53 protein-coding genes and 1 pseudogene (2 of these 54 only partly in view) are annotated in these 57671 nt (G+C 61.5%); 14 read left to right on the top strand and 40 right to left on the bottom strand.

Translation table 11 applies throughout. The features are described from left to right. The 3 genes from OIU37_RS01850 to OIU37_RS01840 all read right to left on the bottom strand — a co-directional run. A protein-coding gene (locus tag OIU37_RS01850; RefSeq protein ID WP_264255161.1) for a glycoside hydrolase family 15 protein crosses the window boundary here: on the bottom strand, positions 1–1156 show its 5' portion. Its footprint begins 707 nt before the window's first position; the window shows 1156 of its 1863 coding nt (coding positions 1–1156); the start codon lies at positions 1154–1156; the stop codon falls past the left edge of the window. 179 nt (positions 1157–1335) lie between these two features. After that, complete coding sequence (locus OIU37_RS01845) at positions 1336–2364, bottom strand: PHB depolymerase family esterase (RefSeq protein WP_264255160.1); 1029 nt, start codon at positions 2362–2364, stop codon at positions 1336–1338. Then, a complete protein-coding gene (locus OIU37_RS01840; RefSeq protein WP_264255159.1) occupies positions 2361–2816 on the bottom strand; it encodes an NUDIX hydrolase in 456 nt (151 codons plus the stop codon). The genes OIU37_RS01845 and OIU37_RS01840 overlap by 4 nt, the downstream gene beginning before the upstream one ends. Positions 2817–2944: 128 nt before the next feature. On the opposite strand from OIU37_RS01840, the gene OIU37_RS01835 reads away from it, so the two are divergent. The 8 genes from OIU37_RS01835 (at position 2945) to OIU37_RS01800 (ending at position 11217) form a co-directional block, all read left to right on the top strand. Beyond that, complete coding sequence (locus OIU37_RS01835; RefSeq protein ID WP_264255158.1) at positions 2945–4408, top strand: CHAD domain-containing protein; 1464 nt, start codon at positions 2945–2947, stop codon at positions 4406–4408. An 83-nt stretch (positions 4409–4491) separates the two neighbouring features. After that, the gene (locus tag OIU37_RS01830; protein ID WP_240603355.1) at positions 4492–4947 is read left to right on the top strand and encodes an NUDIX hydrolase; all 456 of its coding nucleotides are present in this window, start codon (positions 4492–4494) and stop codon (positions 4945–4947) included. Between the two features lie 313 nt (positions 4948–5260). Continuing rightward, complete coding sequence (locus OIU37_RS01825; RefSeq protein ID WP_240603356.1) at positions 5261–6031, top strand: SDR family NAD(P)-dependent oxidoreductase; 771 nt, start codon at positions 5261–5263, stop codon at positions 6029–6031. A 63-nt stretch (positions 6032–6094) separates the two neighbouring features. Beyond that, the gene (locus OIU37_RS01820; protein ID WP_180695206.1) at positions 6095–6889 is read left to right on the top strand and encodes a potassium channel family protein; all 795 of its coding nucleotides are present in this window, start codon (positions 6095–6097) and stop codon (positions 6887–6889) included. 461 nt (positions 6890–7350) lie between these two features. Then, positions 7351–8142 (top strand): SDR family NAD(P)-dependent oxidoreductase, encoded by a 792-nt coding sequence (locus tag OIU37_RS01815; RefSeq protein WP_240603357.1) that lies wholly within the window; start codon positions 7351–7353, stop codon positions 8140–8142. Positions 8143–8439: 297 nt separating this feature from the next. Further along, on the top strand, positions 8440–8928 hold the full coding sequence (locus OIU37_RS01810; RefSeq protein ID WP_240603358.1) for a cupin: 489 nt from the start codon (positions 8440–8442) through the stop codon (positions 8926–8928). Between the two features lie 212 nt (positions 8929–9140). Continuing rightward, a complete protein-coding gene (locus OIU37_RS01805) occupies positions 9141–10076 on the top strand; it encodes an MBL fold metallo-hydrolase (protein ID WP_182209592.1) in 936 nt (311 codons plus the stop codon). A gap of 178 nt (positions 10077–10254) precedes the next feature. After that, positions 10255–11217 (top strand): AEC family transporter, encoded by a 963-nt coding sequence (locus tag OIU37_RS01800; RefSeq protein WP_264255157.1) that lies wholly within the window; start codon positions 10255–10257, stop codon positions 11215–11217. Here the strand turns inward: OIU37_RS01800 and OIU37_RS01795 are convergent. The 5 genes from OIU37_RS01795 to cysG are packed head-to-tail and all read right to left on the bottom strand — an operon-like array spanning position 11185 to position 16390. After that, a complete protein-coding gene (locus OIU37_RS01795; RefSeq protein ID WP_264255156.1) occupies positions 11185–12396 on the bottom strand; it encodes a UbiH/UbiF family hydroxylase in 1212 nt (403 codons plus the stop codon). The genes OIU37_RS01800 and OIU37_RS01795 overlap by 33 nt on opposite strands. A 38-nt stretch (positions 12397–12434) precedes the next feature. Beyond that, positions 12435–12947, bottom strand: a complete 513-nt coding sequence (locus OIU37_RS01790) for a DUF934 domain-containing protein (protein ID WP_171602365.1) — start codon at positions 12945–12947, stop codon at positions 12435–12437. Positions 12948–12957: 10 nt separating this feature from the next. Next, on the bottom strand, positions 12958–14628 hold the full coding sequence (locus OIU37_RS01785) for a nitrite/sulfite reductase (protein ID WP_264255155.1): 1671 nt from the start codon (positions 14626–14628) through the stop codon (positions 12958–12960). 8 nt (positions 14629–14636) lie between these two features. Further along, positions 14637–14951 carry a DUF2849 domain-containing protein gene (locus OIU37_RS01780; protein ID WP_171602363.1) on the bottom strand — a complete coding sequence of 105 codons (315 nt, stop codon included), beginning with the start codon at positions 14949–14951 and terminating at the stop codon, positions 14637–14639. A 2-nt stretch (positions 14952–14953) separates the two neighbouring features. Then, on the bottom strand, positions 14954–16390 hold the full coding sequence (gene cysG, locus OIU37_RS01775) for a siroheme synthase CysG (RefSeq protein WP_180695208.1): 1437 nt from the start codon (positions 16388–16390) through the stop codon (positions 14954–14956). Positions 16391–16658: 268 nt separating this feature from the next. Here cysG and OIU37_RS01770 point away from each other — a divergent pair, with 268 nt between their 5' ends. Further along, positions 16659–17246: a deaminase gene (locus OIU37_RS01770; protein ID WP_180695209.1), complete on the top strand. Its 588-nt coding sequence runs from the start codon at positions 16659–16661 to the stop codon at positions 17244–17246. Positions 17247–17267: 21 nt separating this feature from the next. Beyond that, complete coding sequence (mazG, locus tag OIU37_RS01765; protein WP_264255154.1) at positions 17268–18113, top strand: nucleoside triphosphate pyrophosphohydrolase; 846 nt, start codon at positions 17268–17270, stop codon at positions 18111–18113. Between the two features lie 172 nt (positions 18114–18285). Here the strand turns inward: mazG and hflX are convergent, their stop codons facing one another. From hflX to dusB, 9 genes are all read right to left on the bottom strand, one after another. Beyond that, positions 18286–19611 (bottom strand): GTPase HflX, encoded by a 1326-nt coding sequence (gene hflX, locus OIU37_RS01760; RefSeq protein ID WP_222268805.1) that lies wholly within the window; start codon positions 19609–19611, stop codon positions 18286–18288. A gap of 77 nt (positions 19612–19688) precedes the next feature. Next, on the bottom strand, positions 19689–19931 hold the full coding sequence (gene hfq, locus OIU37_RS01755; protein ID WP_003539403.1) for an RNA chaperone Hfq: 243 nt from the start codon (positions 19929–19931) through the stop codon (positions 19689–19691). Between the two features lie 112 nt (positions 19932–20043). After that, positions 20044–20907 (bottom strand): D-amino-acid transaminase, encoded by an 864-nt coding sequence (locus OIU37_RS01750; RefSeq protein ID WP_264255153.1) that lies wholly within the window; start codon positions 20905–20907, stop codon positions 20044–20046. Positions 20908–20971: 64 nt separating this feature from the next. Continuing rightward, positions 20972–22336, bottom strand: coding sequence for a sigma-54 dependent transcriptional regulator (locus OIU37_RS01745; RefSeq protein ID WP_129420810.1), 1365 nt, complete (start codon positions 22334–22336; stop codon positions 20972–20974). Further along, positions 22326–24599 carry a PAS domain-containing sensor histidine kinase gene (locus OIU37_RS01740; protein WP_264255152.1) on the bottom strand — a complete coding sequence of 758 codons (2274 nt, stop codon included), beginning with the start codon at positions 24597–24599 and terminating at the stop codon, positions 22326–22328. Before OIU37_RS01740 ends, OIU37_RS01745 begins: the two co-directional genes overlap by 11 nt. Positions 24600–25470: 871 nt before the next feature. Beyond that, positions 25471–26460: an aldo/keto reductase gene (locus tag OIU37_RS01735; protein ID WP_264255151.1), complete on the bottom strand. Its 990-nt coding sequence runs from the start codon at positions 26458–26460 to the stop codon at positions 25471–25473. Between the two features lie 605 nt (positions 26461–27065). Then, a complete protein-coding gene (ntrC, locus tag OIU37_RS01730; protein ID WP_003539347.1) occupies positions 27066–28517 on the bottom strand; it encodes a nitrogen regulation protein NR(I) in 1452 nt (483 codons plus the stop codon). After that, entirely contained in the window at positions 28514–29668 is a 1155-nt protein-coding gene (locus tag OIU37_RS01725; RefSeq protein ID WP_171602348.1) for a nitrogen regulation protein NR(II), read from the bottom strand. Before OIU37_RS01725 ends, ntrC begins: the two co-directional genes overlap by 4 nt. Next, positions 29665–30681 carry a tRNA dihydrouridine synthase DusB gene (gene dusB / locus OIU37_RS01720; RefSeq protein ID WP_264255150.1) on the bottom strand — a complete coding sequence of 339 codons (1017 nt, stop codon included), beginning with the start codon at positions 30679–30681 and terminating at the stop codon, positions 29665–29667. Before dusB ends, OIU37_RS01725 begins: the two co-directional genes overlap by 4 nt. Positions 30682–30826: 145 nt before the next feature. On the opposite strand from dusB, the gene OIU37_RS01715 reads away from it, so the two are divergent. Both OIU37_RS01715 and OIU37_RS01710 read left to right on the top strand, forming a co-directional pair. Then, the gene (locus tag OIU37_RS01715; RefSeq protein ID WP_180695216.1) at positions 30827–32044 is read left to right on the top strand and encodes a bifunctional 2-C-methyl-D-erythritol 4-phosphate cytidylyltransferase/2-C-methyl-D-erythritol 2,4-cyclodiphosphate synthase; all 1218 of its coding nucleotides are present in this window, start codon (positions 30827–30829) and stop codon (positions 32042–32044) included. Then, positions 32041–32544, top strand: coding sequence for a CinA family protein (locus OIU37_RS01710; protein ID WP_264255149.1), 504 nt, complete (start codon positions 32041–32043; stop codon positions 32542–32544). Before OIU37_RS01715 ends, OIU37_RS01710 begins: the two co-directional genes overlap by 4 nt. 14 nt (positions 32545–32558) lie before the next feature. Here OIU37_RS01710 and OIU37_RS01705 read toward each other — a convergent pair whose 3' ends face one another. The 16 genes and pseudogenes from OIU37_RS01705 to OIU37_RS01630 all read right to left on the bottom strand — a co-directional run bounded on the left by OIU37_RS01705 (position 32559) and on the right by OIU37_RS01630 (position 45975). Continuing rightward, positions 32559–33011, bottom strand: coding sequence for a type II toxin-antitoxin system RatA family toxin (locus OIU37_RS01705; RefSeq protein ID WP_129420805.1), 453 nt, complete (start codon positions 33009–33011; stop codon positions 32559–32561). 9 nt (positions 33012–33020) lie between these two features. Then, on the bottom strand, positions 33021–33617 hold the full coding sequence (locus OIU37_RS01700; protein ID WP_264255148.1) for an AAA family ATPase: 597 nt from the start codon (positions 33615–33617) through the stop codon (positions 33021–33023). A 41-nt stretch (positions 33618–33658) separates the two neighbouring features. Continuing rightward, positions 33659–33787, bottom strand: a pseudogene (locus OIU37_RS01695) (DNA topology modulation protein FlaR); the annotation flags it as partial. Positions 33788–34021: 234 nt separating this feature from the next. Next, entirely contained in the window at positions 34022–34993 is a 972-nt protein-coding gene (lipA, locus tag OIU37_RS01690; RefSeq protein ID WP_012757334.1) for a lipoyl synthase, read from the bottom strand. A gap of 46 nt (positions 34994–35039) precedes the next feature. After that, the gene (locus OIU37_RS01685; protein ID WP_264255147.1) at positions 35040–35288 is read right to left on the bottom strand and encodes a GlsB/YeaQ/YmgE family stress response membrane protein; all 249 of its coding nucleotides are present in this window, start codon (positions 35286–35288) and stop codon (positions 35040–35042) included. A 24-nt stretch (positions 35289–35312) separates the two neighbouring features. Continuing rightward, the gene (locus OIU37_RS01680; RefSeq protein WP_003539329.1) at positions 35313–35567 is read right to left on the bottom strand and encodes a GlsB/YeaQ/YmgE family stress response membrane protein; all 255 of its coding nucleotides are present in this window, start codon (positions 35565–35567) and stop codon (positions 35313–35315) included. A 118-nt stretch (positions 35568–35685) separates the two neighbouring features. After that, the gene (lpdA, locus tag OIU37_RS01675) at positions 35686–37134 is read right to left on the bottom strand and encodes a dihydrolipoyl dehydrogenase (RefSeq protein WP_264255146.1); all 1449 of its coding nucleotides are present in this window, start codon (positions 37132–37134) and stop codon (positions 35686–35688) included. Between the two features lie 16 nt (positions 37135–37150). Beyond that, a complete protein-coding gene (locus OIU37_RS01670; protein WP_264255145.1) occupies positions 37151–37732 on the bottom strand; it encodes an N-acetyltransferase in 582 nt (193 codons plus the stop codon). A 2-nt stretch (positions 37733–37734) separates the two neighbouring features. Further along, on the bottom strand, positions 37735–38376 hold the full coding sequence (locus tag OIU37_RS01665; protein WP_264255144.1) for an SGNH/GDSL hydrolase family protein: 642 nt from the start codon (positions 38374–38376) through the stop codon (positions 37735–37737). 18 nt (positions 38377–38394) lie between these two features. Continuing rightward, entirely contained in the window at positions 38395–39759 is a 1365-nt protein-coding gene (locus tag OIU37_RS01660) for a pyruvate dehydrogenase complex dihydrolipoamide acetyltransferase (protein ID WP_264255143.1), read from the bottom strand. 15 nt (positions 39760–39774) lie between these two features. Beyond that, positions 39775–41160, bottom strand: a complete 1386-nt coding sequence (locus tag OIU37_RS01655) for a pyruvate dehydrogenase complex E1 component subunit beta (protein ID WP_264255142.1) — start codon at positions 41158–41160, stop codon at positions 39775–39777. Positions 41161–41175: 15 nt separating this feature from the next. After that, on the bottom strand, positions 41176–42222 hold the full coding sequence (gene pdhA / locus OIU37_RS01650; protein ID WP_264255141.1) for a pyruvate dehydrogenase (acetyl-transferring) E1 component subunit alpha: 1047 nt from the start codon (positions 42220–42222) through the stop codon (positions 41176–41178). 145 nt (positions 42223–42367) lie between these two features. Beyond that, on the bottom strand, positions 42368–42688 hold the full coding sequence (locus OIU37_RS01645; RefSeq protein WP_017960293.1) for a septum formation initiator family protein: 321 nt from the start codon (positions 42686–42688) through the stop codon (positions 42368–42370). A gap of 136 nt (positions 42689–42824) precedes the next feature. Beyond that, complete coding sequence (eno, locus tag OIU37_RS01640; protein ID WP_182209607.1) at positions 42825–44099, bottom strand: phosphopyruvate hydratase; 1275 nt, start codon at positions 44097–44099, stop codon at positions 42825–42827. 137 nt (positions 44100–44236) lie between these two features. After that, the gene (kdsA, locus tag OIU37_RS01635) at positions 44237–45082 is read right to left on the bottom strand and encodes a 3-deoxy-8-phosphooctulonate synthase (RefSeq protein ID WP_064654217.1); all 846 of its coding nucleotides are present in this window, start codon (positions 45080–45082) and stop codon (positions 44237–44239) included. Then, positions 45079–45975, bottom strand: a complete 897-nt coding sequence (locus OIU37_RS01630) for a VOC family protein (RefSeq protein ID WP_264255140.1) — start codon at positions 45973–45975, stop codon at positions 45079–45081. The genes kdsA and OIU37_RS01630 overlap by 4 nt, the downstream gene beginning before the upstream one ends. Positions 45976–46170: 195 nt before the next feature. On the opposite strand from OIU37_RS01630, the gene lexA reads away from it, so the two are divergent. Further along, positions 46171–46890 carry a transcriptional repressor LexA gene (gene lexA / locus OIU37_RS01625; protein ID WP_029873161.1) on the top strand — a complete coding sequence of 240 codons (720 nt, stop codon included), beginning with the start codon at positions 46171–46173 and terminating at the stop codon, positions 46888–46890. Here the strand turns inward: lexA and OIU37_RS01620 are convergent. Beyond that, positions 46871–49303 (bottom strand): ComEC/Rec2 family competence protein, encoded by a 2433-nt coding sequence (locus tag OIU37_RS01620; protein ID WP_264255139.1) that lies wholly within the window; start codon positions 49301–49303, stop codon positions 46871–46873. The two genes, lexA and OIU37_RS01620, sit on opposite strands and share 20 nt — an antisense overlap. Before the next feature lie 290 nt (positions 49304–49593). Between OIU37_RS01620 and gltA the strand changes: the two genes are divergently transcribed. After that, entirely contained in the window at positions 49594–50883 is a 1290-nt protein-coding gene (gltA, locus tag OIU37_RS01615) for a citrate synthase (RefSeq protein ID WP_003539304.1), read from the top strand. Between the two features lie 31 nt (positions 50884–50914). Here gltA and lpxB read toward each other — a convergent pair whose 3' ends face one another. The 6 genes in view from lpxB to bamA are tightly spaced (at most 50 nt apart) and all read right to left on the bottom strand, a layout consistent with a single transcriptional unit that may run on beyond the window. After that, positions 50915–52084: a lipid-A-disaccharide synthase gene (lpxB, locus tag OIU37_RS01610; RefSeq protein ID WP_171602334.1), complete on the bottom strand. Its 1170-nt coding sequence runs from the start codon at positions 52082–52084 to the stop codon at positions 50915–50917. Further along, positions 52081–52962, bottom strand: a complete 882-nt coding sequence (locus OIU37_RS01605) for an LpxI family protein (protein WP_240603374.1) — start codon at positions 52960–52962, stop codon at positions 52081–52083. Before OIU37_RS01605 ends, lpxB begins: the two co-directional genes overlap by 4 nt. A gap of 3 nt (positions 52963–52965) precedes the next feature. Beyond that, positions 52966–53784 (bottom strand): acyl-ACP--UDP-N-acetylglucosamine O-acyltransferase, encoded by an 819-nt coding sequence (lpxA, locus tag OIU37_RS01600; RefSeq protein WP_171602332.1) that lies wholly within the window; start codon positions 53782–53784, stop codon positions 52966–52968. Beyond that, positions 53781–54248: a 3-hydroxyacyl-ACP dehydratase FabZ gene (gene fabZ / locus OIU37_RS01595; protein WP_264255138.1), complete on the bottom strand. Its 468-nt coding sequence runs from the start codon at positions 54246–54248 to the stop codon at positions 53781–53783. The genes lpxA and fabZ overlap by 4 nt, the downstream gene beginning before the upstream one ends. Beyond that, on the bottom strand, positions 54241–55305 hold the full coding sequence (gene lpxD, locus OIU37_RS01590; RefSeq protein ID WP_171602330.1) for a UDP-3-O-(3-hydroxymyristoyl)glucosamine N-acyltransferase: 1065 nt from the start codon (positions 55303–55305) through the stop codon (positions 54241–54243). Before lpxD ends, fabZ begins: the two co-directional genes overlap by 8 nt. A gap of 50 nt (positions 55306–55355) precedes the next feature. Beyond that, positions 55356–57671, bottom strand: the 3' portion of a protein-coding gene (gene bamA / locus OIU37_RS01585; protein WP_129420786.1) for an outer membrane protein assembly factor BamA. It continues 18 nt past the right edge of the window; 2316 of the gene's 2334 nt are visible here — the last part of the coding sequence; the start codon falls outside the window, past its right edge; the stop codon is at positions 55356–55358.

Raw genomic sequence — 57671 nt, 5'->3', positions numbered from 1 at the left:
GGCCGTATTTGTTGCTCAGATAGATCGAGTCGAGAAGCTCACCGTAGATGTCGAGCTGGAACTGTTCTGAAGCGTTGTTTCCCACCCGGACGGGCGTCGCACCGCCATAGCCGTGCAGGTGATCGAGGCTGGCCTCATTAGGCACCTCGCCGCCGTCGATCGCATACATGATCCTCAGTCGGCCGCCGGCGTCACATGCCGACGCCCGCTGGCCGATCCAGTCGTTGAATGCCATCGCCTCGTCGCGATAGCCAAGCCTCATCAATGCATACACTGTGAAGGAGGCGTCGCGTATCCAGGTGGCGCGATAGTCCCAGTTGCGGCTGCCACCGGGGGTTTCCGGCAAGCCAAAGGTTGCGGCGGCGACGATCGACCCGTGCTTGCGCGAGGTCATGAGCTTCAACGCCAGTGCAGAGCGATTGACCATTTCGCGCCACCGTCCGCGATAGGTCGACTGTCTCGCCCAGTTCTGCCAGAAGGCGACCGTCTGATCTTCCATCTCCTCCGTGGTCGCTTCTTCCGCATTGTCGTCACCGTCGTCGAGAATGAAATCAACGCCTTCTCCAGCTTGAAGGGTGATCTCGGCGATAACGCCGCCATCGATCTCGACGAGTGGCACACCAGCCAAGAGTCGTAGAACTTCGCCGTTCGCCTGCCGCCAGATTACAGCGCCCTCTTCCATCTTCGCCGGGAGCTGTCTTCTCGCATATTCGAACCGAGGAGTGCACGACATACGCAACTTCAAACTCCCGCGCGTCACACGAAAGCGCCGTACAACCATGCTCGAGCCGCCGCTACGGCTGTTTTTCACGTACATGAAATCAGTAAGTTCGCCACTTGCCTTGTCGCCCATCCAACGTGTGAGGAGGACGTTCGTATCCGGAAGATACTGCTGCGTCACGCGGGCGCCGGCAAGCTCCGGAGCGATCTGAAACATGCCACCACTTTCCGGGTCGAGCAGCGCGGCAAAAATTGTCGGACTGTCGAAATCGGGCCAACATAGAAAATCGATCGTGCCGTCGGTAGCGACAAGCGCGATCGTCGCCAAATCGCCGATGACGCCGTGGTTCTCTATCGCGCGCGGAACGACGGCTGCGTCCTCCTGGCTACGTTTTGCGGCAACCTTATCCCCGATGAGCCCGCTGTTTGCATCCATGCTGCGTTCCTCTTGGCTGAGCTTCGGATGAAAAGTCCGCAGGGAGCTCGCCACTTCACCGATTTGGCGCTTTGGTTCGAAACGGCAATAGCGAATGAGGTCGCCGGGAGAGGGCCGCAGGCCAATGACCTTGCGTTAACGGGAATAGACAAAATTTGGCTTAGGCACAGCGTTTTCGACTATAGCATAGGTCTCTTCAAGCCCCATAGTCGCAGCAATTCTGCTGGAGCCGAAATCTCTGCCGCAATGACGTAAGGGTCTCCAGATCGTCTCGACTTCGTAGCATCCCGCATTTTGATTGGAAGCCCGTGCCCCATGTTCCTGACCGAATAAAAGGCCAGCTTCAGACCGTCTGCGGCCCGCCACGACTGCAATCTGCCCCACGGTTTTTCCGCCGCACGTCCGCTGCCTTCGTCGATGCCCTGGACTTCGAGCCACTGTGCTATGCATGCGCTCGCGTTGACCGGGTTCACAGTCCTATCGTCCATGCCCTGCCAGATCGTTACCGCGGGCCACGCCTTGACCTCGGAAGAGATCTTCGTAACAGCTCGGCCCCAGCCGCAGGGCGGCGGCGTCGCGCCCGACTTCATCGCTCGTAGTGCGGACGTCGCATCTCGGGCCGATCCGACGGGCATGCCTGCGATGATCGCGGCGCCTGCGAACATTGGGGGATAGTTGGCAACGAGCGCGGCCGTCATCGCTCCGCCAGCAGACAATCCTGCGATAAAGATCCTCGAGCGGTCGATGCGATGTCTTTCGCAAGCATGTTCGATCATCTGCTTGATGGAGAGCATTTCTCCGCGGTCTCTGGCGACGGCGCTTGGGCGGAACCAGTTGAAGCATCGTTGCGAATTATTGGCGCTTCTCTGCTCAGGATAAAGGAGAACGAAGCCGCGTTCTTTTGCGAGTTTGGAGAAGCCAGCGGCACTATCCAGGCTTTCGGGTGTTTGTCGGCAACCATGAAGCACGACCACAAGTGCTGGGTTTTTCGGCAGCCGCGCTGTCGGCACGAAGGTTTTCATGATCAGGCGGCCGGGATTGCTTCCAAATGCGGTCGTCTCGACCAGAGTCGGTTTCGCGGCACGGGGTGTCGGCGTCGCGCGTTTCGCCTTGTTTCGCGGCGCCTTGAGGCCCTTTTCGATCAGCCTGCTAAATTTCTTCTGGGATTTGAGGACCCGGGCTAGCGATTTGCCGAAACCGAACTTCATACGCCCACGGTCTCAAGCCGCGACAATAGCGTCCGCAGGCCCGGCTGCGCTGCTTCCCGCAGCGCGGTTTCCAAAGGGAACCACCGTGTCTTTCGGACATCCTTCTCCGGAAACTTGTCCGCGATCCTCGAGACCTTAAGAAGATGGACGGCCACGTGGTATTGGTTGGGACTCGTGTCCTTCCGATAAGAAAACGTACCGAACACGGTCTTGTCGACGACGCCTGTGACCCCGGCCTCCTCGAACGCCTCTCTCAGCGCCGCGGCGCTGGTGGCCTCACCACGTTCGACGTGCCCCTTCGGAATGCCCCATCGACCGTTCCGTCGGCTGCCTACAAAAAGGATTTCCACTCCACCGTTTTCGTTCCAACGGTAGCACAGAGCACCAGACTGCGCGACATCGCGACCAGACATGGTTTTCGTAAGTTCCGTCTGGGCGTTTTCGTTGAGCATCGTCCGCCTCCGGTTTCGAAGCCCGCGCAAGCTAGCTGGGCAACGTTGAAGAGTCCAGTTTGCTTCATCACGTCGTGACGCGACCGAACTATGACAGGGCCTCACGCGTTGAGGAGCGTCCAATCAGAATGGAGCCTGCCTTGCCATCAGAAATCGAAATCAAGCTCGATCTCTCTAACGAAGCCCTTGAGAGCCTTTTAGGTTCCGATCTTCTCGGGGAGCCTGACGAGGCACTGCAGCAGTCTTCGACCTACTTCGAGACGGACGATCGTCGGCTGTCGGAAAAAGGGTTCTCTCTGCGTGTCCGCTCTACCGGCGCTTCCCACGTCCAGACTGTGAAGGCATTCGGACCGGCGAAATCACTGTTTGTCCGTTCGGAATGGGAGACCCCCCTTGAAGGGATGGAACCCGTCCTCGACCATACGAGCCCTCTCATAAGCGAGTTCGGACCGGAACTTGCGGTGGAAGCCGCTTTCACCGTGTTCATCGAGCGCCGCGTCTGGAACATCGAGCTGAACGGCTCTCGACTGGAGGTGGTCGTCGACCGGGGAGATGTAGTGTCTGGCAACAGACGCTCGCCAGTTCAGGAAATCGAGGTTGAACTGAAGGACGGCGATCCGAAGGACCTGTTCGTATTTATTCGCAAGATCGACGCGATCGCACCTTTCCGGTTCGGCATTCAGTCCAAGTCCGAACGGGGTCTGGCACTTCTGGACAGGCAGCAATTCATGTTCAAGGCAGAGCGCCTCGATCTCGACCGAAACATCAAGGCATCTGCCGCCTTTCGAGAGATCGCCACGTCCTGCTTTCGGCAGTTCCGTCTCAACGAAGAGATCCTTCTCCAGCGACGAAATTCCGAAGCCCTTCATCAGGCGAGGGTATCCCTGCGGCGCCTCCGCTCTGCGTTATCCCTGTTCAGGCCGCTGCTGATGGGCGACGAGCCGAAAAGGATCCAAGAGGAGCTTCGCTGGCTCGCTGGCGTCCTAGGTGAAGCGCGTAATCTCGACGTCCTGCTGATGAAGGCGAAGGACTCCGACCTTCGGGCCAAGCTCAAGGATGCCCGCAACACGGCATACGGCGACGCTGTCGAGGCTCTGGAATCGGCGAGAGCACGCGCGCTGATGCTCGATTTCAACGAGTGGCTTCAATGTGACACCGATCGCGCAGGCGGCGGTGGCGCAACTTCCGAGGACGCGTCGGCTTCGGAGTTTGCCGCGAAGGCCCTCGACAAGATGCGCAAGAAGCTGAAAAAGCATGGCATTGCGCTGGCTGAGACCGACGACGAGCATCGTCACCAGGTTCGCAAGGACGCCAAGAAGCTTCGCTACGCGGCCGAGTTCTTCGGATCGCTGTTCGACGACAAGCGCGGCGCGCGTCGGCACCGGAAATTTATCGCAGCGATGGAGGAGTTGCAGGACCATCTTGGAGCATTGAACGATCTTGCTACGGGACCAGACGTGCTTGAGCAGCATGGACTGGCCGACCACCCTGCTCGAGATTCTGTCGTTTCCCACGATGACAAGAATGCGTTGATCCGCATGGCGCAGTCCTCAGTAGATGAGGTCATCGACACGAAGCGCTTCTGGCGCTGACATGAGGACGCCACGAACCTTAAGCGAAGGAACCTCGGTCTATCCGGCACGGTCGAAAACGTCGATGAACATCGAGCAGGCAGATGAATGAGATTGACGTCTATCCGAAGCCGATCCAGCAGTATGGTGCATTGTGTTTCCGAAACACAGCCAAGGGGCCACAGGTGCTTCTCATCACGACGCGGGAGACGAGACGTTGGATGATCCCGAAGGGATGGCCGATAGCAGGTCTGAAGCCGCGCAAGGTGGCAGAACGTGAGGCCTGGGAGGAAGCTGGCGTGATCGGCAGGGCGAAGAAGAAGCCCTTCGGCGAGTTCCTCTATGACAAGCTGATGCAGGACGGAAGTGGAGCGCGACCGGTCGTTGCCGTCTTCCTACTGGAGGTCCGCCGTAGCCGAAAGCGCTTTCCAGAAATGGCGCAGCGAGATTCCGTGTGGCTGACGCCGATTGAGGCCGCCCGCCGCGTAGAGGAGCCGGACCTTGAGCGCCTGCTGCTGAAGTTTGGACGGATGTTCGAGCGCGGGGGACGGCTTCCCTAGCTTGACGGTCGCGGATTATCGATCTCGGGAATTTCGGTTCCGCCTTTCGTCAGCCAAGAGTTCCTGGAATGTGATCTCGTCTCTTGCCTGCCGCAAGGTCACAGGCCTGTCGCAATATGGGGACGCCCGTGTGGCTGCCGAAAACGCGGCCCGTACGACCGGCATGCCCACGGACGTTGCGAAAATCGCAACCAACGGTCTCACGTTGCGGGATCGCTCATTGGTCAAGCGGCGCTCCTCAGCATGTTGAGAATATCTGGCATCCGCACGCCGACGCTGCCATAAATGGAGCTTCATCGAGGGAGGCACCATCATGCAGAAGAATGCGCCGGACTTCAGCCTTGAGGGCAAGGTGACTTTGGTGACGGGAGCGAGCCGTGGCATCGGTCGAGCTTGCGCACTTGCCTGTGCCGCAGCAGGCTCCGATATTGTTTTAGGGGTCCGCGATGTCGCAGCGTCGGCGAGCCTGGTTGCTGAACTGGAGGGCGCAGGACGAAAGGTTCTGCCCGTTGAACTGGACATTCCCAACAAGGTCCATATCGCGCAAGCCGTCGACGCGGCGCTTGCGACGTTCGGCCGGATCGACATCCTCGTCAACAATGTCGGTGTGGCTCCGGGCAATCTCGCGGAACTCGTCGAGGAGAAGGATCTTGACGAGATACTCGACGTCAATATCAAGGGTACCTTTCTGATGACGCAGGCTGTGGGCCGTCAGATGATCAAGCGCAACGGCGGCCGGATCATCAACATCAGCTCACAGGCCGGTACCGTGGCACTGCGCGGCGAGGCAATCTATTGCATGAGCAAGGCGGCCATCAATCACCTTACGCGCTGCCTTGCAGCCGAATGGGCACGCTATAATGTCACCGTAAATACCGTATCGCCGACGTTCATCCACACCGATGGCACCGCACCTTTTCTATCCGATGCCGACAATCGCGAAGCGACGCTTGGTCATATCCCGCTCGGCCGGATCGGCGAAACCGATGATGTGGTGGGCGCCGTCGTCTTCCTCGCATCACCGGCTGCGAGCCTGATCACCGGCGCTAACCTGCTGGTGGACGGTGGATGGTCTGTCGCCTGAAATCACCGAGGAGGCGATTTCTTGGCGACTTGCAGACGCCAATGAGGGATCTAGATTCTCTGGATGAAAACCTTCGAATCCGACAACGGCTCTCGGCAGAATTCGCTTCGTCAGGTGCTGCGCAAGCTCGATAGGGCCGACGGCAGGCAGGCGGTCGCCTTTCGGCTGGTATTTGCTGCCATTGACGTCGCCATTCTCGCCTTCTTCCTGCTCGGCCCGTACCTGCGATCCGGTCCATCCTATCTGATCATCGACTATGCGATAGCAGTGTGGATCGCCGCCGAGATGGTCGGCCGGGCGGTCGCCGCATTCTCTTTGCGCGAGTGGATTCGGCGGCCGATGACCTGGATCGACTTCGTGGTGCTGGCCACGCTGTTGCTGCCGGACCTGCTCTACAATTTCGCTTTCCTGCGGATCATGCGGTTCTGGGCGATCGGTACGAGTCCGCTGCTCAAGGACTTGCTGCGCAAGGCCGGCTATTTATACCTTCTCGACGTCGTCCGGGCGGTGATCAACCTCCTTGTGTTCCTCTTCATGGCAACCGGGTTCGTCTATACGTCCTTCTTCTACAACAGGGAGGGAAGCGAAGGATTCGTCGATGCGCTATACTTCACGGTCGCGACGGTGACGACGACGGGATTCGGAGACATCACGCTTCCGGGAACGCTGGGTAAGCTCACTTCCGTTGTGACGATGATCGTCGGCATCTCCCTGTTCGTCAGGCTTGCTCAGGCAGTCGTCCGCCCTCACAAAGTGACCTATTCTTGTCACCGATGCGGCCTTCAGCGCCATGACGCGGACGCCGTTCATTGCAAGGCGTGCGGAGAGGTCTTGAACATACCGGACGAGGGATCGTGACCGTCGACCCTGGCTAGACGATACGCCAGGAAATCGCACGCAGTCGTTGTCTAGAGCGGTTCAGCTTTTCACGGAAACGCAGAATCGCTCTAACTTTTTGTTTTTGCGCGATTCCCGGCAAAAGCGCTTCGCGCTTTGCCCTGGGAAAACCGCTTCGCACTTTTCCTGGAGAGGGCGCCCAAGATCGTATTGGGACAACCAATGAACGTGGCATCTTGCAAGCGAGCCACGTCTTCAGGTTGGAGCGCAGCCCCGCAGATGTTGTTGTGCCAGCTCATTGGTTTGCGCCGCCCCGGCGCACCATTTCAAATCGGGTCCGTCGGATTGCAGCCCGCCCATACCCAGGGAGCACGCCGCCGCCGACATCATCCCCTACGCGAAAGGATTATCCGCATCGTGGGCTGTTGCGAGACCGGTCGCCAGTTCATACGTTCTGTCATCCAACCTCACAGGAGCAGAAGATGCAGATCGACCTCACAGGCAAGACCGCTCTGGTTACCGGATCCACCGAAGGCATTGGATACGCAATCGTCCGCCAGCTCGCGAGGGCAGGCGCGGACGTGGTGGTCAACGGCCGGTCCGAAGATAAGACCGCGAAGGCCGCCGACCGCCTGAAAGGCGAAGGCGCCAAGGGAAGCGTGACCGCCGTGGCGGCAGATCTCGCAACCGCTGGCGGATGTGACGCTCTTGTCGCCCAAGTTCCACATGTGGACATCCTTATCAACAACGCGGGCATCTTCCAGCCGCTAGACTTCTTCGATGCGGACGACGAGGTATGGGACCGCCACTGGCAGGTGAACGTCATGTCCGCCGTCAGGCTTTCGCGCGCATATCTCCCGGGCATGCAGAAGCTCGATTGGGGCCGCGTCATCTTCATCGCGTCGGAATCCGGCTTTAACATCCCGGTCGAGATGATCCACTACGGTGTCAGCAAGACCGCAGACATCGCAGTTGCCCGCGGCCTTGCCAAGCGCATGGCTGGCACGGGCGTCACCGTGAACTCCGTCCTTCCCGGCCCCACGCTCTCCGAAGGCGTCGAGGCGATGCTTGCCGAGGAACGTGCGAAGACGGGGAAACCAATCCAGGAGGTGGCGGCGGACTTCGTCAAGAAGCACCGCGCCGGTTCGATCATCCAACGCGCTGCGAGCGTCGAGGAAATTGCCAATCTCGTCACCTATCTGGCCTCGCCTTTGGCGTCCGCAACGACTGGAGCTTCGATGCGCGTGGACGGAGGCCTGATCGACACGCTCTGACGGCCTCCACCGTCCGGCCACTGCACCGTCTTCGTCGGAAGTTGTCTCCGCAATGCGCTGCCCCACATTCGTGGGCCGCCGCCGGCGATCCCAACATCATCGATGAGCTTAAATCTAATGCGTCGTCTCCTAAACTACGGCACGTCAAGGAACCGCTGGCGACCGCCAAAGTTTAGCTTTGAGAACACCAGCGCAGATGAGTTCAATGGAAAAAGCGGCGAAAGAGTTGGGCGAACAACGTCGACGGCTCGATGGCCGTCGCGTCGCGGCAATCGACGACTACGTTGGGAATTCAGTATGAACACCGAGACGATAATTTTCGGGCCGAGCGACTGGGTCCCGAACAACCCGCATCTTCCTGTATTGCTTTACGGAGGGCTGTTTGCCGACGGCGGACCGACGGATTTCGAACGTCGCTTCGCGGCAAACGGTTGGACAGGCATCTGGGCAAACGGTGTCTTCGATTATCAGCACTACCATTCCGGTGCCCATGAAGTGCTGGGAATTGCACTTGGTAGCGCCACGCTGCTGATTGGTGGTCCCGGCGGTCAAGCAATAGCGGTGGCGGCCGGAGACTGTCTGGTGCTTCCAGCCGGGACAGGGCATCAGAATCTCGGCTGCACGTCGAACTTCCAGGTCATCGGCGCTTATCCTAAGGGACAGCATGCCGACATTCAGACGTCGGCTGCTTCAAGCGAAACGCTGACGAAAATCTCGTCAGTACCCCTACCCCACACCGATCCCGTTCAAGGACCATCGGGATTTCTCATCGAGAAATGGCGGTAGTCATTCGCGCACCGCGATCGCCGATCTGATCGACTCCGCCCCCATCAGCACCACGTCGGCAGCAAAAAGCCAGGCCCGCACCTATGCCGTGGTATGGCTTGTCCTGTCCCTCGGCCCCACTCGTCCTTATCCCTCGACCAATCGATCGCAAAGACGCCTCCATGTAGCGTCGTCGATGCCGTGTTTAAGGCGGCGGTCAGAAGGAGACGAACATGAACCTTGAGACAAAGATGAGCCTGGAAAACACCGCACACACCGGCAGACCTCGGCTCGACGAATTGGTTCCGTCGCGCTACGCGGTGCAGGTCGGCGAGATTGAGGTGCTGGTGGTCAGCGACGGAGTGCTACCGCTCCCAACCGCGATGCTGGGACACAACATCGATCCCGCCGTCCGAGCGGCCTGGCTGAAAGACATGTTCCTGCCAGCGGACGCTTTCGACTGGGCGCTGAACGTGGTCGTGGTACGCAGCGGCGACCAGACCATACTCCTTGACGCCGGGCTGGGGCTCGACCCGGACTTGCACCTGCCGAAGGCCGGGCAGCTGATCAAGCGACTGGAGGCCGCCGGCATCGATCTTGCGTCGGTGACCGACGTGGTGCTGACCCACATGCATATGGACCACATTGGCGGGCTGCTCGTCGACGGGGTGAAGGAGCAGCTGCGTCCGGACCTGCGGATCCACGTGGCGGCCGCCGAGGTCAAGTTCTGGGAGGCGCCCGATTTCTCCCGGGTCTCCATGCCGCCGGGCTTCCCGGACGCGCTTCGGGCGACCGCCAAGCGGTTCGCCAAAGAGTATCGCAGCCATTTCAGGCTGTTCGATGACGAGTACGAGGTGGCGCCGGGCGTGGTCGTCCATCGCACCGGCGGCCACACCCCCGGGCACAGCGTGATCCGCGTGGCGTCCGGCGGCGACCGGCTGATGTTTGCCGGCGACGCCGTGTTCGCGGTCGGATTTGAACACCCCGACTGGTACAACGGCTTCGAACATGACCCCGAGGAGGCGGCGCGCGTTCGGCTCCGTCTGTTGCGGGAACTGGCCGAGACCGGCGAGCAGCTGGTGGCCACGCACCTGCCGTTCCCCTCCGTCGGCCGGGTGGCAGTCGACGGCGACGCCTTTCGCTGGGTAGCGGCTTTCTGGGACTACTGACGGCCTGTCGGGTTAGGACCTCAACAAAATTAGAGCGTTTCCGTCTTTCTCCGAGTGACGAAAACGCTCTATCTCTTTGTTTTCACGCAATTCCGGCAAAACCGCTATGCGCTGTTGCTGGAATTACGTTAAGTCAGATCCTGACCCGCCCTGTAATCCCCGCGCCCTGGAAGACCTCTTGGCCGATATCGTCAGCCTTCTATTGCCGTTCTTCGGCCTGATCCTGATCGGTTACATCGCCGCCAAGGCGACGAAGCAGCCGGCTGAGGCGTTGGGCTGGCTGAACACCTTCATCATTTATGCCGCCCTGCCCGCTCTGTTCTTCAAGCTCGTCTCGCGCACGCCGATCGAGGAGCTGACCCGCGTCGACTTCATCGTCACCGATATCGCGGCGACCTATGCGGTCTTCATCCTGCTTTTTGTCATCGGCCGCCTGGTGCGCGGCAATTCGCTTGCCGATTGCACCATCCAGTCCTTTGCCGGCGCCTATGGCAATATCGGCTATATGGGGCCGGGCCTGGCACTCTTGGCGCTCGGCGAAGGCGCGGCCGTGCCGGTGGCACTGATCATCTGCTTCGAGAACGCGCTGCATTTCATCGTGGCGCCGGCGCTGATGGCGGCGGCCGGTGACGACAAACGTTCAACAGGCCAGCTTGCCGCCGATATCGTCCGGAAGGTTGCGCTGCATCCCTTCATCCTGTCGACGGCGCTGGGCTTTGCCGTGGCCGCCTTGCACATCGATCAGCCGCCGGCGTTTCAGCGCCTCGTCGATTACCTCGCCCAGGCGGCCGCGCCCTGCGCGCTCTTTGCCATGGGCGTGACGCTGGCGCTGCGGCCGCTGAAGCGGATCCCGGTCGAGATCTCCTATATCGTGCCGGCGAAGCTGATCCTGCATCCGATCGCGGTTTTCGTTGCGCTGACGGCGGTGGGTGGTTTCGAGCCGGTCTGGATTCAGGCCGCCGTGCTGCTCGCCTCACTGCCGACGGCGACCAACGTCTTCGTCATCGGCCAGCAATACGGCGTCTGGCAGGAGCGCGCCTCGGCGACGATCCTGATCACCACGGTGTTTTCGGTGGTGAGCGTTTCGCTCTGGCTGATCGTGATCCGATCAGGCCTTCTTCCGCTTCAGCTTTTCCCTTAGGGCATCCGGAATATCGCGAAAGCCGCGGCCGGGCTCGATTCCCTCGCGCATGACGATGTTGCGCAGCGGCGGCATGGCCGAGAGGATATGCAGGCCGGCAGCCCGCAGCATCTGGACGGGCAGGAAATCCGAAAGCAGCGAGCGGTTGAGAATATCGACACTGGCCGTGCGCGTCATGATATCGGCGCGGCGCCTGCGGTCGAAGCTTTCGCCGGCATCGGCCGGCACCGGCAGCTCCGCCCTGTCGCAGAGGATATCGGCAAGCGCCATGATATCACGCAGGCTGAGGTTCAGCCCCTGCGCCCCGATCGGCGGGAAGACATGGGCGGCCTCGCCGATCAGCGCAATGCGTCCTTTGCCGAAACGATGCGACATCATGCCGGAGAGCGGCCAGACCTGGACGCCCTCCTCGACGCTGACCTTGCCGAGCATGGATTGCATGCGCGCCTCGACAAGAGCGCCGAGCTCGGTAAGCGGCAATTCCATGCGGCTCGCCGCCTCAGCGGGATCCTGCACCCAGACGAGGCTGGAGCGGCTCCCCGGCAGCGGCACCTGGGTGAAGGGGCCGTGTTTGGTGTGAAATTCAGTCGAGATGTTCTGGTGCGGCAGCGAATGGGCGAAGTTCAGCACCATGGCCGATTGCGGATAGGACCAGTTGCGCACGGTAATGCCGGATGTCTCGCGCAGCTTCGAGCCGCGGCCATCGGCGCCGACGGCAAAATCGGCCGACAGCGTCTCGCCGCCGGCCAGCGTGATCGAGACGGCTTCAGCCGATATTTCGAGCGATTCGGCCATATCGGTAAAGCGGGTGATATTGCCCTCGCCGGCTGCGGCCTCTTCGAGGATATCGATCAGCGCCTTGTTGGGGAAATTATAGCCGAAGGCATCGAGGCCGACCTCGGCGGCGCGGAAGGTGGTGGTCGGCGCGCGCAGCAGCCGATCGGTGCCGTCGACGATGCGCATGCTGGTCAGAGGAGCGGCCGCGGGACGGAGTTTTTCCCATAGCGCCAGGCGGTCGAGGAAGCGGATCGATTGATCCATCAGCGCCGTGGTGCGCCGGTCCTCCTTCGGAGCCGAAGGTGCCACCAGCGCCACGTTGCGACCGCCGCGCGCAAGCGCGATTGCGGCGATCATGCCGGCGAGACCGCCACCGATCACCGCCACTTCGAATGTCTTCATGCTACTGTTCCGCCATCGTAAATAGGCGGACCGGCCGCTTATGCGGCCGGCTTCGCCTGACGGCGCCAACTATAGCCCTTGCCGGCGTCGGCGTCACGCACCGCCGGCTGATAATGATGGGGAATGGCGGGAAGACGGTTTTCGGAAAGCCGCTTCAATGCCGTGGCATTGCTGACCGAAAAGCTGTCGATGCCGACGCGCAGCATCAGCGGCACCTGATCGATCAGCACGTCACCGACGGCGCGCAGCTCGTTGGTATAGCCGAGGCGCTGGCGCAGCAGTGAGGCATGGCTGAAGGCGCGGCCGTCGTTGAAAGCCGGAAAGGCGACGGCGACGATTTCGAGGCGATCGAGATAGGGCTCCAGACGGCGCACATCGTCGGCCGGCTTGATCAGCACGCCGAGGCCGACATCGTTGCTTTCGTCGGCCTTGGCGATCAGTTCGTCGAGACCGAGCAGCGGCTTCTGCTCCTCGGTCGCCTTCACCTCGTCGGTTTCGATCACCCAGGGATCGTTTTCGACAAAACCGGTTTCTCTCCAGATCTTCGTCATCATCCCCTCCTTATGCCGCTTCGGCGGCCGAGCCGTAGAGCGCAGTCTTGAACGGCTGCGGTCCGACACGGCGATAAGCGGCGAGGAAGTTCTCGGAATGATTAAGGCGCAGGCCGAGATAGGTGTCGACGATCGTCTCGATCGCGTCCGTCACCCGGTCCGGCTCGAAGCCGCGGCCGATGATTTCGCCAATCGAGGTATGTTCGTCGCCGGAGCCGCCGAGCGTGATCTGGTAGAGTTCGGCGCCCTTCTTCTCGACACCGAGCAGGCCGATATGGCCGACATGGTGATGGCCGCAGGCATTGATGCAGCCGGAGATCTTGATCTTCAGCTCGCCGATCTCGGCCTGGCGTTCGGCATTGCCGAAGCGGCGGGAGATTTCCTGCGCCAGCGGAATGGAGCGCGCATTGGCGAGCGCGCAGTAGTCCAGCCCGGGACAGGCAATGATATCAGTGATCAGGCCGGCATTGGCTTCGGCGAGATTGATGGCGACGAGGCCGCGATAGACGGCTTCGAGATCGGCAAGCGCCACATGCGGCAGGATAAGGTTCTGCTCATGGCTGACACGGATCTCGTCGAAGGCATATTCCTCGGCAAGATCGGCGATCGCATCCATCTGCGCATCCGAGGCATCGCCCGGAATGCCGCCGATCGGCTTCAGCGAGATCGTCACCATGCCGTAATCGGGGTTCTTGTGCGGCTGCACGTTCTGCTGGACCCAGCGGGAGAAACCGGAATCAGCCTTCTTCCAGCGGGCGAGGTTTTCCCAGCCTTCGGCGCGCTGGGGCAGCTCAGGCGGCGCGAAATAGGCAGCGATCGACTGGACGTCCTTTTCCGGCAGCTTGAGCTCGGTATCCTTCAGCGCGGCGAATTCGGCCTCCACCTGGCGCGTCAGCTCCTCGGTGCCGGTTTCGTGCACGAGGATCTTGATGCGGGCCTTGTACTTGTTGTCGCGACGGCCGTGCAGATTGTACACGCGCACGATCGCCGTGGTGTAGGAGAGTAGGTCTTCCTCAGGCAGGAAGTCGCGGATCAGCTTGGCGATCATCGGCGTACGGCCCTGGCCGCCGCCGACGTAGACGGCAAAGCCGATTTCGCCCTTGTCGTTCTTCTTTACGTGCAGGCCGATATCATGGACCTGGATTGCGGCGCGGTCACGCTCGGCGCCGGTGACGGCGATCTTGAACTTGCGCGGCAGGAAGGAGAATTCCGGGTGGACCGACGACCATTGGCGCAGGATTTCGGCGTAGGGTCTGGGATCAGCGACCTCATCGGCGGCGGCACCGGCGAAGTGATCGGCGGTGACGTTTCTGATGCAATTGCCCGAGGTCTGCAGCGCATGCATCTCTACGCTGGCAAGGTCGGCCAGCGCATCGGGAATATCGGACAGTTTCGGCCAGTTGAACTGCAGGTTCTGGCGCGTGGTGAAGTGGCCATAACCGCGGTCATAGGTGCGGGCGATATGGGCGAGCATGCGCAACTGGCGCGAGCTCAGCGTGCCATAGGGAATGGCAATGCGCAGCATATAGGCATGAAGCTGCAGGTAGACGCCGTTCATCAGGCGCAGCGGCTTGAACGCGTCCTCGGCGAGCTCGCCGGAAAGGCGGCGCTGGACCTGATCGCGAAACTGCTCGACGCGCTCGGTAACAAAGGCATGGTCAAATTCGTCGTAACGGTACATCGTCTTCCTCAGACTGCAATGAATTCGGGATCGGCAGGAGCGTAGCCCGGGGCATATTCCATGGTCGGGCCCTGCGCACGGATGCGCTCGCGAAGGCGAAGCGGCCAGAGAATGCCGTTGGTTTCCTGAACGTCGACGACGGCGACGTCAACGACCTCATTGTCGGCATAGGATTTCTTGCCGATCTCTTCCAGCGCCGCAACGGCCTCGGCATGACGGGCAACGAGCGCCTCCTGCAGCGAGGTGGACCACTTGCCGTTCGCATCCAGCCAGACGGCAATGCCGTCCGTCAGCCGGTTGGCGGTCAGAACCTTGTCACCCATATTCAGCTCCTTGCAAGTTCCTCGAGCCGGGCGTTCGCGCGCACCAGTGGCTCGGACAGTTCGAAATTGGCGCCGGCGACCGCATCGCCGATGATGACCATGACAGGTCCGGTCAACTCGTCGCGGCGCTGCAGATCGGGCAGATCGGCAAGCGTGCCATGCAGCAGGCGGCGATCGGCGCGGCTGGCATTTTCGATGACGGCGACGGTGGTTTCCGCAGGAATGCCCGCCTGCATCAGCCGCTCGGCAACGGAGGCAGCGACCGTGCGGCCCATATAGACGGCAATCGTCGCGCCGGAGACGGCAAGGCTTGCCCAATCAGGCAGCACGTCGCCGGTGAGATCATGGCCGGTGGTGAAGACCAGCGAGGAGGCAACGCCGCGCAGCGTCAGCGGCAGCTCGAAATCGGCAGCGGCGGCGAAGGCCGAGGTGATGCCCGGCACGACCTCATAGGTGATACCGGCGGCGCGCAGTGCCGCCATCTCTTCCCCTGCCCGGCCATAAACCAAGGGATCGCCGGATTTCAGGCGGACGACACGCTTGCCCTGGCGACCGAGATCGACCAGCAGGTCGTTGATCTCTTCCTGGGACTTCGAGTGGCAGCCCTTGCGCTTGCCGACGGAAAGCCGCTCGGCATCACGGCGACCCATATCGACGATCGCCTGCGGCACCAGCGCGTCATAGACGATGACATCGGCTTCCATCATTACGCGCTGGGCGCGCAACGTCAGCAGATCCTCGGCACCCGGACCGGCACCGACCAGCCAGACGTGACCGGCGACCTTGTCCATCGCGTGCAGCAGCCGATCGGCGGCATGGCAGGCCTGCGGCAGGTTGCCGTTGGCGACCGCATCGGCAACGGCACCGGAAAAGAAACGGCGCCAGAAGACCCGGCGGGAGACGCCTCTCGGAATCAGTTGCTCGACGGCCTTGCGATAGCTCGTTGCCAGCCCGGCAAGGCGGCCGAGCGAGGGCGCAAGAAGCTGGTCGATCTGCGCGCGGATCATCTGCGCCAGAACCGGCCCTGCCCCTTCGGTGCCGATCGCAACGGCGACGGGCGCGCGGTTGACCAACGCCGGCGTGAAGAAATCGCAGTAATCGGGCTGATCGACGGCATTGGCCGGAATTCTCGCGGCACGCGCAGCGTCGACGATGCTGCGGTCGTCGGCTTCATTGCCGGTTGCGGCGAAGACAAGCGCTGAACCCTTGACCTGTTCGGCGGAGAAGGCAGCGCGCACGGTTTCGATACGGTTGGCGATCAGGAAGGCGTGGTAATCGGCTTCCGGCCGGTCGGCATAGGCGACAATCCGCGCCTTTGTGTTCAGCAGCAGCCGCACCTTGGCGAAAGCTTCGTCGCCATTGCCGAAGACAGCCGTCTTCTGGCCTTCCACGCGAAAGAAGGCGGGAAATACCGAAAGCTGTTCAGTCTTGGGAGGCATCATCAATCCACTTCGAAGTTGCCGGAATATGCCCTTGATCGACAAGGGATTGAAGGAACAGAAATTCGAAAGCCTAAGCAAGCAGGTATTCTTTTGCTCGTGCCGTCGGTGATTTGAGAAAAGTCACCCGTGCTGCCGAAAAGCCGCATATTTCCAGCCCGTTTGCTGCAATGCAGTATAAAGCCTGTGACAAAAGACGTCCACCGGTGCTTCACGCATTTCACTCGCGCCGCCAAGGCGATAGACTGAGGAAAACTGGAGGGCCCTCATGCCTGATAAGACCATTGCCTCCCGCCTGCTTCAGGTCATGGAAGACGATATCCTGCCGCTGACGGAGCGTGGCGTTTCGCTTGGGAATAAGGTGTTCGGTGCGGCGATCTTAAGGAAATTCGATCTTTCGCTTGTCGTCGCCGAAACCAATAACGAGCTGGAGAATCCGCTCTGGCACGGCGAGGTGCATACGCTGAAGCGTTTCTACGAGCTGGGCGACAAGCCGCCGACCAAGGATCTGATCTTCCTGTCGACGCACGAACCCTGCACCATGTGTATGTCGGCGATCACCTGGGCGGGATTCGACAATTTCTACTATTTTTTCAGCCATGAGGATTCCCGCGACGCCTTCGCCATTCCGCACGACCTGAAGATCCTGAAGGAGGTCTTCGGGCTTGAACCCGGCGGCTACAGCAGGCAAAACGCCTTCTGGAACAGCTTTGCCATCGCCGATCTCGTCGAGACCGAAGAGGCTCCGCTGAAGACCGCGCTGAAGACGCAGACCGCCCGCATCAAGGCGCGCTACGACGCGCTGTCGACCAGCTACCAGTCGTCGAAGAGCGCCAACGACATTCCACTGAACTGAAGCCCGCTGACCTGAGGCAATATGCAACCTTCCAAAGACATTTCGCGGCTGATCGAGATCATGGCGGCGCTGCGCCATCCCGAAACCGGCTGCCCCTGGGACATCGAACAGAACTTCGAGACGATCAAGCCCTATACGATCGAGGAGGCCTATGAGGTCTCCGATGCGATCGAGCGCGGCGATATGGACGACCTCTGCGACGAGTTGGGCGACCTGCTGCTGCAGGTGGTCTTTCACGCCCGCATGGCCGAGGAGGCCGGCGAATTTTCCTTCGGCGACGTGGTCAACGCCATCACCGCCAAGATGATCCGCCGCCACCCGCACGTCTTTGCCCGCTCGGCGGCGGATACGCCGGACGCGGTGAAGAGACAATGGGACGAAATCAAGCAGGCGGAGAAACGCGAGCGCGCCGAGCGGCGGTCACGGCGCGGCATCACCGAGGACTTCAACAGCGGCTTCCTCGGCTCGGTGCAGCGCAGCTTCCCGGCTTTGACGGAAGCGTTGAAGCTGCAGGAACGCGCCGCCAAGGTCGGCTTCGATTGGTCAGCGCCCGAGCCGATCCTCGACAAGATCGAGGAGGAGATCGGCGAATTGCGGGCAGCCCTTCGCGAAGGCGATCAGGCAAAGGTCAGCGACGAACTCGGCGACCTGATCTTCGCCGTCGTCAATATCGGTCGGCATGTGAAGGCGGATCCGGAACAGGCAGTGCGGGGAACGAATACGAAATTCCGTCGTCGCTTCAGCCATATAGAACAGGTTCTTGAAGAAGAGGGCGAGACGCTGGAGGCAGCCACTCTCGAGCGCATGGAAGAAATTTGGCAGGCGGCGAAGGCGATTGAAAGAGCTGTGACGTCGGGGGTTGAGTGAAGTGAAGCACAGCGTTGCCACATCTCCCTTCTCCCCAGCGGGGAGAAGATGCCGGCAGGGCAAATGCGCTTAGCGGAAGCGAAGAGCAATGAAAGGCGTGCCGTGTGGCCCCCTCATCCGCCCTACGGGCACCTTCTCCCCGCTGGGGAGAAGAGGGAGCAAGAAGGCACGCTTACCGCTCCCAATCTTCCTTTGAAGATTTCTGTCCGTTGCCGATGCGGCGTTCGAGTTCGGTTGCCTCGGTTTCGGACAGGCGTAGATCGAGGGTGATCGTGCCGTCTTCATTATCCTCACGGCCGTCGACGATCGCGTGGTCGTAAAGCCAGGGCAGCAGCGCCAGCTTGTCGACCGGGAGACGGATCGTCGCCACCGTCATCACACCGGACAGTCTGCGGCTGATCTCTTCCATCAGCGTGTCGACGCCCTCGCCGCTGACGGCGGAAACGGCCACCACGTTGCTGGCGCCGGCCGATTTTTGCACCATGGTGTCGTGCACCTCGGGCTCCAGCCGGTCGATCTTGTTCCAGACCTCGATCAGACGCTTTTCGGCTTCGGCCTCGTCGATGCCGAGATCGTTCAGGATGCGCATCACGTCGGAGCTCTGCGCCTGGTTGTCGGCATCGGACATGTCGCGGACATGCAGGATGAGATCGGCTTCCAGCACCTCTTCCAGCGTCGCCCGGAAGGCGGCGACCAGATGGGTCGGAAGATCGGAGATGAAGCCGACGGTGTCGGACAGGATGACGGTGCGGCCGTGCGGCAGCTTCATGCGCCGAAGCGTCGGGTCGAGCGTGGCAAACAGCATGTCCTCGGCCAGCACGCCGGCGCCGGTGATGCGGTTGAACAGCGTCGACTTGCCGGCATTGGTGTAACCGACCAGCGCCACGATCGGGTGCGGCACCTTGCGGCGCTTGGCACGATGGAGCTGGCGGGTGCGCACGACCTGCTCCAGCTCGCGTTCGAGCTTGATGATGCGATCCTGCAGCATCCGCCGGTCGGCTTCGATCTGGGTTTCGCCGGGGCCACCCATGAAGCCGCCACCGCCGCGCTGGCGTTCAAGGTGGGTCCAGCTTCGGACCAGCCGGCCCTTCTGATAATTGAGATGGGCGAGATCGACCTGCAGCGTGCCTTCCTTGGTGGAAGCGCGGCGGCCGAAGATTTCGAGGATGAGGCCCGTCCGGTCGATGACCTTGGCGTTCCATTCCTTTTCGAGGTTGCGCTGCTGCACCGGCGTCAACGGATGATCGACGATGACGAGACCGGAATCGCGCTCGTCGAGCAGCGCCTTGATCTCCTCGATCTTGCCGGTGCCGAGCAGCGTGGCCGGTCTCGGATCATTGACCGGGACGATCTGGCCATTGACGACATCGAGGTCGATCGCCTGGGCAAGGCCCGTCGCCTCTTCGAGCCGGCTTTCCGGCGTGCGGGTCGAGGCCGATTCGCTCTGGCCGCCGCGACTGCGCGATTTCAGAACCGGCACGACGACAGTCGCGCGCATGTCGTCCCTGTGCTTGGCGGCCTCAGGGATGATCGAATCGTTCTTGGTATCGCGTGTCGAAATGACGGCTGATCCTGTTAGGACGCGGCTTCTTCGCTCTCGAACATCTGCATGGGCTGGCCTGGCATGATCGTCGATATCGCATGCTTATACACGAGCTGCGAGTGGCCGTCACGGCGAAGAAGAACACAGAAATTGTCAAAAGACGTAACAACGCCCGTGAGTTTCACGCCGTTGATCAGAAAGATTGTCAGGGAAATCTTTTGCTTGCGAACAGTATTGAGAAATAAGTCCTGAAGATTCTGAGAACGTTCCGCCATCGCGCCGCTTCTTTCTTTATTGCCGACCTGATCTGGCCGGTAGAATATCAATCAACCTCACCATGCGAAGACCGGTGGCATCCTCATTCCACCTGTCCAGCAAATCTTGGTATCAAATCGCAATCTTTTCCGCAACGTCGAAAAAGGCCTCGCGGACTTTCTGCGAAACGCTGCCTGGATGGCCGTTGGCAATGGGCTGGCCATCGACGGAAACGACCGGAAAACAAATGCTTGTGGCTGCAGTGAGGAAGACCTCGCGGGCTGCGAGCATCTCCGAAACGGAGAAATTCCGCTCCGCGATACTCAACCCCAGCTTGGCTCCGACATCCATCAGAGTGGTGCGGGTAATGCCGCGCAGGATGCCGTGTTCGGCCGGGCGCGTCACCAGCGTTCCGTCCGGATCGACGATCCAGACATTGGTCGCCGCCCCTTCCTTCACCATGCCGTCGCCATCGACATAGATCGCTTCCTGGGCGCCGGCCTCCTTGGCCTGCTGGCGGGCCATGGCATTCGGCAGCAGGCCGACGGACTTGATGTCGACGCGGTCCCAGCGATTGTCGACAAGGGTGATCGCCTTGATGCCGTTGGCGTTCTTGGCGGCGATGATCCTGGCGTCGGTGCTTTTGGCGGTGATCACCAGCGAGGGCGGCGTACCCTCAGCCGGAAAGACATGATCGCGGCGGGCGACGCCGCGCGTCACCTGCATGTAGAAAAGCCCGTTGCGGACATGGTTGCGGCGCAGCGTCTCGCGAATGACCTGCGTCAGTGCCGCCCGGCCCATCGGCCAGGCGATGCGCAACTCACTAAGCGATCGGTCGAGACGGTTCAGATGGCGCGTGAGGTCGACGATATAGCCGTGGCGCACTTCGCAGACCTCGTAGACGCCATCGGCAAACTGGTAGCCGCGATCCTCGATATGCACGCTGGCATCGGAATGCTTGACGTAACGGCCATTCACATAGGCAATTCTCGGCATGGGAAACCTGGTCTTCCGGGAAGCAATATGGGACGCGGCGCGGCATCGGTCGCGCCGGAAACGATCAGACGCCGAGCGACTTCAGCTTGCGGTGTAGCGCCGAACGCTCCATGCCGACGAATTCCGCGGTGCGCGAGATATTGCCGCCGAAGCGGTTGATCTGGGCGATCAGGTAATCCTTCTCGAACATCTCGCGGGCTTCGCGCAGCGGCAGCGTCATGATGTGATAGTCGTTCTTGGCGGACACCTTCGGCAGCATGTCGCCAAGATCGGTTGGCAGCATGTCGGCCGTGATCGGCGCATCGGGGCCGTCGGTGCGGGCAAGGATCATCAGCCGCTCGATATTGTTGCGCAGCTGGCGGATGTTGCCGGGCCAGTCATGCGCCTGCAGCACCGCCATGGCGTCATCGCCGATGCGGCGCGGACGGATGCCGGCCTGCTCCGATATCTGGCGCATCAGCTGATCGACGAGGAAGGGAATGTCCTCGCGCCGTTCGGCTAGTGCGGGCACACGCACCGGCACGACGGCAAGGCGATGATAGAGATCCTCGCGGAACCAGCCTTCGGCGATGCGGCTTTCGAGATTATAGGCGGTCGAGGAGATGATGCGGACATCGACCTTGACGCGCTTGGAACCGCCGACCCGCTCGAACTGCTGATCGACCAGGACGCGGAGGATCTTGTTCTGCGTCTCGCGCGGCATTTCGCCAACTTCGTCGAGATAGAGGATGCCGCGATGGGCTTCCTCGAGCGCGCCGATCTTGCGCGCCTGGCCGGGCGTGCCCTCGGTGCCGAACAGCGCCACCTCCATGCGTTCGGGCGTGATGTTGGCGGCGTTGATCGCAACGAAGGGGCCGTTGGCGCGGGCCGACTTCTTGTGGATCATCCGCGCCACCAGCTCCTTGCCGGAACCGGAGGCGCCGAGGATCATGATGCGGCTGTTGGTCGGCGAGATCTTCTCGATCGTCTGGCGCAGCTGCGAAACGGCGACCGAGGTGCCGATCAGCTCCAGCGCGTCGCCGGTGCGGCGCTTCAGATCCGAGACTTCGCGCTTCAGCTTGGAATTCTCCAGCGCACGTTCGGCGATCAGGATCAGCCGGTCGGCCTTGAAGGGCTTCTCGATGAAATCGAAGGCGCCACGCTTGATCGCCGAGACGGCGGTCTCGATGTTGCCGTGGCCGGAAATCATCACGACGGGCAATTCCGGATGGCGGGTCTTGATCTCGTCGAGCAGCGACAGGCCATCGAGCTTGCTGCCCTGCATCCAGATATCGAGGAAGATCAGCCGCGGCACGCGATCGGAAATCGCCGCCAATGCGCTGTCGCTGTCATGGGCCGTGCGCGTCTCGTGTCCCTCGTCCGAGAGAATGCCGGAAACGATCTCGCGAATATCATGCTCATCGTCGACGACGAGAATATCAGAGGCCATAAACGCTTTCCTTGTCATTAGATGCGGGAGCAGCAGGCGTCGGATCAAGGCGTGGCAGATGCACGCGGATCATGGCCCCTCTTCCCCGGTCAAAATCGGCGGGCGCATCATGCAGCTCGAGCTGCCCGCCATGTTCCTCGATGATCTTCTTGACGATGGCGAGGCCGAGGCCGGTGCCCTTCTCGCGCATCGTCATATAGGGTTCCAGAATGCTGTGACGGTTCTCCACCGGCAGGCCGCGGCCATTGTCGATCACATCGACGGTGAAGCGGTCGCGGCCGGTATCGAGTGCGGCGCGGACGAGAATCTTGCGTTCGTCCCGCTCGTCGCTCGGCACGGCCTCGATCGATTCGACGGCATTCTTGATGAGATTTCCGAAGGCCTGGCCGAGCATGCGGCTATCAAACAGGCCCTCCAGCGGCTGGTCGCCGAAATCCTGCTCGAAGGTGACGTGATGGTTGCCCATCTCGCGCAGGAAGATCGCGTCGCGCAGGATATCGCGCAGGTCGCTCGGCTCCTTGGTCGGCTTCGGCATGCGGGCAAAGGCGGAGAATTCGTCGACCATGCGGCCGATATCGCCGACCTGGCGGATGATCGTATCGGTGCATTGGTCGAAGACGGTCCGGTCGTTCGGGTCGATCTGCTTGCCGTAACGCCGCTGGATGCGCTCGGCGGAAAGCTGGATCGGGGTCAGCGGGTTCTTGATCTCATGGGCGATGCGCCTTGCCACGTCGCCCCAGGCGGTCGAGCGCTGGGCGATGACGAGATCGGTGATGTCGTCGAGCGTGATCACGTAGGATTCGCTCATGTCGCGCACTTCCTCGCGGGTGACCTGCACGCTCAGCGTCCGCACAGTGCCGCCACGCACCAACGCGATCTGCTTGCGGAAATCGCCGCGATGACGCGACGCCGCCTCGGTCAGCACGTGATCGACCTCAGGCGCGATGTCGACCAGCTGCTTGCCGAGCATCTCGTCGGCCGACAGCGACATCAGCGTTTCGGCCGAACTGTTGACGATGGCTATGCGGCGATCCTGTTCGACGCCGATGACGGCGGCGGTGACGCCCGACAGCACCGCTTCGATGAAGCGGCGGCGGTCGTCAACCTCGTCCTTGGCTTCGAGGATCTCGTCGCGCTGGGTGCGGATTTCCGAGATCATCTTGTTGAAGGTGCGCGAGAGATTGGCGACGTCGCCGTCAACGGCATGCACCGGCACGACGATGTCCATATTGCCCGATGCAACGCTGTCGGCCGCCGTGATCAGCAGCCGGATCGGCCGGACGATGCGGTCGGCGACGGCGATCGCGGTCCAGATCGCCGCGAGCAGCACGATCAGCGCGAAGCCGATATAGAGTACGGCGAAGGCGACCTGCAGCGAGAAGCGGTTGGCCTCCATCGAGCGGTATTCGGTGGCGTTCTCCTCCATCATCCGCATGGCGCCCATGACCTTGGGATCGACGGCGCGCACGGTATAGAGGAAGGTGCCCTGGATGGCATCGAGCTTGATGATGGCGCCGACGAGATTGGTGACGCCGGGCGGGATCAGCGTCGGCTGGCCGGCCGCCGCCTTTTCCAGCGCGTCCTGCGGAATGGCCGGCAGCGGCTTTTCGGTGGCGATATCGGCCTGGACGATCACCGAGCCGTCGCGCTCGACGAGGAAGGCGCCGAGCAGGCCGCGGCCCCTCGCCTGGCGGGTCATCAGATCGGAAAAGCCGGTCCTGTCGAGGCTGTAGAGCGCGCGGTTGCGCTCCAGGTCGTTGGCCATGGAGACCGTCTGCCCCTGCAGGTAGCTGGCATTCTCCATCATGTAGGCTTGGCCGATATTGCGCGACGAGCTGACGATCGACTGGGTGCGCAAGGCAAACCAGCGATCAAGGCCGGCGTTCAGCGTGATACTGGCGAAGATGGCGACGAGGATCGCCGGAGTGATCGCCACGATCGAAAAGAGCACGACGATGCGGATGTGCAGGCGGGCTGCCGCACGGCCACGAGTGCGGGCTTTCAGCAGCCTTGCCACCTCGCGGCCGATCAAGGCGAGCAGCGTCAGGACAAAGAAGGAGTTGACGATCACCGAGGTGATGACGACATGCGACGTCGGGGCGATCGGCGTCAGGCCAAGCAGCACGAAAAGCGTGGCCGTGGCACAGAGAAGCGCGCCGCCCGCGAGCACCAGGCCGGGCACGGCAAAAAGGGCGCGGCGGTCGGTCACCGTCGTCACCGTCTCGCCCGCCGCCGCCGCCGGCGATACCCCATCCTGCGTCATTCGGCCTCTCTTCAGACGGCACCCGCCGCCCTCGCCAACCGATCGAAAACCAAGCAACGCCGGCTCAAAAAGCCAGCGCTGCAACGACTCGATCGGGAGCGAATGTCCAAAACCCTTGCGTGACCTTTAAGCAACGCATTGTGGCGAAAATGCAACGCGTCTAGTCACATTGTCAAGCCGTGTTAACCTTGTCTCGTCGGCCGTGAATTCGGCTCCGCCGTCGACGTCGGTGGTTTTCCACGCCGCCATTTTACGTCTTTAATCTAGTTGATTTGCGCATGCATCGAGCTTCACATAGTGCGACGTGAGCCTCCCAACGTATGCTCCGTTAACGGTATTCTCCTTCACGAAGTTTATTTTTACGACCTTCGCCAACGTTCTCGTCATGTACTGCTCGAACGTCTCAGGAGAAAAATAATCATTTGGGAAGCCGCGATAGATAACGCAGCAATCCGGGTGTCTCATAAGGAGCTCAGGCGCAAATTTATTATTGGACGTCATCCTCGATGACTGGAGGAAATAGGGTGAGTTTTCAGATGCTCGGATGGATTGAGCTACAGCGGCTGTTATGAACTCACTGTCGCTGAGCGGTCCACGGTCTCCGCAATCGTGCGAGACCTCCCAGCTGTGGCCGGCAGTTTTGAACCTGATGAACGTCCAGGCACCTGTGAAGAGGACGATTGCCGCCAGCAAAATCAGGAAAATTCTCAATATCTCGCTCTCTCAAAAATGCTTTAGGAATGGCCTATGGGCTACTCAGGAATGCCTCTTGACGCTGCCGCTCCCCACGGCCCGCTGCGCACTATAGTGCTGAGGGATTGAAGCGGCTCGACGGGCCTCAATCTGACCCGTCGAGAGAGGTTTGGGTCCTCTAGAAGCGACGTGGTGCTTCGGGCTTGTTTCCGACGATCGAGTCGATCCGGTCCAGCACGTCAGACGTCATCTTCTCTCGGTGTGAGAGGGCCGCGAGATTGTCCTGCAGTTGACTGGCGCGCGAGGCTCCAAGAATGACGGTCGAGACGTTGCGGTTGGCGAGGCACCACAAAAGGGCGAGATGCGTGATCGATATGCCGATCTCGTCCGCGAGCTTTGCAAGCTCGCCGACTTGTTTGAGCTGGGCGCGGCCGGTATCGCTGGACCATTTTTCCTTCAGCCATTCATAGCCCGGCAGGTTCATACGGCTGTCGGCTGGCACACCATTATTGTATTTGCCGGTCAGGACGCCCGAAGCGAGCGGTGACCAGATCGTGGTGCCAAGGCCGATCAGGTCGTAGAGCGGCAGATAGTCAGATTCGACCTTCTGGCGTTCGAAGATGTTGTACTGCGGCTGTTCCATGGTCGGCGGCGTGATGCGCAAATCCCGGGCGACGGCATAGGCTTCCGTCAATTGCTGCGCCGACCATTCCGATGTGCCCCAATAGAGCACCTTGCCCTGGGCGACGAGATCGTGCATCGCCCGGACCGTTTCCTCGATCGGCGTGTCGATATCCGGGCGGTGGCAGAAGTAGAGGTCGAGGTAGTCGACCTGAAGCCGCTTGAGCGCTGCATGGCAGGCATCGGTCACATGCTTGCGCGACAGGCCGCGCTGCGTCGGCCTCTCACCTCCCCAGAAGACCTTGCTGGAGACGACGAAGCTGTCGCGGCTCCAGCCAAGCTTGCTGAGCGCCTCGCCCATCACGATTTCTGACTTGCCGCTCTCATATCCCTCGGCATTGTCGAAGAAGTTCACCCCGTTGTCGTAGGCAAGCTTCATGAGGTCGACGGCGTCGCCTCCATTGACCTGCTTACCGAACGTCACCCATGAACCGAAGGAGAACTCGCTCACCTTCAGGCCCGACTTTCCCAAACGTCGATATTCCATCATGCAACTCCCGAAAGTTATGAATATGTGCCGGCTGGTCACCGGGGTCGGCGTCGCCCGATTGATCGACGACCGATTGTAATCTATGGCATGAACAACGATATGCGAGGCTCAGCCCGTTGACCGGCATAGAACACGATGTCGCAGTTCCCGTCAGCCCCAAACGGTAAAGAAAAGGGCGCTCCACGACATCAGTCGGAGCGCCCCGTGGCATGCGATCGACGACGTTTGCGGCGGAAGTCGACGGCAGCAACAGTAGAATGATGAGATTCGGAACGGATAGGCAACATGCGATTGGAAACTGCGACGTTATCGCGCGCTGATTGATCCTGTCATCCACCGGATATCCACAGCTTATCCACAGGCACCGCGACGATGATCGCAGCAACTTCAATGACATTCGCCTGTCGGCAAACCACTCCTCACAAATGCTTATGTGACTGTGAAATGACACCGCATCTTTGTTTGTCTGCTTGGATACAAACCGTGGACTGGCTCAGATAGGCTCACCTCTCCTCCCGACCGTGGCGGCGGACGCCGGGAGGGGTGGGCGGTGGGCAAACATGAGGGCCCGCCGCCTTCTTTTCATCGCGCCCCGAGCAGGCTCAGGCGGTGCGGGAACTCCTGTAGACCGAGACGCCAAGTTCCCTGATCTTCTTGCGCAACGTGTTACGGTTGAGACCGAGAAGATCGGCCGCCTTGATCTGGTTGCCGCGCGTCGCCGTCAGTGCGGCGAGGATCAGCGGATATTCCATTTCGGTCAGCACGCGATCATAGAGGCCCGGCGGCGGCAGATTGTCCCCGAAGCCTGCGAAGTAGCTGCGCATGTTCTCCTCGACCGCCTGGGCGATCGTCATCGAGCCGCTGCGCATCGGCCCCTTGTCGATCGGGCTGTCAGGCACGTCGGAACGCAGTTCCGCATCGATGATCTCGCGGGTGATCACATCCTGCGGATAGAGCGCCATCAGACGGCGGATCAGATTTTCCAGTTCGCGGACGTTGCCCGGCCAAGCGTAGGCCTTCATCAGTTCGAGGGCTTCCTGATCGAAGCGCTTGGAGCCGAGACCTTCCTTTTCCGCCTGCTGGATGAAATGGCGCACCAGGTCGGGAATGTCCTCGGCGCGGTCGCGCAGCGGCGGCAGGCGCAGCGGCACGACATTGAGGCGGTAATAGAGATCCTCGCGGAAGAGGCCCTGATTGATCGCCTGCTTCAGGTCCTTGTTGGTGGCGGCAACGATGCGCACATCGGTGCGGATCGGCGTGCGGCCGCCGACGGTGGTGTATTCGCCCTGCTGCAGGACGCGTAAGAGCCGCGTCTGGGCGTCCATCGGCATGTCGCCGATCTCGTCGAGGAAGAGCGTGCCGCCTTCGGCCTGCTCGAAGCGGCCGGTGGAGCGCGTCTGCGCGCCGGTGAACGCGCCCTTCTCATGGCCGAAGAGTTCGGATTCGATCAGGTCGCGCGGGATCGCCGCCATGTTGATCGCAACGAACGGGCCGTTGCGGCGCTTGCCGTAATCATGCAGCGCGCGGGCGACGAGTTCCTTGCCGGTGCCGGATTCGCCGGTGATCATCAGCGTCAGGTCCGTCTGCATCAGGCGGGCGAGCACGCGGTAGATTTCCTGCATCGCCGCTGACCGGCCGACGAGCGGCATGCCGTCCTGCATGTCGTCTTCGAGTTTGGCGGGCTTGCGCTTCGGCTCGGCCAACGCACGGCCGATGATGCCGATCAGCTCGGTGAGGTCGAAGGGCTTCGGCAGATAGTCGTAGGCGCCCTTTTCCGAGGCCTTGATGGCGGTCATGAAGGTGTTCTGGGCGCTCATGACGAGGACCGGCAGGTCGGGCCGCGCCTTCTTGATGCGCGGCAGCAGATCGAAGGCGTTCTCGTCGGGCATCACCACATCGGTGACGACCAGATCGCCCTCGCCTGCCGAAATCCAGCGCCAGAGGGTAGCGGCGTTGGAGGTGATGCGGACGTCATACCCGGCGCGGCTCAAAGCCTGGTTGAGCACGGTCCGGATGGCCGCATCATCATCTGCAACGAGGATCGTGGCTGTCATCGAGAATGTCCTGTCGAGCTTGCTATAGAGGCGTCCTCGAGCGAGGCGTCCTTCGACGCCGGCATGAGAACGCGGAATGTCGTGCGGCTGTTCTGGCTGTCGCATTCGATGATGCCGCCGTGATCGCCGATGATCTTGGCGACCAGCGCCAGGCCGAGGCCGCTGCCGTTCGGCTTGGTGGTGATGAAGGGATCGAAGAGATGCGGCAATAGATCCAGCGGGACGCCGGGGCCGTTGTCATGGACGCAGAATTCCAGCGGCAGCGAGATCTTTTCGCGCGTGCCGGCGACCGAAAGACGGATGCCGGGGCGATAGGCCGTCGTCAGCATGATTTCGCCGTCCGGCCGATCGCCGACCGCTTCTGCGGCGTTCTTCACCAGATTGAGGAAGACCTGGACAAGCTGGTCGCGATTGGCATAGACGGCCGGCAGCGACGGGTCGTAACTCTCGGTGACCCGGATGTTGCGGGCAAAACCCGCCTTGGCGACCGCCTTCACATGATCGAGCACGGAATGGATATTGACCGGCATGCGGTCGACGGGGCGTTCGTCGGAAAAGACTTCCATCCGGTCGACCAGCGAGACGATGCGATCGGTCTCGTCGCAGATCAGCCGGGTCAGCGCCCGATCGTCGTCGACCGCAGATTGTTCGAGCAACTGGGCGGCGCCGCGGATGCCGGAGAGCGGGTTCTTGATCTCATGCGCCAGCATCGAGGCAAGGCCGGTCACAGAGCGGGCGGCGGCGCGATGCGTCAGCTGCCGGTCGATCTTGTCGGCCATCGAGCGTTCCTGAAAGACGATGACGACGGCGCCGGGCTCGCTGAGCACAGGGGCGACGTAGAGATCGACGAGCTTGTCCTGGCCAAGGCGGGGCGAACTCAGATCGACGCGATATTCGTTGACCGGCGCCTTGCGCTCGCGCACTTGGTCGATCAGGGCGAGCAGCGGGCTGCCGAAGGGAATGAAGGTCGAGATCCGATAACGCGCCAGATGCGAGGCGCTGGCGCCGAAGAAGGCCTCCGCTTCCCAATTGGCGAAAACGACGAAGCCGGATTCGTCGACCATGACGACGGGGTTCTGGATGGCGTTCAGCACGGCCATGGCGACGGTCCCGCCGGCGTGATCGGACGGAGATGTCATATCCTTCGTCATGCCGCCTCCCGGCTGTCGACAATATTCACAGCCAACGCATCATAAAGACGCGCGGCCACCTCGCGCGGGTCGCGCGAGGTCATGATCTCCGCTTTTTCAGCGCCTGACAGATCAGGCGCGAAACGCTGGAGATACCAGCCAAGGTGCTTGCGGGCATGGCGGATCGCCACCGCCTCGCCATAGAAATCCAGCATCATCCGGTAATGCTCGACGGCGGTATCGGCGATCTCAGGCGGTAGCGGCTCGGGCGCCCCCGATATGACGCCGGCATGCCACGGCCTGCCCTGGCAGCCCCTGCCGATCATCACGGCATCGGCGCCGGAGCGGCGCAATATTTCCTGCGCGTCGCCCGCGGTTTCGACATCGCCATTGGCGATCAGCGGAATGGAGATCACCTCGCGGACCGCGCGGATCGCATCCCAATCGGCGCGGCCTTCGTAGAATTGCATGCGGGTGCGCCCGTGAATGGTCACGAGCTGGATGCCGGCCGCCTCGGCGCGGCGGGCGATATCAGGCGCGTTGATCGAATTCTCATCCCAGCCAAGGCGCATCTTCAGCGTCACGGGAATATCGACGGCCTTGACCGTCGCCTCGATAAGACCGAGCGCGTGATCGGGATCGCGCATCAGCGCCGAGCCGGAATAACCGCCGATCACCTTCTTTGCCGGACAGCCCATGTTGATGTCGATGATATCGGCGCCATGATCGGCGGCGATCTTGGCGGCCTCCGCCATCCAATGCGCCTCGCGCCCGGCAAGCTGCACCATATGCGGCCGGAAGCCCGCAGCACTCAGCCGCGACCAGGATTCGGCCGTGTCGTTGACCAGTTCGCGGCTCGCCACCATCTCGGTGACGACGAGGCCGGCGCCGAAGCGCCAGGCAAGCTCGCGGAAGGGCATATCCGTGACGCCGGACATCGGCGCCAGTACAACGCGGTTCCGCACGGACACGGGTCCGATTTGGAAAGGCGCTGCGAGGTCCTTGGAAATCAAATGATTATCTTTCGGGCACACAATAGAACTGCATTATTTTTAGCCATTATTCCCTGACTTGCCAAGGGGGCTGGGACCGGAATTGATATTTTTCGGGCAGATGCTGGAAAAGGCCAAAGCAAGACGCTAGAGCACTCCGGTCAATTCCGCATAATTTAGGGGATTTATGCTGCAAATGCCTTCTAAGCAACCGATATCGGCTGGAATTGTCATTGTTGCCGCCGGCCGCGGCGAGCGCGCGGGATCATCCAAGGAAGGCCCCAAGCAGTATCGCATGATCGGCGGCAAGCCGGTTATCGTGCATACGCTTGAAAACTTCATGACATGGGAAGCGGCAACTGAGATCGTCGTCGTCATCCATCCCGATGACGAGGCGCTGTTTGCAAGAGCCTTCCGCCACATCATCTCGGCAACGCCGATCGAAACGGTGCATGGGGGTGCGACCAGGCAGCAATCCGTGCTTGCCGGCCTCAGATATCTCAAGGACAAGCAAATCAGCCATGTGCTGATCCATGATGCCGTGCGCCCGTTTTTCGACCATGCGCTTCTCGATCGCATCGCCGAGAGCCTTGGCGACGGCGCACAGGCAGTCCTGCCGGCGATCCCGGTCACCGATACGCTGAAACGCGCCGACAATGCCGGCACCGTGCTGACGACGGTTTCACGCGAGCACCTCTACGCAGCGCAGACGCCGCAATCCTTCGCCTTCGAAACGATCCTCGATGCGCATGAGAAGGCGGCCGCAAGCGGACGAAGCGATTTCACCGACGACGCCTCGATCGCCGAATGGCTGGGCATTCCGGTGACGATCGTTGGGGGCACGGCCGACAACGTCAAGCTGACGGTCAAGGACGACATCGCCATGGCCGACGACAAGCTGTCGGCTTCGCTGCTTCCGGACGTGCGCACCGGCAACGGCTACGACGTGCACCAGCTCGTAGCGGGCGATGGCGTGACACTCTGCGGCGTGTTCATTCCGCATGACCAGAAGCTGAAAGGTCACTCGGATGCCGATGTCGCGTTGCATGCGCTGACGGACGCGCTGCTTGCCACCTGCGGCGCCGGCGATATCGGCGATCATTTCCCGCCGTCCGACCCGCAATGGAAGGGGGCCGCATCGCGAATCTTCATCGAGCATGCCGCCCGGATCGTGCGCGAGCACGGCGGCACGATCATGAATGCCGACGTCTCGCTGATCGCCGAGGCACCGAAGGTCGGCCCGCATCGCGACGCCATGCGGGCAAAACTATCGGATTATCTCGGCATCGATATCGAGCGCTGTTCGGTCAAAGCGACGACCAACGAGACGATCGGTTTCGTCGGCCGGCGCGAAGGCATCGCGGCGATCGCGACTGCCACCGTCGTCTATCGCGGGAGGAAATGATGAGTCTTTTTCCCGACGATATCCTTTCGGCGGCGGAGACGATCATCCGCGATTTCACGGCTGCAGGGCTGATGGTCTCGACCGCCGAATCCTGCACCGGCGGGCTGATCGCCGGGGCGCTGACGGAGATATCGGGCTCGTCCGCCGTCGTCGATCGCGGCTTCGTCACCTATACGAATAGCGCAAAGATCGAGATGCTCGGCGTACAGGTCGAAACGCTGCTGCGCTTCGGGGCGGTCTCCGAGGAAACGGCGCGGCAGATGGTGCACGGCGCCCTCTTCCGCTCACGCGCCGAGATCGCCGTCGCCGTCACCGGTATTGCCGGCCCCGGCGGCGGATCGGCGGAAAAGCCGGTGGGCCTCGTGCATCTCGCCGCCAAATCGCGCGCCGGCACGCTTATCCATCGGAGAATGCTCTATGGCGATATCGGCCGCAGCGAGGTTCGGGTGGCGACGATCAGGACGGCGCTGGAGATGGTGCGCTCGCTCTATGCGGCCTGACGCGGGTTCGCTCATCAAACCGGCGTGTAGATCCTGTTTGCTCTGGTCTCGAAGGCTTCGGTGAACATGCGGAAGGCGCGGTCGAACATCGAGCCCATCAACGCGCCTAAAATACGGCTCTTGAACTCGTAATCGATGAAGAAATCGACGGTGCAGCCGCCGGACGGGATCTCGGCGAAGTGCCAGCGATTGTCGAGATATTTGAACGGGCCATCGATATATTTGACCTCGATGACGTGCTCGGCCCGGTTCAGCAGCACCTGCGTCGTGAAGGTCTCGCGGATCGCCTTATAGCCGACCGTCATGTCGGCGACCAGAAGGATCTTGCCGTCGCGCTCCTTGCGGCTCCTGATGGCGAGCGCTTCGCAGAGCGGCAGGAATTCCGGATAGCGCTCGACATCGGCGACGAGATCGAACATCTGCTCGGGCGTGTGCGGGACGGGACGGTGCGTTTCGAATTGCGGCATAAGCGGCAATTAATCGGGCCGGCCGAGAAGATCAAGAAGCTCGCGCATCTGGCGGCGGGATTTTAGCTGAAGAACCGGCACGTCGGGGCCATATGCGGCAATGCCGGCGACGAGGCGCGGCGCGAATTTCTCCTCGAAGGTCCAGATGAAGCGGAGGAATTCCAAATCGACTTTCTCGATACAGCCCGGCGCCATTTCCGGCCGGGTGCGGCCGATCCATTTCGCCCATCGGCTGATTGCGCCCCAGATGCAGAGAAGCCGCGGCATGCGCACCCAGACGACGAAATCGGTGCGCGGCAGCCGAATGTCCAGGGAGGACGGGTTCGTGCCGTCCATGATCCAACGTTCTTCGAGGATCCGGCTGGCGATGATATTTCTCTGCTCGGCCCTGTCGCGCGTGACCCAGCCGGGAAGCCAATAGACGTCGCGGTCGAGCGAAATGTAGGAAAGCCCGAAGCGCCTGGCGATCTTCAGCGACAGCGTCGATTTGCCGCCGCCCGAGCAGCCGATGACGAGGATGCGGCGGGCCGTACGGATATGCTCTGCAGCCTGTTCGAGATCGGCGATCTGCTGACACGGCGGCAGTTCTGCTCTCTGATCCATCATGCAACTCCCTCGAGCCAGACATGCGTTTCGCCGGCACGATCTTAAGCGCCAAGAGCGGCGAACCGGTTAGCTGCTTTGCGTGATCTTATGATGACGGTGGAATTGACAAGGCCGGCCATCTCAGGCGCCAGCCGTTCCGGGCAACCCTCATATATTTCAGGACGGTTGCGGCTGCAATTCCCATGAAAACGCTGCTAGAATCGCCACAGCTCAGACTGACTCACGACGTCAGCCAACTCCCCTTTCGTCATGCTCGGGCTTGTCCCGAGCATCTACTGCCGGTTGACATGTCGCAGATCCTCGGCACAAGGCCGAGGATGACGTCGAGTAAAGATCGAGGTTTGTCAACAAACTGAACTGCGACGAAAATCGCCGCGGTTCGATCAAAAAGCAAGTACCGGCTCTTACTCGGCTGCGATCAGCAACTTCTTCTCGCGCGCCGCTCTCAGCCGGGCAAAATCGTCGCCGGCATGGTGAGAAGAGCGGGTCAGGGGGCTGGAGGCGACCATCAGGAAGCCCTTGCTGTAGGCGACGGTCTCGTAAGACTTGAACTCGTCGGGGGTGACGAAGCTTTCGACCTTGTGGTGCTTGCGGGTCGGCTGCAGGTACTGGCCGATCGTCAAGAAGTCGACATCGGCGGTGCGCAGATCGTCCATCAGCTGCAGGACTTCGTTTCGCTCTTCGCCAAGGCCGACCATGATGCCCGATTTGGTGAACATGGTGGGATCGAGTTCCTTCACCCGCTGCAGCAGGCGAACGGAATGGAAGTAGCGGGCGCCGGGGCGAACCGTCAGATAGTTGCCAGGCACCGTTTCCATATTGTGGTTGAAGACGTCGGGCTTGGCGGCGACGACGCGTTCCAGCGCACCCGGCTTCTTCAGGAAATCGGGCGTCAGGATCTCGATCGTCGTCATCGGCGACGCGGCGCGGATTGCCCAGATCACCTTTTCGAAGTGTTCGGCGCCGCCGTCCTCCAGGTCGTCACGGTCGACCGAGGTGATGACGACGTGAGATAGGCCCATCTCCTTGACCGCCTTGGCGACGTTCTCCGGCTCGGCCATATCGAGCGCATTCGGCTTGCCGGTGGCGACATTGCAGAAGGCGCAGGCGCGGGTACAGATCTCGCCCATGATCATGAAGGTCGCGTGCTTCTTGTCCCAGCACTCGCCGATATTCGGGCAGCCGGCCTCTTCGCAGACGGTGACGAGCTTGTGCTCCTTCACGATCGCGCGCGTCTCGGCATAACCCTTGGAGGTCGGCGCCTTGACGCGAATCCAGTCCGGCTTGCGCATGACTTCGGTATCGGGCCGATGCGCCTTCTCCGGATGCCGCACGCGCTTGGCGTCGGGATTGATCGTATCGAGGATCGTCACCATTGCAGTTTCAGCTTTCTACCGCCCCTATGCGGCAAATCGATCGGATCTAGCGCCGCACCAGCCGCGCAAGGAATATCAACAAGCAGGCGCCGAGGAAACCCGTCACGAAATAGCCGAGCCGACCGCCGACCACCGCGACATGAAACTGCGCGAGGATGGCGCTGGCGACGACCGAGCCGACGATGCCGAGCACGATGTTGAGGAAAATCCCGTATCGCGCTTCCATCAGCTTGCCGGCGAGCCAGCCCGAAAGTCCGCCGATGATGATTGCCGAAATCCAGCCGACGCCTTCCATTCCTGCCCTGCCCTCTTTTGACCGTTAAGCGACCGCTCTTGCGATCAGAACCACGATAATGGCGCCGACGGTGGCGTGGATGATCTGCACGACCAGCGCATTTTCAATGCCCAGCGAAATGCCGAGCGCGCTGAACAGATAGCCGCCGACGAAGGCGCCGATGATGCCGCTCAGCAGGCATCTTATCAGCCCGCCGCCACCGACGACCAGGCTTGCAAGGAAGCCTGCAACCAGGCCGATCAGCAAAAACACCAGCAACGCCTGCGTCTCCATAGACATGATGATTTCCTTTCGTTTTTTCCACCCCAGCGGAGCGGCTTTCCACTCCTGGGGATGGCTTCTCCACCCCGAGGGGATGGATTCTCCACCCCGGGATAAAGGGCAGCTTCGGAAATTCTCAAGCGTTCAGCACACGGCCATAAGCATCGAGTACCGCTTCCTTCATCGTTTCGGACACGGTCGGATGCGGGAAGATCGTGTGCATCAGCTCTTCCTCGGTTGTTTCGAGGTTCATCGCGACGACGAAGCCCTGGATGAGCTCGGTGACTTCGGCACCGACCATATGGGCGCCGAGGAGCTCGCCGGTCTTCTTGTCGAAGATCACCTTCACCATGCCCTGGTCTTCGCCGAGCGCGATCGCCTTGCCGTTCGCCGCGAAGGAGAAGCGGCCGACGCGGATGTCGCGGCCCTGTTCCTTGGCCTTGGCTTCGGTGATGCCGACGGAGGCGACCTGCGGATTGCAATAGGTGCAGCCCGGGACCTTGCCCTTGTCGGTCGGATGGACATTCGGCAGGCCTGCAATCTTTTCGACGCAGACGACGCCCTCATGCTCTGCCTTGTGCGCAAGCATCGGCGGGCCGGCGACATCGCCGATCGCATAGATGCCCGCGATATTGGTCTTGCCGTAACCGTCGATGACGACGCAGCCGCGGTCGGTCTTGACGCCTAGTGCCTCGAGGCCGAGGTTTTCGATATTGCCCTGAACGCCGACGGCCGAAATCAGCCGGTCGGCGGTGATCTGCTGCACCTTGCCATCGGCCGTCTCGACATGGGCGGTAACGCTGTTGGCGGCCTTGTCGACCTTCGAGACCTTGGCGCTGGTGAAGATCTTGAGGCCGCGCTTTTCAAGCTGTTTGCGGGCGATCGCTGTGATCTCGGCATCCTCGACCGGCATGATGGTCGGCATGACTTCGACGACCGTCACGTCAACGCCCATTGAGCGATAGAAGCTGGCGAATTCGATGCCGATCGCGCCCGAGCCCATGACGATCAGCGACTTCGGCAGAACATCCGGCTTCAGCGCCTCGAAATAGGTCCAGATCAGCTTGCCATCCGGCTCGATGCCGGGCAGCGCGCGCGGGCGGGCGCCGGTGGCGATGATGATGTGCTTGGCGGTATAGGTGCCCTCGCTGCTCTTGACGTTCTTCGGCAGCGGATGCTGCGGCTCGACGACCGGCTTCGACGACTTGCCGACGACGATCTCGCCGGGCTTGGTGATCTTTGCCTCGCCCCAGATGATGTCGATCTTGTTCTTCTTCATCAGGAAGCCGACGCCGGCATTCAGACGGGCGGAGACGGCGCGCGAGCGGCCGACGACGGCCTTGGCATCCGGCTTGACCGTGCCTTCGAGAACGAGGCCGTAATCCTTGAAGTGATTGGCGTGGTCGAGCACCTCGGCCGAGCGCAGCAGCGCCTTTGTGGGTATGCAGCCCCAGTTCAGGCAGATGCCGCCCATATGCTCGCGCTCGACGATCGCGGTCTTCAGACCGAGCTGGCTGGCGCGGATGGCGGCGACATAGCCGCCGGGACCCGAACCGATGATGATGACGTCGTAGGATTCAGCCATGTGTTTCCTGCCTTTGTTACGCTGCGCTGCGGGTCATGAGCACCCACGCATGTCTTTTGCTGTTTTCGAAGAGCGGCACGGCATCGGCGCGCGCAGCCTCCAGGAATCCGTTTCTTCCATAAAGCGACAAAGCCGCTTCGTTGTCGCTGGCGGTGATCAGGCTGACGGGCCGCCGATCGGCCCTTTCGATCTGATCGTCCAGCAGCCTGCGTCCGATGCCGATGCCGCGCAGGTGGCGATAGACGCCGAGACTGCCGATGAACCAGCTTCCGACCACCGTCTTCTGCAAGGCGAGCATCGGTTCGGTCGCCGGGATGCTCGCCTCGATATCGGCTATGCCCTCCTCCAGCGCATGGCCGATCGCCACACCTGCCACTTCGCCATAGGCCTCAGCAATGACGGCATCCCGCCAGCCGCCGACAGCCTCCTCCTCGCTCATCTTCAGCCGGCCCCGCTCCAGCGGCGTGTCGCTCACGCCGTTTTCCACACCGGCAAACCAGAGCCAGGAGGCAAAACCGCGCGATGCGATATCCGCCAGAATCGCCAGCTCCGAGGCATCCCGCCGTGAGGCCTGCCGGAGGGCGATGAAGGCGGTCATAATCAGATCCCCAGCATCATCCGCACGATCGATTCCAGCCCGCGGCCGAGCGCACGCGTATTCTCCGCATCGAGGTGAATGCCGTCGATCGGTGTGGTCTTGGCGACCGAATTGCCGTCGAAGAAGCCACAACCGAGTTCGTCGGCAAGATCACGATAAAGCGTTGCAAGCTTTGCCGATTCCTCGATGCCGCCGGGAAACGATGCGGCGAAGGGCACATTGCCCGTCGCGCGGATCGACGGCGGCGCCACGATCAGAATCTCCGGCCCATCGAATTCGAAGGGCCAGGCATGATTGCGGATCAGCCGCACGAGCCGGCTGATGCCCTGGCATGCGGCAAAGGCCGAGCCTGCCACGACCGGCTTCATGTCATTGGTGCCGAGCAGAAGGATGACGAGGTCGAGCGGTGCATGCGTCTGCAGGATCGTCGGCAGGATGCGCGCACCGTTGCGGTCGCAATCGGCGAGATGGTCGTCGAAAGCGGTGGTGCGACCGTTCAAGCCTTCGGCGATGATACGCGCGTCACCGCCGAGCGCTGCCTGAAGCACGCTCGGCCAGCGATTCTTGTAATCATGACGGCCGATCGTCTCGGCGTCATAACCCCAGGTCAGCGAGTCCCCGTAGCAAAGAACGGTCTTGGTCATTTCCGCCTCGCGCCGCTATCAGACAAGCATGCCCATCGGGGTCTCGATGTAGCCCTTGAAGGCCTGGAGCAGCTCGGCGCCGAGCGCGCCGTCGACGCAGCGATGGTCGGTCGAGAGCGTGACGGACATCACGGTGGCAATCGCCATTTCGCCCTTCTTGACGACGACCCGCTGTTCGCCGGCGCCGACCGCGAGGATCGTCGCATGCGGCGGGTTGACGACGGCTGCGAAGTTCTTCACGCCCATCATGCCCATGTTCGAGACCGAACTGGTGCCGCCCTGATATTCTTCAGGCTTCAGCTTGCGGTCCTTAGCCCGCTTGCCGAGATCGCGCATCTCGTTGGAGATTGTCGACAGGGTCTTTTCCTCGGCCTTGCGGATGATCGGGGTGATCAGGCCGCCGGGGATCGAGACAGCAACGCCGACATCGGCGTGCTTGTGCTTGACCATGTTGCTGTCGGTCCAGGAGACATTGGCATCCGGAACGTCGCGCAGCGCCAGCGCCATGGCCTTGATGACCATGTCGTTGACCGAGAGCTTGTAGGCCGGAGCGTTGTCCTTGCGCGGAGACGCATCGTTCAGCTGGGCACGCAGTGCCAGCAACGCATCGAGCTCGCAATCGACGCTGACGTAGAAATGCGGGATCGTCTGCTTGGATTCGACCAGGCGCCTGGCAATCGTCTTGCGCATGCCGTCATGCGGCACGAGTTCGTAGGAGCCAGGTTCGAAGAGCTTGAGCACGGCTTCTTCGGAGGCGCCTTTCGGCGCAGTGGCAGCCGGAGCAGGAGCTGCGGAGGCTTGCGGAGCGGAAGCAGCAGCGGCAGGTGCTGCAGCCTTGGCGCCGCCACCGGCAACGGCGGCCTCGATGTCGCTCTTGACGACGCGACCATGCGGGCCGGAGCCTGCGACTGCCGAAAGGTCGATACCGGCTTCCTTCGCCAGCCTGCGGGCGAGCGGCGAAGAGAAGGTGCGGCTGCCATCTGATGAAACCGAGGCGGGTGCAGCGGCGGCGACAGGTGCCACAGCTGGAGCGGACTGGGCCGGAGCCGGGGCAGCTTCGGCCTTCGGCGCGGCTGCACCGTCTGCCTTCGGCGCCGGGGCGGCGGAACCGGCACCGCTGGCCGCAGCGGAGACATCCTCGCCATCGGCGGCGAGAACCGCGATCAGCGCATTGACCTTGACGCCTTCGGTTCCGGCGGCAACGACGAGCTTGGCGACCGTGCCTTCATCGACGGCTTCGACTTCCATCGTCGCCTTGTCGGTCTCGATCTCGGCGATCACATCGCCAGACTTGACCTTGTCGCCTTCCTTGACCAGCCATTTCGAAAGATTGCCTTCCTCCATGGTCGGAGAGAGGGCGGGCATCGTGATATTGATCGGCATCGAAACACCCTCCCCTTATTTGTAGCAAACAGCCTTCACCGCATCGACCACTTCGCCGACGTTCGGAAGGGCGAGCTTTTCGAGATTGGCGGCGTAAGGCATCGGAACGTCCTTGCCTGCAATCGTCAGGATCGGCGCATCGAGATAGTCGAAGGCCTGCTGCATGACGCGAGTGGCGATTTCGGTGCCGACGGAGGACTGCGGATAACCTTCCTCGACGGTGACCAGGCGGCCGGTCTTCTTCACCGATTCGATCACAGTCGGCAGATCCATCGGGCGGATGGTGCGAAGGTCGATCAGTTCGACGTCGATGCCGAGCTTCTCGAGTTCGGCGACCGCCTTGGTCGCATAACTCATGCCGATGCCGAAGGAGACGACCGTGACGTCCTTGCCCGGACGATGGATGCGCGCCTTGCCGATCGGCAGAACGAAATTGTCGAGCTTCGGCACATCGAAGTGCTGGCCGTAGAGAATTTCGTTTTCGAGGAAGATGACCGGGTTCGGATCGCGGATCGCAGCCTTCAGCAGGCCCTTGGCGTCAGATGCCGTGTAGGGCATGACGACCTTGAGGCCGGGGATTGCGGAGTACCAGGCAGCATAGTCCTGGCTGTGCTGGGCACCGACGCGAGCCGCGGCACCATTCGGGCCGCGGAAGACGATCGGAGCACCCATCTGGCCGCCGGACATATAGAGCGTCTTGGCGGCGGAGTTGATGATCTGGTCGATCGCCTGCATGGCGAAGTTGAAGGTCATGAATTCGACGATCGGGCGAAGGCCGGCCATTGCGGCACCGACGCCGACGCCGGCAAAGCCATGCTCGGTAATCGGCGTATCGACCACGCGGCGTGGGCCGAATTCCTGCAGCAGCCCCTGCGTGACCTTGTAGGCACCCTGGTATTCGGCGACTTCCTCGCCCATGACGAAGACGTTTTCGTCGGCGCGCATTTCCTCGGCCATGGCGTCGCGGAGCGCTTCGCGCACGGTCGTCGACACCATTTCGGTGCCGGCCGGAATTTCGGGGTCGTTCGGAACGACGGCCTTCGGCTCGGCCGGAAGCGGTGCGGAGGCAGAGCCGGTGTTGGTCGGCTTCTCTTCCTGGGCAACTTCCGGAGCTGGTGCGGCGGCCGGCTTGGCGGCGGAAAGATCCGAGGCCGATTCGCCGTCCTGCAGCAGCACGGCGATCTTGGTGTTGACCTTGACGCCTTCAGTGCCGGCATCGACGAGCAGCTTGCCGATGACGCCTTCGTCGACGGCTTCGACTTCCATCGTCGCCTTGTCGGTTTCGATTTCGGCGATCACATCGCCTGAGGTGACCTTGTCACCTTCCTGTTTCAGCCATTTGGACAGTGTGCCTTCTTCCATGGTCGGAGAGAGGGCGGGCATGAGGATATCGATAGGCATGGGTTCCCTCCCCGATTAGAGCAGAATGTCGGTATAGAGCTCAGATGCATCCGGCTCCGGATCGGCCTGGGCGAAGTCGGCGCTGTCGGCGACGATGTCGCGGACATCCTTGTCGATCGCCTTCAGATCGTCTTCGGAAGCCCAGCCCTTTTCGATGAGGCGTGCCTTCACCTGTTCGATCGGATCCTGCTCGGAGCGCATCTTCTGCACTTCCTCCTTGGAACGATACTTCGCCGGGTCGGACATCGAGTGACCGCGATAGCGATAGGTCAGCATTTCGAGGATGATCGGGCCTTTGCCAGAGCGGCAATGGTCGAGCGCCTCATCGGCCGCCGCCTTGACGGCGCGAACGTCCATGCCGTCGACCTGAATGCCCGGGATGCCGAAGCCGGATCCGCGAAGCGAGTAGTTCGACTGCGCGGTGGCGCGGGCGGTCGAGGTACCCATGGCGTAACGGTTGTTCTCGACGATATAGACGATCGGCAGCTTCCAGAGAGCAGCCATGTTGAAGCTTTCGTAGACCTGGCCCTGGTTGGCAGCGCCGTCGCCGAAATAGGCGATGGAGACATTGTCGTTGCCGCGGTAGCGGTTTGCGAAGGCAAGACCCGTTCCGAGCGAGACCTGGGCGCCGACGATGCCGTGACCGCCGTAGAAATGCTTCTCTTTCGAGAACATGTGCATCGAGCCGCCCTTGCCGTGGGAATAGCCGCTGCGGCGTCCGGTCAGTTCCGCCATGACGCCGCGCGCTTCCATGCCGGTTGCCAGCATGTGGCCGTGGTCGCGATAGGCGGTGATGACCTGATCGCCTTCCTTCTGCGCCATCTGCATGCCGACGACGACCGCTTCCTGACCAATGTAGAGGTGACAAAAGCCGCCGATGAAGCCCATGCCGTAAAGCTGGCCTGCCTTCTCCTCGAAGCGGCGGATCAGCAGCATCTCGCGATAGGCCTTGAGCTCCTCATCACGATCGAAGTCGGCTACCGGGCCTCCATTCGATGCCTTGGCTGCCGGTTTTGCTGCAGTTTTGCGGCTGGAAACGGTCGCGGTCTTTCGCGGCGCCATTCAACCCTCCCTATGGGTTTGTCGTTTCTTGGTGGCGCGTACCATAGGGAAGAAATATGACCACAGCAATGCCATAATTGCATGGCTCGTATTCGGCGCTAAATTATTGGAAAAACTATGAAAATTCCAATTAACCTGTTTCCAGTTAATTGGAATAGTGATTGAATACGACGATCTCGTCGGCACGCGACATGTTGAGCTGATAACGCGCTTTTTCGTCCAACATATCCTTGTCGAGCGAGCCGTCACTCAACAGCGCGACCTGATTTTCCAGATGTTCGCGCTTCGCCTTCAAGACCGCAAGCTCTTTTTCACGGGCGACACGCTGACGCTCAAACGTCTCCGTCGCGCGCAGGCCGTAATCGCCATGGATGCAATGATAACCGAAATAGGAGAGGAAGGCGACCGTCATGGCCGGAATGACGAAGCGACCGATCCTTCTCTTCTTATGATGCTTTGTCCACATACACGCATGCTCTTGAACGCATTACCAATTCATTCAATCTAACGCGCAGAGATTAACCGTTCGTTGACTCTAAAAACCGAGCAACAAAAAACCCGCGCCGAAGGGCGCGGGTCAAACCATTGAACATCAGATCCGATCAGCCGCGAATGATCGAGCGGCCGGCATACTGAGCCTGGGGGCCGAGGCCTTCTTCGATGCGGATCAGCTGGTTGTACTTGGCAAGGCGGTCGGAACGCGACAGCGAGCCGGTCTTGATTTGGCCGCAGTTGGTGGCGACCGCGAGATCGGCAATGGTCGAATCTTCCGTTTCGCCGGAGCGGTGGGACATGACGGCGGTATAGGCTGCCTTATGCGCCGTGTTGACGGCATCGAGGGTTTCCGTCAGCGAGCCGATCTGGTTGACCTTGACGAGGATCGAGTTGGCAACGCCCATGCGGATGCCGTCGCGAAGACGGGCGGAGTTGGTGACGAAGAGATCGTCGCCGACGAGCTGGGTCTTCTTGCCGGTCAGGTCGGTCAGCGTCTTCCAGCCGTCCCAATCGTCTTCAGCCATGCCGTCTTCGATCGAAATGATCGGGTACTTGGCAGCGAGTTCGGCGAGATATTCGGCCATGGCGCCTGATTCGAGCGTGCGGCCTTCCCCTTCGAGAACGTATTTGCCGTCCTTGAAGAATTCCGTCGAGGCGCAATCGAGGCCGAGGTAGATATCCTCGCCCGGCTTGTAGCCGGCTTTCTCGACCGACTTCATGATGAAGTCGAGGGCTTCCGAAGCGCTCTTCAGGCCCGGTGCGAAACCGCCTTCATCGCCGACATTGGTGTTGTGGCCCTGTGCGGCGAGTTCCTTGCGGAGCGTATGGAAGACTTCCGAACCCATGCGCACGGCTTCGGCGATCGTATCGGCGCCGACCGGCAGGATCATGAATTCTTGGAAATCAATCGGGTTGTCGGCGTGGGCACCGCCGTTGATGATGTTCATCATCGGCACCGGCAGCAGGCTCGCGGAAGCGCCGCCGACATAGCGGTAGAGCGGCAGGCCGGAGGCCTGGGCGGCAGCCTTGGCGACGGCGAGCGACACGCCGAGGATGGCGTTGGCGCCGAGGCGCGACTTGTTCGGCGTGCCGTCGAGCTCGATCATGATGTTGTCGATCTGGATCTGATTTTCGGCGTCGATGCCGCCGATCGCGTCGAAGATCTCGGTGTTGGCGGCTTCGACCGCCTTTTCGACGCCCTTGCCCAGATAGCGCTTGCCGCCGTCACGCAGTTCGACCGCCTCATGTGCGCCCGTCGAGGCACCCGAGGGAACGGCCGCGCGGCCCATGCTGCCATCTTCGAGATAGACATCGACTTCGACGGTGGGGTTGCCACGGCTATCGAGAATCTCGCGGGCGATGATATCGGTGATTGCAGTCATGGGTTCTTCCTGCTCGGTGGGTGATCAGTCGTTCGAAACCTGTCTTAATCGAAGACGTGCAAATTACAATGCTGCAATTTCCAGCCTTCGAACCAGCCTTCCCGGCCTATAGCACGATCATGTCAGGCTGTTGAACGTCAAGCCTTGGCGACCGCATCGAAGGCAAGCAGCTTTTCGAGAAGTCGCGGCATGTCCTTAAGGTAGACCATGTTCGGTCCGTCGGAAGGTGCATTGTCGGGGTCCTGATGGGTTTCGACGAAGACACCGGCAATGCCGGCAGCCACCGCTGCGCGCGCCAGCGTTTCCACGAATTCCCGCTGACCGCCGGAGGATTCGCCCTGCCCGCCCGGCTGCGCCACGGAATGGGTCGCATCGAAGATAACGGGGGCGCCCATCGCCGCCATGATCGGCAGCGAGCGCATGTCGGAGACCAGCGTATTGTAACCGAAGGAGGCGCCGCGCTCGCACAGCAGCACGTTCGGATTGCCGCTGGCATTGAGCTTCTTCAAGACGTTCTTCATATCCCAGGGAGCGAGGAACTGACCCTTCTTGACATTGACGACGCGGCCGGTCTTGGCGGCGGCGATGAGGAGGTCGGTCTGGCGGCAAAGGAAGGCCGGAATCTGCAGGACGTCGACGATCTTTGCCACCTCCGCGCATTGCTCGGCGGTATGGACGTCGGTCAGGACAGGAAACCCGAATTCCTTCTTGAGGTCGGCAAAGACCTCCATGCCCTTTTCGATGCCGATACCACGTTCGGCCGACAGCGAGGTCCGGTTCGCCTTGTCGAAGGAGCTCTTGTAGACGAGGCCGATGCCGAGCTTTCCGCAAAGCTCTTTCAGCGTGCCGGCAACCATGAAGGCGTGGTCGCGGCTCTCCATCTGGCATGGACCGGCAATCAGCGACAGGCGGCCGGTATTGGAAAAGGTGACCTGGCCTTGGCCTTCGCCGATCCTGACTTCGGAATTCGTATCAGTGCTCATCGTGTTTCCTCGAAGGCGAAGAGCGTGCCCTGCCCGGGCGCGGGCTTCACCAGAATGCGGTTGTTCTTGCGCGTGTATGTCACCCCGTTAGCAGCCAAATGCGCTTCTGTCACGGCAAGATCGGCGACAGTGAAGAGGATTGCCCGGCCGCGTAGGCCGCGATCGGCGGATGAGCCACCAATGTCGAAATAGGCCTCCAGCCCTTCTGGCGTCATCAGGCTGATTTTGGCATTCGATGCCGCGATATTGACGCCGAAACCGGTTTTCTCGACTGCCGATTGCGCCACGGCAAGGCTGACGAAGGCAGCGAAGGCGGCCGGCTCCGGCGTGCAAAGCGCGATCTCGACTATGCCGGTGACGCCATTGGCATGTGTTTCAAGCGCGGCGCGGTCGGCCGGCAGCGGATTGACGCGCTCGACGGTGAAAAGCAGGAGATCAGGCGCGCGCAGGTCGCCGGCAAAAGCCAGCTTGAAGCCGGCGATCGTCTCGGAACCGTCCGGCATCGTCATCGGCCGGGTGAACTGCAGCATCTCGCCGGCGCTCGATCCGTTGCCGACGAAGTTTTGATGATCGATGCCGCCAGCCTTGCTGCCGAAGGCCAGTCCCGAAAGCCCCTCCTCGCCGCAGCGGAAGCGGAAGGCCTGGTTGCGGGCAGTGAAGACATTGCCTTGCCGCGCCGATGCCTCGCTCTCCTCGACGCTCGCAACCCCGAGCGGCTCCAGATAGGTCTTATCGGCAAAAAAGACGCAGGCATTCTCCGTTCCGAAGGGATGGCGCGCATCGGAGGCAACGGTGAAGCCGAGCTTGCCGAGCCTTTCGCGCGCCAGATCGATATTGACGACCGGCAGCACGACATGATCCAGCGGGTGCGGTTTGGCGGAATGCTCGTTCATCATGTCCCTCCTGGAAAGGTCAAGAGATGTGCAGCGCGACCTTCAATACAAGACTTGTGTCCCAATCCGGCGAATGAAAATAAAAATCTCAACGAGTTGGCGCCAAGTTTTACGGAAATTTAGCTACTTGCGGAACACATATGGAACATATAGTGTCTGTTCTGGATTTGTTTCAATCACGAGGTCACAACGTCGATGCTCACGCGCAAACAACAGGAGCTTCTCCTCTTCATTCATGAGCGCATGAAGGAATCCGGCGTTCCGCCATCTTTCGACGAGATGAAGGATGCCCTGGACCTCGCCTCGAAGTCCGGGATTCATCGCTTGATTACAGCGCTCGAGGAGAGAGGCTTCATTCGCCGCCTACCGAACCGCGCCCGCGCGCTCGAGGTCATCAAGCTTCCGGAGGCCTACAGCCCCAGTATCCAGCCCCGGCGCGGCTTTTCGCCGAGCGTCATCGAGGGCAGCCTCGGCAAGCCACAGCCGGTCGCCGCCCCTGCTCCTGCAAAGCCCGTCGCCGACAACGGCAATTCGGTCTCCGTGCCGGTCATGGGCCGAATCGCTGCCGGTGTTCCGATCTCGGCGATCCAGAACAACACCCACGACATCGTCGTTCCGGCCGACATGCTCGGCTCCGGTGAACATTACGCGCTGGAGGTCAAGGGCGATTCGATGATCGACGCCGGCATCTTCGACGGCGACACCGTGATCATCCGCAACGGCAGCACTGCAAGTCCCGGTGATATCGTCGTTGCCCTCGTCGATGACGAGGAAGCGACGCTGAAGCGCTTCCGGCGCAAGGGCGCCTCGATCGCGCTAGAAGCCGCCAACCCGGCGTACGAGACCCGGATCTTCGGGCCGGACCGCGTCAAGGTACAGGGCAAACTCGTCGGCCTCATTCGCCGCTATCACTGACATTGGCCAGGCCGGTTTCGGTAAAACTGTTGCTGCGCCAGTCATAGGCGCGATGGCGCATCCATGGCCGCGACAATGCATCGAATGCGGTTGCGACCTCCGGGCCGGCATCCGTGAAGCGCAACTCGATGGAACCGCTCCTGCGAAGCGTCTCACCGGTGAAGAGCGTCGCGCCTGAGCGGCAGCTGTTTAAGCGAAGGCGGACCGACGTCACGACGATATCGGCGGCGTCGCATGCCGAGCCTAGATAGGCGGCATTGTCGATGACGGTTACCACCTGACCATTGCCAAGCCTTGATGTGCACCAGGCCTTCTTGACGCAGGAAAAGCGGTTTGCGTCACCGCCCGCTGCGGCGGCCCGCATCGCGGTCCTTGCTTCGTTTTGCTGATCGCGGGAAAGCCCGACGCGGCGATCTTCTCCCTCCGGCGGGATAGCAGGACCGTCCAGCATCTTCGGCGGATCATGCTTCTGCAGGACCAGCGCTCTCTGCCACTGGTCGAAGATGAAATCCGGCGGTCTTTCACGGTTGGAAGCCATTGCCGCCGCCTCGACGATTGCGACGAGACTACCATCCTCCGAAATCACCAGATCCGGCGGCCGGGGAACCGGCAGAAGCAGCAGGATGAGCGTCGCGACCGCGATAATCGATGTGCCGATATGGCGCAACCGGGTGCGGAGCAGCGTCAGCAGCAGAAAGCCTGCCACGGCGACGGTGAAATACCAGGCGGGCAAGCGGCCGACGTCGATATTGCCATTCCAGCCGGACACCGTCTTTGCGACCGCGATCACCAGATCGAGGCCGAATCCGACGATCTTCCAGGCCCAAACATCCAAGCCGAAAGGCATGAGCAGCATTGCCAGCAAGCCGGCCGGCATAATGATGAAGGAGATGATCGGCATTGTCGCGAGATTTGCCGGCAGGCCGTAGGCGGTCAGGCGATGAAAATGCTCGATCGAAAACAGCGCGGTGGAAAAACCGCCGATCAACGAGGTCAGGAAGACGCCGCCGAAGAAGCCCGCAACGGTAACGAAGGGCCTGATGATCGGCAGCTTCAGGAAAGCGTTTTCGCGGACCCGCCGATCCTTCCACAGCTGATAGCCAGAGACCAGCGCCAATGTGGCGGCAAAAGACATCTGGAAGCTCGGACCCAAGACCTCGGACGGCGAAATGACAATGATGACGTGCGCGGAGAGAGCGACATTGCGTAGGCTGATCGACGGCCGGTCGAAGAAGACGGCGATCAACATAATGGCCATCATGATGAAAGCGCGTTCGGCAGAGACCGCAAAGCCGGAGATCAGGAAATAGGCGGTGACGGTGATGAGCGCGCCGGCGGCGGCAATCTTCTTCGTCGGATAGGCCTCGGCGACACCGGGAAAGAGGCTGAGCAGCATCCGCAAGCCGACGAAGAAGATTCCGGCCGACAGCGCCATGTTGAGACCGGAGATGGCGATGATATGCGCCAGACCGGACTGGCGCAGCGCTTCCGTCGTCGCATCCGAGATGGCGCGCCGCTCGTCCGTCACCAGAGCAGCGGCAAAAGCGCCGGTGTCGCCGGGCAGGATCGACCTTATGCGGTCGCCGATACCGCTGCGCAGCCGGTAGAGCCATTCCAGCAGCGCTTCGGTCGTCGATCTGGCCGCCTGCGGACCTGCCTGCACATCGACCTTCGTCGGCGCACCGTAGAAGAAGCCGTTGGCGCCGATGCCATCGAAATAGGCACCGAAGGAGAAGTCGTTGAGCCCGGGAAGCGCTGGGCCTGCCGGCGGCGTCAGCCGCGCTCTGCCAGTGATGATATCGCCGATCTCGAAGGCCACGTCCGCGCCGCGGGCGATTGCGGTGATGCGGTCCGGCGGCCGCTTCACCTGTGGCGCCTCAGTGCCGGTAACGGCAAGAATGTAGCGCCACCGCCCGCGATCATCACCTTCGCGCCGCTCGACACGGCCGGTCACCGTCGTCGTCACGGCGGAATCGAGGATCACGGTGGAAGCCCGCCGGCTCTCGAACTGCGCCGTGACCATGCCGCAGGCCACGAGTGAAAGCGCCAGCAGCGTTGCCCGCACTGCCGCCCGGCTGCGGCCGGCGATGAGAACCGCCACGGTCAGCGCCAACAGGCAGAGCAGTGATGCAACGAGAGGAAAATCCGATGCCGCGAGAAACCAGCCGGCTGACCCGGCGCCGAGGAAGACCGGCGAAAACAGCAGCAGGCGGCCATGGTCTACCTCCTCGCCCAGCATGCGCATGCCGGCACGCAGCAATTGCGAGGCTGCGGCCGGCAGCCGGTGGCGCAATGGTGTCTCCGACTGCGTCCTTGTCGCTCGCGTCACCACGACAGGTGGTGAAAAACTGGAGGAGTCGGCAGGGCCTTCGCCCGCTTCCGGCCGCAATTCGACTGTCGTCAACTCCTGCATGAACCGCCCAAGCCCGGCTGCGAAGGCGGCCAGAATGCAACCTCCAATCAAATCCGGCAAGCATAATCGATTGAAATATGAGGGAAAATCGCGAGCGCCAAAAGACCAGTCGAATCATCGGCTTCCGATATGCATGCGGCTCATCGCTGCAGTGCCTAAAAGGTGATACCGCAATGCACAAAATGCCATCACGGTAACTTGGCATTAGCTTCGCGATCATATAGCTATCGGTGAGGACGCTTAACCCCTATGGCGCTTTTATGGCGCCACCGCCATTTCGGAGGATCAGCATGACGGATCAAAGCGCTACAATAAAAATCGGTGACAAGTCTGTCGACCTTGCTGTCAAAAGCGGCACGATCGGCCCGAGCGTCATCGATATCGGTGCCCTCTACAAGAACACGGCTTCCTTCACGTACGATCCGGGTTTTACCTCGACCGCATCCTGTGAATCGAAAATCACCTACATCGACGGCGACGAAGGTGTCCTCTTACATCGCGGCTATCCGATCGAGCAGCTCGCCGAGCACGGCGACTTCCTCGAGGTCTGCTATCTGCTGCTTTACGGCGAACTGCCGACCACCGTGCAGAAGAAGGATTTCGATTACCGCGTCACGCACCACACCATGGTGCACGAGCAGATGAGCCGCTTCTTCACCGGCTTCCGCCGCGATGCGCATCCGATGGCCGTCATGTGCGGCTGCGTCGGCGCGCTGTCGGCCTTCTATCACGACTCCACCGACATCACCGATCCGCACCAGCGCATGGTCGCCAGCCTGCGCATGATCGCCAAGATGCCGACGCTTGCCGCCATGGCCTACAAATACCATATCGGCCAGCCCTTCGTTTATCCGAAGAACGACCTCGACTACGCCTCGAACTTCCTGCGCATGTGCTTTGCCGTGCCTTGCGAGGAATATGTGGTCAATCCGGTGCTTGCCCGCGCCATGGACCGCATCTTCATCCTGCATGCCGATCATGAGCAGAACGCCTCGACCTCGACCGTCCGTCTCGCCGGTTCGTCGGGCGCCAACCCGTTCGCCTGCATCGCCGCCGGCATTGCCTGCCTCTGGGGTCCCGCGCATGGCGGCGCCAACGAAGCAGCCCTCAACATGCTGAACGAAATCGGCACGGTCGATCGCATTCCGGAATATGTCGCCCGCGCCAAGGACAAGAACGATCCGTTCCGCCTGATGGGCTTCGGTCACCGTGTCTACAAGAACTACGATCCGCGCGCCAAGATCATGCAGAAGACGACGCATGAAGTGCTCGGCGAACTCGGCATCAAGGACGATCCGTTGCTCGAAGTGGCGATGGAGCTGGAGCGCATCGCGCTCACCGACGAATATTTCATCGAGAAGAAGCTCTATCCGAACATCGACTTCTATTCCGGCATCACGCTGAAGGCGCTGGGCTTTCCCACGACCATGTTCACCGTGCTCTTCGCGCTCGCCCGCACCGTCGGCTGGATCGCGCAGTGGAACGAGATGATCGAGGATCCGGAACAGCGCATCGGCCGTCCGCGCCAGCTGTATGTCGGCGAACCGAAGCGCGACTATATTCCGGTTTCGAAGCGCTGATCGCTTCAGAAAGAACCCAAAAGAAACCCGGTCAGAAATGACCGGGTTTTTTCTTTTTCAGCACGTCGAGAAGGATCTCGGCGGCATGCTCGCCGGGCGGCTTTTCGGTCTGCATGCGCTGCCAGATGAGGTCGTACCCTTCCTTCATCGCCTTTAGCTGATAGGTGTCGGCCGACAGCCTTTCCATCCAGCGCGCGAGGCTTGCGCCGCGAACGACGTCGTTCAGATATTCCGGGACGACCGGGTAATCGGCGATCAAGTTTGGCAGCGCGCCGGTCCAGGTCTTGATGCCCGATGTCAGCATGCGCATGATCCAGTCGACCTTGTAGGCGGAGACGACGGGAACATCTGCAAGCGCCAGTTCAAGAATAACGGTTCCGGATGCCGCCATGGCTGCATCGGCCTCGGCAAAGGCTTTCCATTTTGCTTCTGCGCCGACGACGATCTCCGGCTTTATCCCCCACCCGGCCGTCATTTCGCGGATAAGCGCCTCCTTGTGCGTCACCGTCGGCAGAACGAAGCGTGTCGGCCCGTTGCGGGCGACGAGTTCGTTCGTTGCGACCTCGAAATAGGGCAGAAGTTTCTGTATCTCGGAGGAGCGTGAGCCGGGAAGAAGCAGGATCGTGCCGCTGCCGGGTCGCCTTCCCACGCGCAGGCGACGTGTCTCCAGCAGAGCGGGGTCGGCGACCAGACGATGCCCGACATAGGTTGTCGCCGGGCCATTGAGGCGTTGCATCGTTGCCGGCTCGAAGGGCAGGACGGCGAGCACGTGATCGACATAGGCGAGCATGCGCGTGGCGCGATATTCCTTCCAGGCCCAGACGCTCGGACAGACATAATTGACAACAGGCAGATCGGGCAGCGCGGTGCGGACGCGCTTTGCGACGCGATGGGTGAAATCCGGGCTGTCGATGATGAGAAGAATATCAGGCCTTGCGGCGATGATGGCAGCCGTCGTCTGGCGGATCAGGGTATAGAGCTTTGGCAGCCGGCTCAGCACCTGGGTGATACCCATGATCGACAGCTCGGAAAAATCGAACAGCGATTGCAAGCCTTCGGCCTGCAGCCCCTCGCCGCCGACGCCGACGAGTTCCACCGGTCCGCTATGAATCCGCTTCAGGGCGGCGATAAGATCGGCACCGAGCAGGTCGCCCGATACCTCGCCGGCAATGACGGCGATCTTCAGCGGCGCCCCGTTCATTCGAGCCCCCATGCTGGCAGGCCGCGATCGATGCCGCAGACGAAAAGCCCGGCCTCATCGGCAGCTTTGATGACGGCGGCGCGATCGAGCACCAGCGAGCGGCCGGCCTCGACGGCGACGCCGGCAAGGCCGGCTTTCTTTGCATTCATGACCGTGGAAACGCCGATCGCCGGCAAGTCGGCGCGAATATCCTGCTGCGGCTTGCAGAGTTTGACCAGCGCGCCGCGGCGGCGCGGCGAGATGCGTCCGGCGGTTCTGAGACCCGCGACACGGGCCAGCATCTCATCCGTGCCCTCAAGACCCTCGAGTGCCACGACGCGTCCACCGATGCTGACAGCACCCTGCCCGACATCGAGCCGGCCCAGCATGTCGGCGGCCTCGGCGGCGCGGCTGATATCACGCCGGTCCTCCTCGCCGGGTGCTGCAGCGCCAAGCGGGCCGACGGAGGCAAGAAGGTCGGGGGCGATTTCATGGGCGCCGACGACGCGGCGGCCGTTTCCCTCGATCAGCCGGATCACCATCTGCAGAACCGTGTCGTCGCCACCGGACAGCAGCGTGCGGATGGCGGCCGGCACCTTCATCAGAATGCGCAGCGTCGGACGCACCTCGCGCCATTCCGGCCGGCGGCGCACGCTGCCCGACATCACCACACGGCCGATGCCATAACGGTTGAGCAACCCATCGAGAGCTGCGAAATCGCCGATAGCGATGACGGCGTGGTCATAACCTTCCCAGCGCCGGTCGCTTTCGTCCTTCAGTGCGACGATAACCGGATTTTCGCCCGCCGCGCGCGCGGCTTCGGCGACATAGGAAGGCAGAAGACCGCCGCCGGCGATGATCGCCAGCCGACCCGCAGCGGTGTCGCCGGAAAAAGCCACGGATTAGCCCTTCTGCCCCCGGGTCGGCGAGGACAAGGCGCGGTCGCTGTCGGCGGCGATGAAGTCGAGGATGTGGACCACCTGCTCGCAATCGGCATATTCTTCGCGGATGGCGGCGGCGTTTTCGCGGACGGAGCCTGTTCCTTCAAAGATCGACTTGTAGGCGCGGCGCACCCTGTGAATGACGGCGCGGTCGACGCCGGCGCGCGTCATGCCGACGACGTTGAGGCCGCTCAGCAGCCCGGGATTGCCGTTCAGCATGCCATAGGGAATGACGTCGTAGCTCACCGCCGAGAGCCCGCCGACGAAGGCTTGGCGACCGACGCGGGTGAACTGGTGAACGGCCGAGCCGCCGCCCAGGATGACGCGGTCCTCGATGACGACATGGCCGGCGAGCATGACGTTGTTCGACATGATCACGTGATTGCCGACCCGGCAGTCATGCGCGACATGGGAATTGGCGAGGAAGAGGTTGTTGTCGCCGACGATCGTCTGGCCGCCGAAATCGGCCGTGCCGGTGTTCATCGTCACGCCTTCGCGGATCGTGCAGTTGGCGCCGACCGTCAGCGTCGTCTCCTCGCCGCCGTGATGCACACTCTGCGGATCGCCTCCGACGACCGCCATCGGGAAGATGCGCGTGCCCTTGCCGATCACGGTGCGGCCGGTCACGACCACATGCGACAAAAGCTCGACATTCGCATGCAGGACGACGTGCGGCCCGACATGGCAGAAGGGACCGATCTTGACGCCCTCACCGATGGTCGCGCCGTCTTCGACGACAGCCATCGGATGAATGCGGGCGCTTTCGGCGATAGTGCTCATGCCTGATCCTTACGAACGATCATCGCGCCGATATCGGCCTCGGCGACAAGCGCGCCGCCGACCTTGGCGTCGCAATGGAATTTCCAGATATTGCCGCGCTGCTTGTGCTTCCTGACATGGAATTCGACGCGATCACCGGGCACGACGGGCTTGCGGAAGCGCGCATTCTCGATGGTCATGAAATAGACGAGGTTGCCGGGCTGGCCTTCCTTCTTGGCACAGATCGCGCCCGCGGTCTGAGCCATGCCCTCGATCAAGAGGACGCCGGGCATGATCGGAGATTCCGGAAAATGGCCGGTGAAATGCGGTTCGTTCACCGTGACGTTCTTGATGCCGATCGCGGTGTTGTCGCCGTCGATCTCGATGATCTTGTCGACCATGAGAAAGGGATAGCGATGCGGCAGCAGCTTCATGATCTCGATGATGTCAGCCGAAGAAAGCGTTGTCGTGGCTTCCTCAGTCATTTTGCTTGCCTCCAGTTTTCTTCCCGCGCAGCCTGGTCTTGGACACCAGTTGGGCGGCATCTCTCAGATAGTCATTTAGCGGACGTGCAGGGATACCGCCATATTGTCCGCCGGCGGCAAGATCGGTCATGATACCGCTTTTGGCGGCGATCTGCACGCCGTCGCCGATCGTCACATGCCCCTTGATGCCGACCTGGCCGCCGATCTGCACGCCATTGCCGATCTTCGTGCTGCCGGCGATGCCGACCTGCGCGACGATGGCGCAATGGCGGCCGATCTGAACGTTGTGGCCGATCTGTACCTGGTTGTCGATCTTGGTGCCTTCGCCGATCACCGTATCGTCCATGGCGCCACGGTCGATCGTGGTGTTGGCGCCGATCTCGACATTATCCTGGATGATCACCCGGCCGATCTGGACGATCTTGATCATGCCGCGCGGGCCTGGTGCATAACCGAAACCGTCCTGGCCGATGCGGGCGCCGTTGTGGATGATGACGCCGTTACCGAGCAGCGCGCAGAGAATGCTCGCGCCGGCCGCAATCGAACAATCCCGGCCAATCTTGACATTCGGACCGATGATGCTGTGCGCGCCGATGCGCGTCCCTTCGCCGATCTCGGCATGCGCCCCGATGACGGCCATCGGCTCGACGATCACGCCCTTTTCAAGCTTGGCGCTTGGATCGATCACCGCGCTCGGCGCGATCTCGCCTTCACCGGAAAAGACGACCGGGCGCAATGCCGCGGGATAAAACAGGCCGCCCGCCATCGCAAAAGCCGCATGCGGATTGGACGACAGGATGACCGGGATGTGTGGAGGTACAAGATCGGCGAGCGCCTTGTCGCAGATCACTGCCGAGGCTTCGCATGTCACCAGCTCATCGCGGTTGCGACGCGACAGGATATAACAGACATCGCCCGCCCGGGCCCGGCTGATGGGGGCAACGGATCTGACGATAACATCGGCATAGTCGGAACTAGCAAGTTCCGCCCCAAGAAACTCTGCCAGCTCAGCGAGCTTCAGACCTTCATGGGGCAGAAAAAAAACGTTTTGCTCCATCGGCAATGCTCCAGAACGGAATTGAGTCTTACAGTTCCGGACTGCCGATATCAGAATTGGTTGTTGATGCCAAACTTGAAGTTCTGCGTCTTGTCGAAGTCTTCCTTGAGGACCGGGATCGCGTAATCCAGACGCAATGCACCGAAGGGAGACTGCCAGACGACGCCGACACCGACGGAAGCGCGCAGCGAAGCGCTGGTGCCGTCGGCCTGGTCGGACCCAAGAAGCTCGACGTCGTTGCCGAACAGCGTGCCGGCATCGGCAAAGACTGCGCCGCGCAGGTTGAAGTCGCGCGGGAAGCCTGGCATCGGGAAGGTCGCTTCTGCAGACGCCGTGAAATAGGTCGTGCCACCGAGCGGGTCATCGTTATCCCCGCGGATGCGCGGGCCGATACCCTTGTTCTCGAAGCCGCGAATATCACCGTTGTTCAGCGTGAACTGGTCGAAGACGTTCAGATGGTCACCCAAGGGGACGACATAACCAGCCGAAGCGGAGAGCGAGCCGATGATATCGGCATCGTCAGCGAGCAAGTGGTAATAACGGGCCTTGCCGTAGATCTTGTAGAATTGCGAGTCGCCGCCGAGGCCGGCAAGTTCGTGCGTCGCCGTCGCATAGATGCCTTCACGTGGCAGGACGGTGTCGTCAAGCGTGTTGTAGGTCAGCGTCTGCGAGACGGAAGAGCGTGTCCACGGGCTCTCGTCGACCAGATTGGCGTAGGTCGCCGAAAGATCGTCGGTATCGCCGTCATACTTCATCTGCTTGTAGTTATAGCGGAAGGTCGTCGCCAGATCTTCGGTGATCGGCGCAGTGACACGCAGGACGACGCTGGTTTCCTCGTAGTCGTAGTCGTCGTTGCTCGACGTTTCGCTACGGTTGACGTCGAAGCCTGCCGCCAGACGGTAGCCGAGGAAATAGGGTTCGGTAAAGCTGACGCCGTAGGCGCGCGAGCCTTCCTGGCCGCCACCGGCCGAGATGCGGATGTACTGGCCACGGCCGAGGAAGTTCTTTTCTTCGATCGAGGCTTCGAGCAGCAGACCGTCGCCGCCGGCGGCGTAACCCGCACCGACACCGAACGAACCGGTCGACTGATCCTGCACGTCGACGATCACCACGACACGGTCCGGAGAACTGCCCGGAGCGGTGGAAATGTTGACCGAGGAGAAGTAACCGAGCGCTTCGAGGCGCCGCTTGGCCTTGGTGATCATCTGCTGGTTGAAGGCATCGCCTTCGCTCATGTCGAATTCGCGGCGAATAACGTAGTCGCGCGTGCGGCTGTTGCCGCGGATCTCGATGCGCTCGACATAGGCGCGCTCACCCTGGTCGACCAGATATTCGACACCGATCGTGTTGTTGTTGAGATCGCGGTTACCGCGCGGCGTGACGCGCGCAAAGGGATAACCGGCAGACGCCACCTGATCGGAGATCGCCTCGATCGACTTCTGCACTTCCTTGGCGTTATAGACCTGGCCTTCGCGGGTGCGCACCAGCGGCTGCAACTGCTCTGAGCCGACGCCTTCGACGGTCGACTGGACGGTCACCGGTCCGAAGTCGTAGCGCTGGCCTTCCTCGATGTTGAAGGTGAGCGTGTATTTGTTGGTCGCGTCGTCGAAGGTGGCATCGGAAGAGACGATGCGCATGTCGGCGTAGCCGCGATTGTAATAGAACTGGCGCAACGCTTCTTCGTCGGCGTGGAGCTTGTCTTCGTTGTAGACGTCCTTGCGGGTCAGGAACGACAGGAAGTTCGAACGCTTGGTGTTGATGACGGCAGCCAGGCGGCCGGCGCTGTAGGCATTGTTGCCGACGAAGTTGATCGAATCGATCTTGGTGCGATCACCCTCGTTGATGACGAAGGCAAGGTTGACGCGGCCTTCGCCGAGCGGCACCACCTGCGTCGTGACTTCGACTTCGCTGCGGCCGGTGGCTGCATAAGCTTCCTTGATCGACTGGATGTCGGCCTGGATCTGGGTGTCGCTGTAGGGGCCGGCAGCGTGGGTCTGGACGATCGTCGCGAGCTTGTCGTCCTTGATCTTGCGGTTGCCGTTGAAGACGACCTGGTTGACCAGTTGGGCTTCCTGAACGTTGACGACCAGCGTGCTGCCCGAGACCGAGATCTTGACGTCGGAGAAGTAACCCGTCCCGTAGAGCTGCTTGACCGAGGCATCGATATCGCTGTTCGAAAAACTCTTTCCAGGAGCGATGGTAAGGTTCGACCGGACGGCTTCCGCGCCGACACGGCTTGCGCCGCGCACATCGATGCGCTGGATGACCGCGGCCTCAGCGGCCGTAGCGGAAACGAACGTCACAGCACCTGCGCCCGAAGCAACAACACCAGCAGACAGCGCAACCGCCGATACTGCGTTCAAAAA

The sequence above is a fragment of the Rhizobium sp. BT-226 genome (assembly GCF_025847085.2).
Lineage (GTDB): Bacteria > Pseudomonadota > Alphaproteobacteria > Rhizobiales > Rhizobiaceae > Rhizobium > Rhizobium sophorae.
This window is presented reverse-complemented; position numbering and strand designations above follow the sequence as displayed.

Coding starts and splice junctions, on each gene's coding strand:
- OIU37_RS01735 (WP_264255151.1), bottom strand. CDS start 26,460: ATGGAATATCGACGTTTGGGAAAGTCGGGCCTGAAGGTGAGCGAGTTC.
- gltA (WP_003539304.1), top strand. CDS start 49,594: ATGACGGATCAAAGCGCTACAATAAAAATCGGTGACAAGTCTGTCGAC.
- lpxA (WP_171602332.1), bottom strand. CDS start 53,784: ATGAGCACTATCGCCGAAAGCGCCCGCATTCATCCGATGGCTGTCGTC.
- OIU37_RS01750 (WP_264255153.1), bottom strand. CDS start 20,907: ATGCCGAGAATTGCCTATGTGAATGGCCGTTACGTCAAGCATTCCGAT.
- OIU37_RS01835 (WP_264255158.1), top strand. CDS start 2,945: ATGGAGCCTGCCTTGCCATCAGAAATCGAAATCAAGCTCGATCTCTCT.
- pdhA (WP_264255141.1), bottom strand. CDS start 42,222: ATGGCGCCGCGAAAGACCGCGACCGTTTCCAGCCGCAAAACTGCAGCA.
- OIU37_RS01745 (WP_129420810.1), bottom strand. CDS start 22,336: ATGGCCTCTGATATTCTCGTCGTCGACGATGAGCATGATATTCGCGAG.
- OIU37_RS01740 (WP_264255152.1), bottom strand. CDS start 24,599: ATGACGCAGGATGGGGTATCGCCGGCGGCGGCGGCGGGCGAGACGGTG.
- OIU37_RS01715 (WP_180695216.1), top strand. CDS start 30,827: ATGCTGCAAATGCCTTCTAAGCAACCGATATCGGCTGGAATTGTCATT.
- OIU37_RS01665 (WP_264255144.1), bottom strand. CDS start 38,376: ATGACCAAGACCGTTCTTTGCTACGGGGACTCGCTGACCTGGGGTTAT.
- OIU37_RS01655 (WP_264255142.1), bottom strand. CDS start 41,160: ATGCCTATCGATATCCTCATGCCCGCCCTCTCTCCGACCATGGAAGAA.
- OIU37_RS01660 (WP_264255143.1), bottom strand. CDS start 39,759: ATGCCGATCAATATCACGATGCCCGCCCTCTCTCCGACCATGGAGGAA.
- OIU37_RS01620 (WP_264255139.1), bottom strand. CDS start 49,303: ATGCAGGAGTTGACGACAGTCGAATTGCGGCCGGAAGCGGGCGAAGGC.
- OIU37_RS01825 (WP_240603356.1), top strand. CDS start 5,261: ATGCAGAAGAATGCGCCGGACTTCAGCCTTGAGGGCAAGGTGACTTTG.
- lpxB (WP_171602334.1), bottom strand. CDS start 52,084: ATGAACGGGGCGCCGCTGAAGATCGCCGTCATTGCCGGCGAGGTATCG.
- OIU37_RS01725 (WP_171602348.1), bottom strand. CDS start 29,668: ATGACGAAGGATATGACATCTCCGTCCGATCACGCCGGCGGGACCGTC.
- OIU37_RS01710 (WP_264255149.1), top strand. CDS start 32,041: ATGATGAGTCTTTTTCCCGACGATATCCTTTCGGCGGCGGAGACGATC.
- mazG (WP_264255154.1), top strand. CDS start 17,268: ATGCAACCTTCCAAAGACATTTCGCGGCTGATCGAGATCATGGCGGCG.
- OIU37_RS01685 (WP_264255147.1), bottom strand. CDS start 35,288: ATGGAAGGCGTCGGCTGGATTTCGGCAATCATCATCGGCGGACTTTCG.
- lipA (WP_012757334.1), bottom strand. CDS start 34,993: ATGGTGACGATCCTCGATACGATCAATCCCGACGCCAAGCGCGTGCGG.
- OIU37_RS01680 (WP_003539329.1), bottom strand. CDS start 35,567: ATGTCTATGGAGACGCAGGCGTTGCTGGTGTTTTTGCTGATCGGCCTG.
- kdsA (WP_064654217.1), bottom strand. CDS start 45,082: ATGAGCACTGATACGAATTCCGAAGTCAGGATCGGCGAAGGCCAAGGC.
- hflX (WP_222268805.1), bottom strand. CDS start 19,611: ATGCGCGCGACTGTCGTCGTGCCGGTTCTGAAATCGCGCAGTCGCGGC.
- lexA (WP_029873161.1), top strand. CDS start 46,171: ATGCTCACGCGCAAACAACAGGAGCTTCTCCTCTTCATTCATGAGCGC.
- OIU37_RS01830 (WP_240603355.1), top strand. CDS start 4,492: ATGAATGAGATTGACGTCTATCCGAAGCCGATCCAGCAGTATGGTGCA.
- ntrC (WP_003539347.1), bottom strand. CDS start 28,517: ATGACAGCCACGATCCTCGTTGCAGATGATGATGCGGCCATCCGGACC.
- OIU37_RS01645 (WP_017960293.1), bottom strand. CDS start 42,688: ATGTGGACAAAGCATCATAAGAAGAGAAGGATCGGTCGCTTCGTCATT.
- lpxD (WP_171602330.1), bottom strand. CDS start 55,305: ATGGAGCAAAACGTTTTTTTTCTGCCCCATGAAGGTCTGAAGCTCGCT.
- OIU37_RS01820 (WP_180695206.1), top strand. CDS start 6,095: ATGAAAACCTTCGAATCCGACAACGGCTCTCGGCAGAATTCGCTTCGT.
- OIU37_RS01630 (WP_264255140.1), bottom strand. CDS start 45,975: ATGAACGAGCATTCCGCCAAACCGCACCCGCTGGATCATGTCGTGCTG.
- lpdA (WP_264255146.1), bottom strand. CDS start 37,134: ATGGCTGAATCCTACGACGTCATCATCATCGGTTCGGGTCCCGGCGGC.
- cysG (WP_180695208.1), bottom strand. CDS start 16,390: ATGCCTCCCAAGACTGAACAGCTTTCGGTATTTCCCGCCTTCTTTCGC.
- OIU37_RS01805 (WP_182209592.1), top strand. CDS start 9,141: ATGAACCTTGAGACAAAGATGAGCCTGGAAAACACCGCACACACCGGC.
- eno (WP_182209607.1), bottom strand. CDS start 44,099: ATGACTGCAATCACCGATATCATCGCCCGCGAGATTCTCGATAGCCGT.
- OIU37_RS01670 (WP_264255145.1), bottom strand. CDS start 37,732: ATGACCGCCTTCATCGCCCTCCGGCAGGCCTCACGGCGGGATGCCTCG.
- OIU37_RS01790 (WP_171602365.1), bottom strand. CDS start 12,947: ATGACGAAGATCTGGAGAGAAACCGGTTTTGTCGAAAACGATCCCTGG.
- OIU37_RS01770 (WP_180695209.1), top strand. CDS start 16,659: ATGCCTGATAAGACCATTGCCTCCCGCCTGCTTCAGGTCATGGAAGAC.
- OIU37_RS01785 (WP_264255155.1), bottom strand. CDS start 14,628: ATGTACCGTTACGACGAATTTGACCATGCCTTTGTTACCGAGCGCGTC.
- OIU37_RS01780 (WP_171602363.1), bottom strand. CDS start 14,951: ATGGGTGACAAGGTTCTGACCGCCAACCGGCTGACGGACGGCATTGCC.
- OIU37_RS01845 (WP_264255160.1), bottom strand. CDS start 2,364: ATGAAGTTCGGTTTCGGCAAATCGCTAGCCCGGGTCCTCAAATCCCAG.
- OIU37_RS01815 (WP_240603357.1), top strand. CDS start 7,351: ATGCAGATCGACCTCACAGGCAAGACCGCTCTGGTTACCGGATCCACC.
- OIU37_RS01705 (WP_129420805.1), bottom strand. CDS start 33,011: ATGCCGCAATTCGAAACGCACCGTCCCGTCCCGCACACGCCCGAGCAG.
- OIU37_RS01700 (WP_264255148.1), bottom strand. CDS start 33,617: ATGATGGATCAGAGAGCAGAACTGCCGCCGTGTCAGCAGATCGCCGAT.
- fabZ (WP_264255138.1), bottom strand. CDS start 54,248: ATGACTGAGGAAGCCACGACAACGCTTTCTTCGGCTGACATCATCGAG.
- hfq (WP_003539403.1), bottom strand. CDS start 19,931: ATGGCGGAACGTTCTCAGAATCTTCAGGACTTATTTCTCAATACTGTT.
- OIU37_RS01810 (WP_240603358.1), top strand. CDS start 8,440: ATGAACACCGAGACGATAATTTTCGGGCCGAGCGACTGGGTCCCGAAC.
- OIU37_RS01840 (WP_264255159.1), bottom strand. CDS start 2,816: ATGCTCAACGAAAACGCCCAGACGGAACTTACGAAAACCATGTCTGGT.
- OIU37_RS01795 (WP_264255156.1), bottom strand. CDS start 12,396: ATGAAGACATTCGAAGTGGCGGTGATCGGTGGCGGTCTCGCCGGCATG.